Here is a 56,861-nt window from a genome sequence, read left to right as displayed (position 1 = left end):
CCGGTAGCGCCGGGTCACCTGGTGCCATGCCGCCTCGTAGGACTGCGGTGTGTCATTCACAATGGCATCGATCGCCGCGGCCGCCTGCTTGACCGCCAGGCTGACGCCTTCTCCTGTCAGGGCATCTTCGTAGCCGGCGGCATCGCCGACCAGCAGCACCCGACCCTCGACCCGCCGTGAGACGACTTGGCGCAGTGAGCTGCATCCACGGGCGGGACCGGGCCGGGCATCGCACAGCCGGGCAGAAAGCTGACCGAACCAGGCAAGATCCGGCTGCTTATGCCGGCTCAGGATTGCCACCCCCACGAGATCGGGTTGCACCGGAGTGACATAGGCCTCGCCCCAGGGCGACCAATACACTTCGACGTACTGCGACCATGGCGCCATCGCATAGTGCCTGCGCACGCCGTGTCGGTGCGGTCTACCCGCTGTGGTGGCGATGCCCAGAGCGCGGCGCACCGGTGAATGCAGCCCGTCGGCGGCGATCATCCATTTGGCCCGGATGCCGGCGGCGCTGACCCCGGCTCGGTCTTGGTTGACTTCCGAGACCCGCATTGCTATCGATTGCGTCCCTGTGGATTTCGCGCGCTCCGCGAGCGCGGTATGCAGGGTGGTGCGCCGCACGCCGCGTCCCGTGCCTCCTGTGAAATCCGCCTGGGCGCGGCGGCGCTCGCTCAGATAGGTGATACCGCACAACGGCATTCCCGCCGGGTCTACGTCGAGTTCAAGCAGCTCTGCCAGACCGCCCGGCATCAGTCCTTCGCCGCATGCTTTGTCGATCGGAGAGGTGCGGGGCTCGGCCACAATGACAGTGAGCCCTTGCCGTCTGGCGCGCAGAGCGCAAGCCAGGCCGGCCGGGCCCCCGCCGACGATCAGCAGGTCCGCGTCATAGTCCGTCATGCGTAGCCAAGAGCCTTGTTTTCCACCCGGATTCGCGTCACCAATACGAATGCATTGGCCACGGTGAAGCACAGCGCGGTCGCCCAGGCCGTGTGTACGAGCGGCAGTGCGATTCCTTCGGCGACCACGGCCACATAATTCGGATGGTGCAACCAGCGGTACGGGCCCCGCCGCACCAACGGCGCTTCGGGTAACACGATCACCCGGGTGTTCCATCGCTCACCGAGACTGGTCACGCACCACCAGCGCAGTATCTGACTGAGCACAACGATGGCCAGCATGGACCAGCCGAGAATCGGCAGGAACGGCCTATTCAGCAGCCACACCTCAAGGACGCAACCGACCAACAGCCCCGTATGCACGGTGACCATCGCCGTATAGTGCCCACGGCCAAATTCCTTGCCGCCCCGGCTGAAAGACCAGCGTGCATGCCGGTTGGACACCACCAGCTCTGCGAGCCGCTCGATCCCCACCGCGAGGATCAACAGGTAGTACACGGCGCTACCAGGCCAGCAGTACGAGCTCGGAGCAGAAGCCCGGGCCCATGGCGATCATCATCCCGATAGACCCGGGAGGCGGCGGGGCGGCCAAGGTGGCCCTCAATACATCGAGGACTGATGTCGAGGAGAGGTTTCCGTTATCCCGCAATGAGTTCCGGGTGTGAATCAATGCATCCTCAGGCAGTTCGAGACCTCGCTCGATGGCCTCGATGACCTTGGGGCCGCCGGGATGGCAGACCCAGGTGGTGACATCGTCAACGGTGAGACCGTGATCGGCGAGGAAGCGCGTCACATCTTCCCGGAGGTATTTTTCGGCGATCGAGGCGACCTCGGTGGACAGAATGATCTTGAAACCGTCGGAACCGATATCCCAGCCCATCACCCCCTCGGAATCGGGGTAGAGCCTGCTGCGGGTGGCAAGCACGCGTGGGCCAGACGCTGCCCGATTCGCGCCGACTGCCACCACGGCCGCAGATCCGTCGCCGAAGAGGCTGGAAGCCACCAGGTTTGCCATTGACTGGTCGTTGCGCTGGATGGTCAGTGAACACAGCTCCACCGACAACAAGATCGCGACATGGTCGGGGAAGGCGCGCAGGTAGTCGTGTATCCGGGCGACGCCGGCGGCACCGGCCACGCATCCCAGCCCGAACAGCGGCACCCGCTTGATGTCTGGGCGTAATCCGACCCGCTCGACGAGCCGGGCTTCCAGGGTGGGCACGACCAGGCCGGTGACCGTTGTCGACACCACCAGATCAACTTGCGATGGTTCGATGCCCGCAGATTGCAAGGCTGATTTGATGGCGCGCTCACCGATTTCCAGCGCAGTGTCCCGGAACGTGTCGTTGGCTTCGGTGAAACCGCTGATGGTGCTATATCGGTTGAGAGGCAACGCCAGATGCCGCGATTGCACGCCCGCCGACTTGGCGAACCGCTCGAATGCGGGTCCGGCGAAGCCGGTCAGTGCCGAGCAGATGTCTGCCTGGCTGTACTGATTCGGCGGAAAGGCCGTCGCGGCCGCCGCGATCGATGGGGCCCCTACCTGCTGTGCTGCGACTTTCGCGGCAGCAGATTGGGGACTACGGACGGAGGAAGGATTCGAGTCCACATACATGGTCACGAGTGGGACCGTGGTTTGGTTCAACCGTCTCAGCGGATTTGGTGAATACCGGACACTTCCTGGTCGAACTCCCCGTCCGCGTCGGTGTGCGCCAGCACGGGATCGCCGTATTCGAGTGGTCGCGACACGAACACCGTGCCCATGCCGATCTCCCGCGCGGCACGCAGGTCATAGGGATGCGCGGCCACCATGGCCGCCTCGCTGGGTGCCACACCGAGGTAGCGGAGTGCACGCCGGTACACCACCGGGTCCGGCTTGAAGCACCCGAACACCTCTGCGGTGAGGACCGTATCCCACGAAATGCCCAGGTGTTTAAAGAGATTCACCATGGTGGCCATATCCGTATTCGAGAGGGTGGCAATCGTGGCTCGCGAACGCAGCGCCGCGAGACCGGCAGGCACGTCCGGCCACGGAATCAGGCGCTGCCAGCTGGCCGCGGCGGCCTCGGCGGTCGCAGCGTCCGGGCGCGGGAGTCCGAACGTCTCACAGACGTCCGCGAAGCCGTCTGCGTAGAGATCCTGAACCCGTGTCCAGTCGTCCACGGATTGCGTCAGATTCGAGACGCGGTCGAAATAGTCTGCGCGCCAGGCCCGAGTGAATGCACCGGCGTCGACCTCGGGCACCTGCTCGGCAACCGTGCGCGACACCGGTTCGAAGAAGTCGAGCAGCGTGCCCTGCACGTCGAACAGGTATGCCTTGTACCGCAACGAGGCTCCGTTCAGTAGGTGTTCTTGGGCGGATCGGTGCGGGTGAGGCCGGTCACCTCGATGACGGGAATCGACGAGGGGCCGCGATAGCTCTGCCCTCCGGGCACCGTCCCGGTCACCGACACCCAGGTGTTCTCCGGCAGCGCCGATGCCGATGCTGCCGCCGGCCCGGTCATCTTCAGCCGTGCCAGCTGGGCGTCCGCCGCGCAACAGACGATGACGATCTTGGCCAGATCGGTGCGCTCACCCTCCTTGAACGTGAACCCGGTGACGGTGATCGTGCGTCCGGTCAGCGTGTCGGAGGATCCGGCAGCAATGCGCATCAGTACTTCGGGCAGCGGCACTGCGGGCGCCGCGCCGGGCGGCAGCGGGGGAAAGGCCCGCCGTGACACGTTGGCGGATCCCGCGATATCCGCCTGTGCGATGGAACGCGGGCTCAGGGCCGGGGGCACGATGAATATCAGCAGAACTATCGGCAGTACCAAAAACCATGTGGCGCCATGCTTGTGGGCGTGATCGCCGTGGCCCTCATGCCCGTGAGCGGCGTCGTCATGATCGGTGTGGCCGTGGCGCACATCTCGGACTATGGCGGCCAGCCCGAGTCCGATCACAATGACCGCCGAGGCGGCAAGCCATGGCAGCAGTCCGGGTTTGACGTAGCGGGTAAACGTTCCCGTCACCGCAATCATCGCCACACTGACCCCCAACAGGATCAGCAGCGTGTTCTCGGTATCGCGCCTCACGAGGTTCCCAGCACTGCCAGGCCGATACCGGTCGCGACGAGCGTGGCCACCACAAAGGTCACGGGAGCGAACCGGGCGGCGAAGGCCCGTCCGAACATTCCCGACTGCATGGCCACGAGCTTGATGTCGACGGCGGGCCCCACCACGAGGAACACCAGCCGGGGGATGAGCGGCATCATGGTGATGCTCGCGGCGACGAAGGCGTCTGCTTCCGAGCACAACGCCAGCACAAAGGCCAGCAGCGCCATGGTCACCACGCCGACCACCAGATTCCCCGCCAGATGCTCGAACACCCAGGCCGGTACCAGTACGTGCAGCGCCGCGGCGGCCACTGCGCCGATTGCCAAGTACGAGGCGGCCTGCAGAAAGTCGTGCCGCGCCGCCTCGGTGAATATCGTCCAGCGGGAAGAGGATTCGGAGTGTGCGGCGGGCAGCTTGCGGGTGACCCAGCTGTCGCGGCCCCACCGTGACCACACCATCCCCATCACCATGGCGGTAAGCAGTGAGGCCACCGCGCGCGCCAGCACCATCTTCGGCTGACCGGGGAAGGCGACGGCGGTGGCGACCAACACCACCGGGTTGATCGCGGGCGCCGACAACATGAACGTGAGCGCGGCCGCACCGACGGAGCCCGGTCCGTACAGCCGGCGGGCGACCGGCACCGAACCGCATTCACATCCGGGCAGCGCGGCACCGCTCACACCCGCCACCGCCACCGCCGCGACGGACCGATTCGGCAGCCACCGTGCCAGCCGTTCCGGGGTAACGAACGTCGCGACCAGTCCACTCACGATCACACCGAGCGCAAGGAACGGGACGGCCTGGACGAACACCCCGCAGAACACGGTCCCGGCCGTCGCCAGCTTTTCGTTGCCGTCGACGACGCCGCGTAACCAGCCTGCTGCCAGGGCCATAGTGATGAGCGCCACCACCAGGATCTCGGTCGAACCGAACCAACGTCGTTCCTGGGAGGCAGCCACCGTCACCCAGCCATCCTGACAGTGCAACCTGAGAAACACGGCGCAGGACTGGCACTCTGGTGAGGTGACCGATGACACCCCTTTTAACCAACTGCCCGCCGCGGTGATCAATGAGTTCAACGACGGCATCACCAAGGAGTTCCACGCGAACGACGGAGAGGTCGGCGGACAGTTCGCCGGCGTGCCGATCCTGCTCCTGACGAACACCGGCGCCAAGAGTGGAAGCAAGCGCCTCAATCCGCTGGCGTACTTCGACATCGACGGAACGATCTACGTCGTCGGCTCGTTCGGCGGCGCCGACAAGAATCCCGCATGGGTGCACAACCTGCGGGTAAATCCACATGCGCATATCGCCATCGGAACCGACGGTTATGACGTGTCAGCCCACGAGCTCTCGCGCGCGGAACGCGACGCGCTGTATCCGAAGGTGGTCGAGCGAGTTCCCGTGTTCGCCGACTACCAGGAGAAAACCGACCGGGCCATCCCGATCTTCGAGCTGCGTCGCCACTAACCGAGGAACTTGCGCGTCAGCGTCTTCGGCGCCTGGCAGAGCCAAGCCTCGGTGATGAGTTCGGTGAGCTCCGGCGCCGCGATGGCGTCCAACCGGGCCAGCACGATGGGGTAGCCGTCGAAATGCGGTGTCGTGAAGTACACGTCCGGTTCGTCGGCGATGAGTGCCAATTTGACGCCCTCATCGCTGACGCGGGCGCCCAGTATGTCGCCGTCGGGGGCCGAATCTCCCAGGGCTGCCAGATCACGCTTGCGCAACGGCCGCTCCCAGACGAACAGCTTCTTGCGGACCTTCCACACCCGCGGCGACGTCTCGACCACGTCGGGGAGCCCCGATACAGTGCCTTCCACGTCATCCCAGGTGGCCACGGTTTCATTGTGCCCCGATCCGTAGGCGATGCGGGTAGCGCCAGGTTGTGGTGGGATCAGCCGATGGGCATCAAGGTGGCGCTGGAGCATCGGACCAGCTACACATTCGACAGACTCGTTCAGGTACACCCGCACGAGATCAGATTGCGTCCGGCTCCGCACACGCGCACACCAATCGAGGCGTACTCGCTACGGATCACGCCCGAGGACCATTTCATCAACTGGCAGCAGGACGCGTTCGGCAATTTCCTTGCGCGCCTGGTGTTCCCGAATAGGACACGGCGGCTGTCCATCACCGTTGGACTTATCGCGGACCTGAAATCCGTCAACCCGTTCGACTTCTTCATCGAGGAGTGGGCCGAACACGTCGGATTCGCATATCCGCCCGCGCTGGCCGCCGATCTGGAGCCCTACCTGAAGCTGGTGGATGAAAAGGAGCCCGGCGCGGGGCCGGGTGAACTCGTACGCGCCTGGGTCGCCAACTTCACCATGGCTCCCGCCACCCACATCATTGACTACCTGGTCACGCTCAACCAGGCGCTATACGCGGACGTCGGCTACGCGGTCCGAATGGAACCCGGCGTCCAGAGCCCGGACACCACGCTGGCGGTGGGTATCGGCTCCTGTCGGGACACCGCCTGGCTGCTGGTATCCATCCTGCGGCAAAAAGGGCTCGCCGCCCGCTTTGTATCCGGGTACTTGGTCCAGTTGACCTCGGATATCGCCGCGATCGACGGCCCCTCCGGACCGGTCGCCGACTTCACCGATCTGCATGCCTGGGCCGAGGTGTACCTTCCCGGCGCCGGATGGGTAGGCCTGGACCCCACATCCGGACTGCTCGCGGGAGAGGGGCATATTCCGCTCTCGGCAACCCCACATCCATCGACATCCGCCGCCATCTCCGGTGCCACCGACAAATGCGAGTCCACCCTCGACTTCTCCAATACCGTCACCCGTGTCCACGAAGATCCCCGAGTCACGTTGCCGTACACGGCATCGACATGGGAGGCCGTCACCACACTGGGTGCACAGATCGACACCCGGCTCGATGAAGCCGCGGTAGGGCTCACTATGGGTGGCGAGCCGACCTTCGTGTCGATCGACGACCAGGTGTCCGAGGAATGGACAACGGCGGCCGATGGAAGTCACAAGCGTGAACGGGCAGGCGACCTCGCCGCCCGTCTGAAAGCTGCCTGGGCGCCAACGGGTTTGATGCAGCGAAGCCAGGGCAAGTGGTACCCCGGTGAGCCACTGCCGCGGTGGCAGATCGGTTTGTACTGGCGCCGCGATGGCCGGCCGTTGTGGTCGGACCCCGACCTGCTTGCCGACCCGTGGGCCGCTGAGGAGGCGCCGTTCGCACCGGAGGGCGCCGATCGTGCCCTGCTGCTTGCCCTCGCGCACGATCTGGGGCTGCCCGAGACCCAAGTGCGGGCGGCATACGAGGATCCGCTGAGTCGACTTGCCGCTTCGGTTCGGCGGCCCGCAGGTGATCCGGTGGAGGCTGGCGATGATCCGGCACCGCAAGAGGATTCGGCGGAATGGCGATCAGATTTGGTGAACCGCCTGGACGAGCCGGTGACCCGGCCGGCCGCCCACGTCCTACCGCTGCACCGCAGCGAGGAGGACAACGGCTGGGCCAGTGCAGACTGGAGACTACGGCGCGGCCGTATCGTTCTGACCGAGGGAAAATCGCCGGCGGGACTGCGGCTCCCGCTGGGTGCCATCTCCTGGGAGCCGCCACCGCACATGCCCGAAGCGGATCCGATCAGCGTCTCAGCCGAGCTCGGCGCACAACGCTCCGAAACGGCCGCCACTGTGGTGTCGGCGGACGGGGCGCCCCCTACTGCCGTGGTAGCGGAAATCCGCAAGGGGCTGCTGTATCTCTTCCTGCCGCCACTGGAGAGCCTCGACGACTTCGTAGACCTCATCGCGCGCGTCGAGGCGGCGGTGACCTGCCCGCTGGTCATCGAAGGCTATGGGCCACCGCCGGACCCGCGGCTGGAATCCATGAGCATCACACCCGATCCGGGCGTCATCGAGGTCAACGTGACCCCCACCGGCAGTTTCGCCGAACAGTCCCGCCAGCTTCAGGTGCTGTACGAGGAGGCGCGCAAGGCGCGATTGACCACCGAGTCGTTCGACTTCGACGGCACCCATACCGGGACCGGCGGAGGCAACCACATCACACTCGGAGGGCGCACACCGGCGTCATCGCCGCTACTGCGCCGCCCCGATCTGCTGGTCTCGTTTCTCACCTATTGGCAACATCATCCGGCGCTGTCGTATCTATTCTCCGGAAGGTTCGTCGGCACCACCTCGCAGGCTCCTCGTGTGGACGAAGGACGCGAGGACGCGTTGTACGAGTTGGAGATTGCCTTCGCCGAGATCGAGCGGCTGACGAACCTGGAGGAAGGCGCTGCGGATGAGGGCCGCTCCGCGAGCGGCGCTCCGGATGATGATCGCTCCGCGAGCGTCGCTCCGTGGATCACCGATAGGGCGTTGCGGCATCTGCTCACCGACATCACGGGGAACACCCACCGCGCGGAGTTCTGCATCGACAAGCTGTACAGCCCCGATAGCGCCCGCGGACGTCTCGGCTTGCTGGAGCTTCGCGGATTCGAGATGCCCCCGCATTTTCAGATGGCGATGGTGCAATCGCTGCTGGTGCGCGCACTGGTGGCCCGTTTCTGGGAACAGCCACTGCAGGCGCCACTGATCCGCCACGGTGCCAACTTGCACGGCCGTTACTTGTTGCCGCACTTCATTATTCATGACATTGCCCAAGTCGCCGCGGATCTACGCGCGCATGGAATCGCCTTCGAGACCAGCTGGCTGGATCCGTTCACCGAGTTCCGGTTCCCGCGGATCGGCACCGCGGTGTTCGAGGGTATCGAGATCGAGCTGCGTGGAGCCATCGAACCGTGGCGGGTGCTGGGGGAGGAGGCCACCGCCGGAGGCGCCGCGCGATACGTGGACTCGTCCATCGAACGTGTGCAGGTTCGGGTCATCGGAGCGGATCGCTCCCGGTACGTCGTCACCTGCAACGGCGAACCCATCCCGTTGCTCTCGACAACCAACCCGGATGTACAGGTGGCCGGTGTTCGGTACCGGGCCTGGCAGCCGCCGAGCGCGCTGCACCCCAGCATCACCGTCGACGATCCACTGCGCTTCGAGCTCATCGACACCGCCAACGCGCTGTCTCGTGGCGGCTGCACGTACCACGTATCGCACCCGGGCGGCCTGGCCTATGACGACCCACCTGTCAACGCGGTGGCCGCCGAGTCGCGGCGCGGTCGGCGTTTCGATGCCACCGGTTACACCACCGGGCGGGTCGATTTGTCAGACTTGCGCGAGAAACAAGCCCGCATGTCCACCGATGCCGTAGCGCCCGGCATCCTGGACCTGCGCCGCGCGAGAACCGTGGGGCGCAGATAGGACTAGATAAGCAACGGGAAGGAAGGTACGGCCGGTGGCAGCACCTGCTCAGGGAGCTCCCGTCGGCCCCGGCTTCCCCATGAACGAGAACCCGTTGATATCGCAGTACCGGAGCGCTCGGGCCCAGGGCGCGCTGTTCGAGGTCGGACGGCGGGGCAGCCCGGCAGGCTACGACGAGTTCCTGGCGCCTGACGGCACCGTGCGCCCGGCCTGGGCCGACCTGGCCGATGCCATCACACAACGCGGCCGCCCCGGTTTGGACCGGCTACTGGATCGTGTGCGCACGCTCGTCGACACCGACGGCATCACCTATATGGACCCCAGCCGCAGCCCTGGATCTCCGCCCGCGCCCGATGCGCCCACTCATCCAGTGCCGTGGCGTCTGGACGGGCTGCCGCTGCTCATTGATCCCGGCGACTGGAACGCCCTGGAGGTTGGTCTCACCCAGCGGGCCATGCTGCTGGATGCCATTCTGAGCGACCTGTACGGTCCGCAGGAGTTGATCAGGTCCGGTGCGCTGCCACCGCAGCTGCTCTTCGCGCACCCCGGATATGTGCGTGCCGCACACGGCATGGCCCTGCCGGGACGACACCAGCTCTTTCTGCTCGGATGCGATATCAGCCGCACCGGCACCGGAGACTTCTGGGTGAACGCCGACTGGACGCAGGCGCCATCGGGCGCCGGCTATGCGATCGCGGACCGTCGGGTGGTTGCGCACGCCGCCCCCGATTTGTACGAGAAGGTGGCACCAAGGCCGACGTCTCCCTTCGCGCAGACGCTGCGATTGGCACTCATCGATGTCGCGCCCGAGTCGGTCGAAGACCCGGTCGTGGTGGTGCTCAGTCCCGGCATCCATTCGGAGACGTCCTTCGACCAGGCCTACCTGGCATCGGTTCTGGGATTTCCGTTGGTCGAGTCCGCGGATCTGGTGGTACGCGATGGCAAGCTGTGGATGCGATCGCTGGGCACTCTGCGGCGGGTGGATGTGGTGCTGCGCCGTGTGGACGCCGCCTACTCCGATCCGCTGGATCTGCGGGCCGATTCGCGGTTGGGGGTCGTCGGCCTGGTCGAGGTGCTCCGCCGGGGCGCCGTGACCGTCGTCAACTCGCTGGGTAGCGGGATACTGGAAAATCCTGGCCTCGCCCGTTTCCTGCCAGAACTGTCATACCGACTGCTCGACGAGCCACTCGGGTTGTCCGGCGGCGAGACCTGGTGGGGCGGTATCGACACGGAGCGCTCGCACCTACTCGCGAACCTGAGCTCACTTCTTGTCAAATCGACAGTGGGGGAAGAGGTTCACACCGGTCCCCTCCAGTCCGCACAGGCGTTGGAGACATTGCGGGCGCGGATCGAGGCGGCGCCCTGGCGGTGGATCGGTCAAGACCTGCCCGAGTTGTCGGTGGCCCCCACCTACCTGCGACCCGGCACGCTCACTGCCGCGCCGATCGGTATGCGTCTGTTTACAGTTGCGCAGCGCGGCGGGTACGCGCCGATGATCGGTGGCCTCGGCTACGTGACCGCTTCCGGATACTCCGGCTCGACTCTCAATAGTTTTGCTGCCAAAGATATTTGGGTTCAGCAGCCGGATCGCGACCAGACCGAGCGGGCACTGACGGTCGCGCCGGTGGACCTGCCCGCCGGACGATTGCCGGAGTCCGATGCGGTCAGCTCACCGCGTGTGCTGTCGGATCTGTTCTGGTTGGGTCGATACGGAGAGCGTGCCGAGAATCTGGTCCGGCTGCTGGCCGTTACCCGGGAACGCTTCCACGAGTACCGGTATCGGCAGTTCATGGAGGCCAGCGAATGCGTCCCGGCACTGCTTAAGGCGCTCGGTGATATCACCGGCACCGACACCGAATCCGGCGATCTGAGCACGCATGTGTGGTCCTTGACCGTGGACAAGGAACGGGCAGGCTCGTTGGCGCAGGCGGTGGAGCGGCTCGGTCTGGCCGCCCGTGCCGTCCGCGACCAGATGTCCAACGACACCTGGATGGTGCTCGGCGGCATGGACCGAGCCATCGTCGCGGCAGCGGCCGAATACGACGAGTACACCCGGTCCGGCGGCGGGCAGAGTCGGGCCGATGACACAGTGCTCGCCGCCACCCAAACCCAGGTACTGGCAGGGCTTCTCGCCCTAGCGGGCCTGGCCGCGGAGTCGACGGTTCACGATATCGGCTGGACCATGATGGACATCGGCAAGCGCATCGAACGCGGCCTCGGCCTGACTGCGCTACTTCGGTCCACCCTCACGACGGTCCGTGGGCGTGCGGCCGAGCAGTCGGTCACCGAATCCACCCTGGTGGCCTGTGAGTCCTCGGTGATGTACCGCCGCCGTACTCGGGGCAAGATAAGCCTGGTGGCCGTCGCTGATCTGCTGTTGTTCGACGCCGATAACCCCAGATCGCTCCTGTATCAAGTCGAGTCGTTACGAAATGACCTCAAGTCGCTGCCCAGCGCCTCGGGAACCTCGCGGCCTGAGCGCCTGGTGGAGGATCTGGTGACACAGCTGCGGCGGCTCGACCCGGCCGATCTCGACACCGCTGGTGAGCAGGGGCAGCGAGACGCACTCGCCGAAACTCTCGATAACGTCCATCAGGTGTTACGCGAGCTGTCGTCCGTGATCACCGCGACTCACCTGTCCATGCCGACCGGTATGCAACCGTTGTGGGGTCCCGACACCGGACGGCGGCTGCCGTGATGCGCTATCAGGTGACGCACCGCACCCTCTACAAGTACTCCGACGATGTCACGAGCTCGTACGGGCGCGGCTACCTCACGCCGCGTGACACCGATTGGCAGCACTGCGAATCGCATGAATTGATCGTGGAACCGGAACCCTCGGACAGTTCCACCGGCAGGGACCTTTACGGGAACCTCAGCTCCTACTTCCACGTCACAGCGCCGCACCGCGAGCTCAGCGTGACCGCCCGCGCGGTCGTCGATGTCGGCACCCCGCCGTCGCCCGGAGCGGGTTGGGAACAGGCATGGGAGCTGGCCCGCCCGGCGGACGGGGGATCGTCAGGTGCCGGTGCGCTCGCCACCGAGTTCGTGCTGGACTTGGTGCCGCCGGAGATTACCGACGAGGTACGCGCCTACGCCGCAGTGAGTTTCACCGCAGGGCGGCCCCTCGGAGAGGCCGTCGTCGATTTGATGGGCCGGATATACCGCGATTTCCAATATCGGTCGGGGTCGACCACCATTTCCACCAAGGTCAGCGAGGTCTTCGCAGCAGGGGAGGGCGTGTGCCAGGACTTCGCCCGCATCGCGGCGACGGCACTGCGTACGCAGGGGCTCGCGGCGCGCTACGTATCCGGCTATCTGGCAACCAATCCGCCGCCCGGACAGCCTCGGCTCGTCGGCTCTGACGCCACCCATGCCTGGGCGGCGGTGTGGGTGCCGCCGGACGGCTGGGTCGCCTTCGACCCGACGAACGACACGATCATCGACGAGCGGTATGTCACCGTCGGGTGGGGACGCGACTACGCCGACGTGCCGCCCTTGCGCGGCATTATCTACACCGATTCGGACAGCAGCACCATCAAGGTGTCGGTGGATGTCGCTCCCTGTGAGGACAGCCCCGCTCATGCGTGACTTCACGTGCCCGCAATGCGGCCAACACCTGGCGTTCGAGAACTCCGTATGTCTGTCATGCGGTAGCCGTGTCGGGTTCTCCCTCGACGCATCGGCGCTACTCGTCATCGCCGATGACTCCGGCCCTGGATTCGTCGATGCCGACAGTCATCAGCTGTGTGCGAACCTGCATGTGGCCGAATGTAATTGGCTGGTCAACGGCTTGGGATCGGCGACGTTGTGTGCCTCCTGTGTGCTCACCCGCACTCGCCCCGGCGATAGCGATGACACCGCGTTACCGGCGTTCGCCGAGGCCGAGCGGGCCAAGCGACGCCTGCTCGCCGAGCTCGCCGAGCTGCGGCTACCGGTCACCGGGCGCGACGTCGACCCCGAATTCGGGCTGGCCTTCGATCTGCTTTCCAGCCAACAGAAGCAGGTGGTCACGGGCCATCAAAACGGGGTGATCACGTTGGATCTCGCCGAAGGTGATGATGTCCACCGCGAGCAGCTCCGCATCTCTATGGATGAGCCGTACCGCACATTGCTCGGACATTTTCGCCACGAGATCGGGCATTACTTCTATTACCGCCTCGTTGGAACCTCGCCGGACTATGCCGACAGGTTCCGGGGTCTGTTCGGCGATCCGGACGCCGACTACCAGGAGGCGCTCGACCGTCACTACCAGCAGGGCGCACCGGAAGGATGGGAGGCGAACTTCGTCTCGTCCTATGCGAGCATGCATCCCGCCGAAGACTGGTCGGAGACCTTCGCTCATTACCTGCATATCCGCGATACCTTGGACACCGCCGCGTCCTTCGCCTTGGCACCCGCCGGAGGCACCTTCGATCGCAGGGTTCTGGGCCCCAGCGGATTCGATACCATTATCGAGATGTGGCTGCCACTGGCATGGTCGCTCAACATGGTCAACCGCTCCATGGGACGCGACGATCTGTATCCGTTTGTACTACCCGGCCCGGTGCTGGAGAAGATGCGCCTGATCCACGAGATCGTCACGGGCGCGGGGGCCGCCGAGGGCGGGTGACTACCCGCCGGGTGTGGCGAATACGAACAGGGCCATGAACGCCACATTGATGAAGAAGGTCGCCTCCACCAGGCTGACGGTCATGAAAAACGGTGTGAACAAACGGTTCTGCGATTCGGGTTGACGGGCTACGCCGGCGATGAGCTGTGCCCCGGCCATACCGTCGCCGATACCCGCGCCGATGGCGCCGCCTGCCAACGTGATCGAGCCGGCTAGCAGCGCGTTGCCCATGAGGAGTTCAGTGGCCATGATGTGCACCTTTCGTCGTCGTGGTTTCCAGTAGTGCGGCGATGATGTCCGTCGCCGCCCCAGCACCGTCCTCGTCACGAATCAGCCGTGAGAGACGTTGGGCTTCTTGGCGGTACCGAGTCTCGGTGATCACGTTGGTGATGGATGCGGAGAGTTCTTCGGCCCGTAGCGATGTACGCGGAAGCGGGGCGCAGGCGGCGCCGAGTCGAGACAAGCGGTCGGCCCAGAAGGGTTGGTCCATGATGCCCGGCACCGGAATCGAGGGGACCCCCGCGCGTAACGCGGCCGCGGTCGTTCCCGCACCGCAGTGGTGGACAACGGCGGCCATCCGCGGAAACAGCCACGAATGCGGAACGTCGTCGACAGTGATGACATCGTCGCCCCCGCAGGAGAGGCCGGCCCACCCACGCTGCACCACTGCCCGCACCCCGGCGCGACGGATCGCGGTGGTGATCGTCTCCGACAACTCGCGACCCTTTGACGTGGCGGTACTACCGAAACCAATGAAGACCGGAGCGGGACCATTGTCGATGAACTCGGCCAGTTCTTGTGGTGGTAGCCAGGTTTCGTCGTCGGCGGGCCACCAGTAGCCGCTGAGGTGCCAGTGCGCTCGCCAATCGCGGGGGCGTGCGACGAGATGGCGGCTGTAGCCGTGCACGATGGGCCAGCGCTTCGCGCGGGCATCCCGATAGCGGCGCTGCGGTGACGGAGCCAGCCCCAGGTTGTGGCGGAGATCGTCGATGAGTGGGGTGTAGATCCGTTCCCCCCACGCGGCGAGGCGCCACACCAGCCGGTTACCGCTACCGCCGAAGGAACGGATGGTGAGCGGCGGTGGCGCGAAATCGGCAGTTGGGCAGGCTGGTTGAAGTGATAGCCCCGCGCTCGGTATGCCGAGTGCTTCGGCGACGTGGTATCCCAGCAAGGTGCCGACGGGGCCTTCGGCGAGCAGCACGTCGGCATCCTGGGCTGTTGCGGCCATCGCCTCTCCGACTCCCGCGAGTCCGGTGCGCATCTCGTCGAGAGCTGCCCGCGAGGGCCGCATGCGTGCGCCGTCCACAAGTGCCTGACCATGCTCGGAATCTCGGGTGGCCGCCTCGGTGTCGCCGGGCAGTGTTCGGAATTCCAGCCCGGAGGCACGCACCGCGTGTGCATACGGACCTTGTGCGGCAATGACCACATGGGCGGATAGATTGTTGCGCAGACGGATTCCCAGCCCTGTCAGGGGTGCCACGTCTCCGCGGGTGCCGTATGCGGTGATCACGATGGTGGTCATGACGTGGCTCCGACGGCTCTTGTGAAGATGTCGACCAGCTGTTCTCCGTAGCCGATTGCGTCGTAGTCGGGGTCGCGCCCGAGCTCCCACACGACACCGTCCAGTGCGGCTCGCAGGGCATTTTTCATAAACGGGGGTGAGACCGGTTGGAATTCGCCGCTGGCGACGCCCTCGGTGAAGATGGCCTCGGGATCCATCGCGGCGAATTCGGCGGGGGGAGCGGTGCCGGCGGCGGCCTGGTCGAAGCGGAGGCCATCCTGACTGCGGTAGCCGCAGATAATTTCCAGTAGGGCTATCGCTGCCACTCGATTGCTCACCACGAACTCGATGTTGGCTCTGATGTAGGCCGTCAGGCGTCCGGTAGCGGTTGACTCGGCCTGCACCGCGGGAACCATCACGGTCGCGGCTCGGGTGAAGGCCTCGGCCATCACGGATTCGATGACGTCCGTTTTCGACGTGAAGTGATACAGCACCGCGCTCTTGGCGACTCCCACATGCTCGGCGATCTTCGACAGGGATGTCTGCGGATAGCCCGCGTCGGCCAGCACCTCAATGGCGCCCGCCACTATCTGTGTCCGCCGCGCTCGTTCCGTGAAGGTCAGCGCCTTTTTAGACCGCATGGTCTTAAATTAGACCGATCGGTCAGGAAAGGCAAGCGTGACTATCGCAATGCCGACTGGCAAATACGGCGGTGCGGATGCCGCTAAGACTGTGGGCCGCCCCACAGTCTTAGAAAGACGGGGTATGGTGAGACGGTAATGACGACACTATTGGCAGACCCCGTCGCGCAGGTTATCGCCACCGCCGAGGGGTTGCTCTCTAGGCGGGCGGGCGCAACGGTAACGCTGGCCGAACCGGAGGATCTCGGTGGCAGCGGCCCCGCGATCGTCATCCGGGTTCGCGCGGTGCAGAACCCATTCGCGTTGCCGAAGTCCATGGTGATCAAGCAGGTCCCCGAGGGCGGATCCGATGCTTCGGTGCTTCGCGAGGTGGTGTCGTATCAGTTCGCAAATTCGTTGACGGCCAAGCATCGGCCCGGGCCGGAGCTGGTTGCCTATGACATCGCCGAGCGCCTCATCGTGCTCACCGATCTGGGCGCCGCCCCGACCATGGCCGAGCTGCTCGCGGAGCGCAATCGTGCTGCCATAAACCATGCGCTGATGGCGTGGGCGCAGGCCCTGGGGCGTATGCACGTCGCCACGGTGGGCCGTGAAGGCGACTTTGCTGCGTTGTTGCGGCGCATCGATGTCAAGAAGACGGATGTCGACCCCGCGCAGCAGCGCGTCGGCGGGTCCGAAGCCATCGCGCCATTGCTGCAGATTTTGAGAAGCGAGTACTCGCTCGACGTCTCAAAGACGCTGGTTTCTCGGATACAGCAAACAGCCGTACTTTTCGAGAAGGGTGGCGTTCGAGCCTTCAGTCCCTCCGAAGTGGCCCCCGACAACATCCTGGTCACCGAGCATGGCGTCCGAATCCTCGACTACGAATGGGGCGGATTCCGCGATATCGTGCTGGACATCGCCCACGCACTTACCGTCTATCCGGAGTTCCTCGGCGCCGCCGACCGCGAGGAAGTCGCCGAGCTCGACGATGCGATGACCGAAGCCTGGCGATCCGATGTTGCCTCGATCGCGCCTGCCTTGGCCGATGACGACACCCTCGCGCGACGCATTCTGGATGCACGGCTGACATGGGTGTGGCTTGCCACCCATGAGTACTTCACTCTCGATGTCGACCTCGACGATGACACGGTCGTCTTCGGCAATCCCGCACCCAGCCATACCGCGCTGCTCGGGCGATGGATCGGATTACACGCCGCGGCTGAGCGCGTGGGCGATCGGGGCGTGGCCGCCCACGCCGCAGATGTCATCGCAGGGCTACGCGGCGAAACCGCCGCAGGCAGCTAGGTCAACGAGGGGGGCTCGGCCTTGCCGGGCACCTCGAGGATTGCTACTTTCTGCGAATGGGCAGTCGGCGGGAGCTTGGCATACGCCGTTTCGGTTTGCGTGGCCGCCGGCCGAGGAACACTGAGATCAGAACGGCAGTAGATGTGGTATTCGCTGCCGCGCCGGCAGGGGCATCCTCGTTGCTATCGCTGGTCGACATGTGGGGACTGCGGCGCGGAAGACCGATCACGGTCGAGGACGAGCTGCTGCCCGCAGGGGTTTTTGGGCAGTGGTTATCGTTTCCGGACCGCGACGTGTTGAAGGTCCGGCCAGACGGCTTATCGCGAGAGCGGACTATCGCTCACGAACTTGGCCACATGGTCCTCGGTCACCGGGGGCAAGCGATCACCGACTACGCGACAGCGCATATGGAGGCGGCTTCGCCTGGCTTGGTCGCTCTCGTACTGCAGCGATCGTGCGGCGAGACCCACGGATGGCCCCACGAGGAAATCGCTGCGGAACAGTTTGCAAGTTTGCTTTTGCGCCGTCTGGAACGCGCGGGTGCGGGCGCAGAGATGTTGTCGCGGTACCGTATTGACGAGACGCTCTGCTGACCTCGGCTTGGTTTGGCGCTTTATTCGGTCGCCGATTGGTTCGTGCCTTGTAAGTATCTACCGGCTCACGGCGAGCTGAGATCCGCCGGGGTGAAATGCATCGGCCAGCACGCGGATCCACTCGGAATTCGTCAATGGTGTTGGAGCTTGAAGCCACGAGGCGCTTATCCCCAATGGGGATTGGCCCTTTATCCAATCAATAGCAGCCTGAACATGTTTCGTGCGATCGTGCGGTGGAGCAGCGTTCTCTAGAGGGAGATCCCGGTACTGTGCCATCAGGCTCAGGCCATCCTGAATTTGACCGATCCACTCCGGTACTAGGTCTGTCAGCCTCACCGCAAACGGCTGCGGCGGAACTAAACCCGGAAACAGTTCGATCAGCGCATCACGCAGGGGTCGCAGCCGGCGCAGTTCGCGGCGCGCCTGGTAATGCAGGGCAAGAGGCGGCCACGTCAAGGCGGAAATGGCGAGCACAGCCCCGGCCGTGACGGCGCTCGTCTGCACAGTGAGACCGCACCATGCTGGCGGCGGATGTCCGTACCACTGGAACAGCTCAGCGCAGATACCCCGAGTCACCACCGCGATCGCCACCGCACTACCCGCAGCGCCAAGTAGTCCCAATCCTCGCCCAGCCGGCGTGCGGTCTATCCGCCACACCGCGAGCAAAGCAAGATGGGTTAACACTCCGGCGGCGAATATATGGCCGATAAGGGTGGCTGCCAAAAGGCTCAACGAGTCACGGCGCGGCTCCGTCAGATAAGTGAAGAAGTCGCCTCCACCCGGCGTCGATACCGCAGAACCGGTTAATGCCGCAACTGCCGCTAACGTGATCGCCGCTCCCACAACAAGTCTCTGGATTTTCTTGCGGCGAGTCACGTGATCGGCTTGACCGCATGCCTCGATCACGAGCACCCATGCGCTGGCCGACGCCACGACACCAATTCCCCCTGCGGCGTGAAAGGCTTGTATCTGCGGCGGTAACTTGCCCCATATTGGCTCGATATCGCACAGTGCCCACGGCCATATGGACACGGCAAAAATCGCACCCGCGGCCAAAGGCAGTGACGGTCGATCCGTCCACCATCGCCAGCCTCGGTACAGAACTGCAGGTGCAGCAAGAGCTAGGACAACAAGCTCTACAGCTTGGCAGTGATCCCAGAACCAACGCATAGTCAACTCGCGCCATGTCGAAGCAAATAGCCGGACAATATCCCCCGAAGATTAGCTGGCCGTATCGGGCCGTGAGTGACTCACCCGGGTGCTGAGAGCTAACGCCCGTGCGGTTGGGCTCCCTCAGGCCATAACGCCACCCGCACCCACGCCCATGTGGACCCGGTCACGGTCTAGAAACGAAGGCGCGTCGTAACCCGATGCGGCGCGGACGCATTCCTAGGATCGCCGGGTGGCTGATCGCTATGGCATCGACATCTTGTCCAACAACCCGCACACCCCGCGGCGTCCGCAATCCACGGAGGTCGCGGCGATAAAGGGCCTTGTTGTGGAAGACGCCCAGACAGGGTTTGTGGGTGCGGTGGTGCGCATCGAATACGGCCGGATGGATCTGGAGGACCGGCACGGCCGCGTCCGCGGATTTCCGGTGGGCCCGGGATACCTCATCGACGGCAAGCCGGTGATCCTGAAAGAGCCACTGCGGCACACACCCGCCAAGTCGACCACGTCGGCCTCGGGATCTGTTGCGGTACACGGCCTTAAGGCGCGCACAGCGTTGGCCAGCCGAATCTACGTGGAGGGGCGTCATGACGCCGAGCTCGTCGAGCAGGTGTGGGGTCACGACTTGCGTATCGAGGGCGTTGTCGTGGAGTACCTGGGCGGGGTGGATGACTTGGCCGCCGTCGTGAAGGAATTCCAGCCCGGCCCGGGGCGGCGGCTCGGAGTGCTGGTCGACCACCTGGTCAAGGGGTCGAAGGAATCGCGTATCGCCGAAACAGTGCAAAAGGGTCCGTACGGCGAGCACACCCTGGTGGTGGGCCACCCGTTCGTCGACATCTGGCAGGCGGTGAAACCGGAGCGGATCGGTCTGCACGCCTGGCCCAACGTGCCGCGGGATATCGAATGGAAGCACGGCATCTGTCAGGCGCTCGGCTGGCCGCATGGCAGTCAGACCGAGATCGCCGAGGCCTGGCGCAAGATACGGGGCAAGGTGCGCACCTGGACGGATCTGGAGCCCGCCCTGATCGGCCGGGTCGAGGAACTGATTGATTTCGTGACGCAACCTGCCAGCTGAACAAGTCGGTATGACGTGGTAAGCCTGAGACGTGTCAGACAGCCTGTTCGACGTACCGGGGGGCGCTTTCAGCTCGGCTCCTAGCGCCCCAGGGGTGCCACCCAACGCGCCTCTCGCTGTCCGGATGCGTCCCGCCTCCCTCGACGAGGTGGTGGGGCAGGGGCACCTGCTTAAGCCGGGCTCGCCGTTGCGCCGGCTGGTCGACGGGTCCGGCGCGGCGTCGGTAATCCTGTACGGGCCCCCTGGTACGGGGAAAACAACTCTTGCGTCGCTGATTTCGGGTGCCACCGGGCGCAGGTTTGAGGCGCTCTCCGCGCTCTCCGCCGGTGTGAAAGAGGTTCGCGCCGTTATCGACACGGCCAGGCGGGCCGCGGTACACGGTCAGCAGACGGTGCTGTTCATCGACGAGGTACACCGGTTCTCCAAGACGCAGCAGGATGCGCTGCTCGCGGCCGTCGAGAACCGGGTGGTGCTGCTGGTGGCCGCCACCACCGAGAATCCCTCCTTTTCCGTTGTGGCGCCGCTGCTCTCGCGCTCGCTGATACTGCAGTTACTACCTCTGGGCGACAACGATATTCGCGAGGTGCTGTCCCGGGCGATCGCCGATGAGCGCGGGCTCGGCGGCGCGGTGGCCGTGGATCCCGAGGCGCTGAGCCTGCTGGCGCAGCTCGCCGCGGGCGACGCACGGCGGGCGCTGACCGCCCTGGAGGTCGCCGCCGAAACAGCGGGAGGGGCGGGCTCAGTCATATCGGTCGAGGTGGTCGAGCAGTCCGTGGATCGGGCCGCAGTGCGCTACGACCGCGACGGCGACCAGCACTACGACGTGGTGAGCGCCTTCATCAAGTCGATTCGCGGCTCCGATGCGGACGCCGCATTGCACTACCTTGCGCGCATGCTGATCGCGGGGGAGGACCCGCGCTTCATCGCCCGACGGCTGATGATCCTGGCCAGCGAGGACATCGGGATGGCCGACCCGACCGCGTTGCCCATGGCGGTGGCCGCGGCGCAGACGGTGCAACTGATCGGGATGCCGGAAGCGCAACTAACGCTGACCCACGCCACTATCCACCTCGCGACGGCGCCCAAATCGGGAGCGGTCCCTGCGGCGCTGGGGGCCGCAATGGGTGACATTCGCGGGGGGAAGGCCGGTTTGGTGCCGCCGCATCTGCGCGATGGCCATTACAGCGGGGCCGCAAAACTCGGTAACGCCGTCGGATACGTGTACCCGCACAACGACCGTGACGGCGTCGTGGCCCAGCAGTATCCGCCAGATGAGTTGGTGGGCGCCGATTACTACCAACCCACCGATCACGGCAACGAACGCGAGATCGGGACTCGGCTGGAGAAGCTGCGAGCCATCATTCGGCGTGGGCTCAAGCGCTGACGTGCTGGTCGCGACGTGGCCGCAGTGTCGGCACGAGGGCTTTACCTGGCGCGTGTCGGGGTTCAGGCCATTTCGGGCACCCGTAGGTGGGCGATGGCGAGCTCGAATTCGCCGGTGTCGAGTTCCTCGACGCCGGCCTCGCGCATCGACCTGATCTTGAGCTCGGTCGCCTGCTCCCGGTTCCGATCCAGCGCTTCGCGGCTGTCGAACGACTCTGTGGAGACTCCCCGGCCACCTCTGCGGTCGACGAGCAGACTGGCGCTGCAGAATCCCTCGAGCTCCTCGATCTGCGACAAGGCCGAGGACTTGTAGAACTCGACCCCTTGGTCCACGGCTTCGGGCGCGATTTTCACCCACGTCGCCCGCACGCATGTGCCCTCGTGTGCGCGGTGGTCGCGGTGCAGGACGGCGATTTCCCATTGGTCGACGCTGACATCTCCGCCGAAGGTCTCGCTGGCCCGTTCGCGCAGCGATGCGGCTTTCTCGGTGCTCGTGCGCATCGCGTCCTCGGTTTCCCATGCGCTGGTAGCGACGCAGCGGCCCGACTCCCGGTCGACCAACAGCGACAGGCCGACGTAACCGCCCATTTCCTGGAGTGCCGGCATGACCTCATCACGAACGTAGGCAATTCCGGCATCGATCGACGAAGAGTTTGCCTGGATTGTGGTAGAGCGTGCGTACACGATCCACCTCCCTTATGTCGGGGCCGCGCCCCGGTGGCGCCGCCGAACCAACCTCCAGCTTCCTCCTGCACAGCATGCGATTCAATGGATTGTTCGTGATCTATTGAAGCGCTTCCTATGTTGGATTCATGGATCCCGACCTACTCGATGTCGACACGTCGAGGGGAGAAATCGTCGGCCTCACCGACGCGGTATGAGGCCTTCCGCGGCGCGGCGCAGACTGCCCCCGCGGAGCCGAACTGACCGCGCACAACTGGCCGGCAACGCCACCTGACCTTGGCGTATACCGGCAGTAGGTGAGTGCCCCGGTAGGATGACCCGGTCAGATTCCCGAGTAACGCAAGGACGAAATGCAGACACACGAGATCCGGAAGCGATTCCTGGACCACTTCGTGAAGGCGGGCCACACCGAGGTGCCGAGTGCCTCGGTGATCCTCGATGACCCCAATCTGCTGTTCGTCAACGCCGGCATGGTCCAGTTCGTGCCCTTCTTCCTGGGACAGCGCACGCCGCCGTACAACACGGCCACCAGCGTCCAGAAATGCATCCGTACCCCGGACATCGACGAGGTGGGTGTCACCACCCGGCACAACACCTTCTTCCAGATGGCCGGGAACTTCTCCTTCGGCGACTACTTCAAGCGTGAGGCGATCCGGTTCGCCTGGACGCTGCTGACCAACCCCACATCCGAGGGTGGCTACGGTTTCGATCCGGAAAAGCTTTGGGCCACCGTCTATCTCGACGACGATGAGGCCATCACGCTATGGCAGGAAGAAGCCGGGCTGCCGCTGGAGCGGATTCAGCGCCGCGGCATGGCCGACAACTACTGGTCCATGGGCATCCCCGGCCCGTGCGGTCCGTGCTCGGAGATCTACTACGACCGTGGCCCCGAGTACGGCATCGAGGGTGGTCCGGAGGCCAACGAGGACCGCTACATCGAGATCTGGAATCTCGTGTTCATGCAGAACGAGCGTGGCGAGGGTACGTCCAAGTCGGACTTCGAGATCCTCGGGCCGCTGCCGCGCAAGAACATCGATACCGGTATGGGCGTGGAGCGCATCGCGTGCCTGCTGCAGGGCGTCGACAACGTCTACGAAACCGACCTGGTGCGACCCGCCATCGACTGTGTGGCGGCGGTTGCCCCGCGTGGATACGGGCAAGGCAGCCACGAGGACGATGTGCGCTACCGCGTCATCGCCGACCACACCCGCACGGCGGCGATCATCATCGGCGACGGGGTCAGCCCCGGTAACGAGGGCCGCGGCTATGTGCTGCGCCGCCTGCTGCGCCGAATTGTGCGCTCCACCAAGCTGCTTGGCGTCGAGCAGCCCATGATGAGCGAGCTGATGATCGTCGTGCGTGACGCCATGGGTCCGTCGTACCCGGAACTGGTCACCGACTTCGAACGGATCAGTCGCATCGCCGTCGCCGAGGAGACCGCGTTCAACCGCACCCTGTCCTCCGGCTCGAAGTTGTTCGAGGATGCGGCGGAAAAGACGACGGCGTCCGGGGCTTCCCGGCTGTCGGGTACCGATGCATTCACCCTGCACGACACCTTCGGTTTCCCGATCGAGCTGACCCTCGAAATGGCGGCCGAGGCCGGGCTTTCGGTGGATGAGGACGGCTTCCGGGATCTGATGAACGAGCAGCGGCAGCGCGCCAAGGCCGACGCCGCGGCCCGCAAGCACGCTCACGCCGACCTAACGGCGTACCGCGAGCTCGTCGACGGGGGTCCTACCGAGTTCACGGGATTCGACGAATTAGATTCCCAGGCCACAATTCTGGGGATCTTCGTGGATGGTGCACGGGTGCCGGTCGCCCCGGCGGGCGCCGAAGCGGAAATCGTGCTGGACCGCACCCCGCTGTATGCCGAATCCGGCGGCCAGATTGCCGACATCGGATCCATTCGTGGAGACGGGGCGAACGCGATATCGCAAGCCAAGGTCTCCGATGTCCAGAAGATCGCCAAAACCCTGTTCGTGCACAAGGTCACGGTGGAATCCGGCGAGTTCGTCGAGGGCGACCACGTGGTGGCCTCGGTGGATGCGCAGTGGCGTCACGGCGCCACCCAGGGCCATTCGGGCACCCACCTGGTGCATGCGGCGCTGCGACAAGTACTGGGGCCCAATGCCGTTCAGGCGGGCTCGCTGAACAGGCCCGGATACCTGCGTTTCGACTTCAGCTGGCAGGGCGCGCTGTCGGAGGCACAGCGTCAGGAGGTCGAGGACGTCGCCAACAAGGCCGTCGAGGCCAACTACGCCGTCAATACCTACGTCACCGATCTGGAGCGGGCCAAGGGTATGGGCGCCATGGCGCTGTTCGGCGAGAACTACGGCGACCGTGTGCGCGTCGTCGATATCGGCGGACCGTTCTCGTTGGAACTGTGCGGTGGCACCCACGTGGCGCACTCCTCGCAAGTCGGTCCCGTGACGCTGCTCGGTGAGCAGTCGGTGGGCTCTGGTGTCCGCCGCGTCGAGGCCTACGTCGGACTCGACGCGTTCCGGTACCTGTCGAAAGAACGCGCATTGATGGCGGCGCTCTCCTCGAGTCTGAAGGTTCCCACCGAGGAGGTTCCGGGCCGGGTGGCCACCCTCGTGGAGCGGCTCAAGGTTGCCGAAAAGGAATTGGAGCAAACGCGTTTGGCCTCGGTAAGGGCCTCCATCACGACATTGGTGGATAACGCCGAACGCATCGGAGACACCACCGTGGTGGCGCACCGGTTGCCCGACGGCACCGGTGCGGGCGATCTGCGCAGCCTGGTGGGCGATATCCGCGGCCGACTCGGCAGCGATCCGGCCGTTGTCGCGTTGATCGCCGCCGGCGACGGCTCGGTGCCCTTCGTGGTATCGGTCAACCAGGCCGCCCAAGATGCCGGGCTGCGTGCCAACGACCTTGTGGGCGCTATCGGCCCGGCAGTGGACGGCCGCGGCGGCGGCAAGCCCGATACGGCACAGGGTTCGGGTAAGAACTCCGTCGGTATCGACGCGGCGCTCGGCGCGCTGCGTGAACAGATCCGCCGGGCCTGAACGTAGTGCCCGACAGCGTGGATGACCCGCTCGCGGGAAGACCGACAGGCGACGCCCCCACCCCGGATCGTCCTGGCCCCGATGATCCGGGCCGAGGCCGTCGTCTCGGCGTCGACGTGGGTACCGTCAGGATTGGGATCGCGTCGAGCGACCCCGATGGAATTCTTGCCACTCCGGTCGAGACCGTTGCGCGGGATACCAAGGAAAGCAGTGATTTTCGGCGGATCACGGACCTGGTCGCGGAGATGAGCGTGGTGGAGGTTGTCGTTGGCCTGCCGCGCAACCTGCGCGAGGGCACCGGGGCGTCCGCGCGGGATGCGGCCGGATTCGCCAGCGAGCTCGCTGAGCGGATTGCCCCAGTGCCGGTGCGTTTAGTAGACGAGCGTTTCACTACCACCACCGCGCAGCGTTCCCTGCGTGAGGCTGGAGTACGGTCTCGTCAGCAGCGGGGCATCATCGACCAGGCGGCAGCGGTGGCCATTCTGCAGGACTGGCTTGAGCAGCGGCGTCGGCGCGGCAATGAGGGGGGTACGCGTTGAGCGACTGGGACGATCACGACAGTCGTGAGAACCATGACGACGAGTGGTCAAGCGGCCGCCGAGCGGCGCCGGTCGCGGTCGGTCCCCGGCCTCGGGAGAGCCGTCGCGAACGTGCCCGGCGTAGGGCCGCAGCCCGACGTCGGCGCAACGCCGGGCTGCTGGGTCTGGCGCTGGTCGTCATCGTTACGGTCGCTGCCGTGGTCGGCGGAGCCAAGTTGTGGGACAGCCTGTTCGGCGCCGACAGCCCCGTCACCGACTACTCGGGTTCAGGGGTCAAGGACTTCGTGTTCGAGGTGCACAGCGGGGACACCACCAAGGTCATCGGGCAGCGTCTGAAGGAAGAGGGAGTGGTAGCCACTCCTAGTGCGTTCACTGATGCGGCCCAAGGAAATCAGACCATCGCGTCCATCCAGCCCGGCTTCTACAAACTGCGTACCAAGATCCCCGGCAAGGCCGCCGTCGCACGCCTGGCCGAGCAGGAGAACAGGGTCGGGCTGCTCGTCATACCCGAGGGGCGTCAGCTCGATGACGTATCCGCGGTGGCCAATGGTGCTGTCACCGAAGGCATCTTCACCCTCATCGCTCGTGCCTCGTGCGTGGACCTCGACGGGGACAAACACTGTGTTGCCGCTTCGGACTTACGGCAGGCCGCCTCGACGGCGCCGCAGTCGGAGCTAGCCGTTCCGGAATGGGCGTCCAACGGCGTCAACGCCGTGCGCGACGATCATCGCCGCATCGAGGGGCTTATTGCCGCCGGGCGGTGGGACTTCAACCCGATGGCCGAGCCCGAGCAGATCCTGGCATCCCTGATCCGTGAGAGCAGTGCGCAGTACGAGCAACTGGGGCTCCTGAACGCCGACGCGGCTGGGTTGTCGCCCTATGAGGTGCTGGTGGTCGCGTCGCTGCTGCAGCGAGAGGCCAAACCGCGCGATTTCGCCAAGGTGGCGCGGGTCGTCTACAACCGGCTCGCGGCACATCAGAAGCTGGAATTCGACTCCACGGTGAACTACCCGTTGGACCGGCAGGAAATCGCGACCACCGACGACGACCGTGAACGTAAGACGCTGTGGAATACCTATCAGTCACAAGGGCTTCCGGCGACCCCGATCTCTTCGCCCAGCCCGGAGGCACTGCGAGCGGCCGAGCATCCGGAGCCGGGGGACTGGCTCTACTTCGTCACCATCGACGCCGAGGGCACCACATTGTTCACAGCCGACTACAACGAGCATCTGGCCAATATCGAGCTGGCCAAGAGGAACGGCATCCTGGACAGTGCGCGATGAGCACGTCGGGTGACGCACCTGACGCTCGCCGCGCCGCGGTATTGGGATCGCCGATCGGGCATTCCCGGTCACCCGACCTGCACCTGGCGGCGTACCGCGCGCTGGGTCTGACCGGTTGGACCTACGAGCGGATCGAATGCACGGCCGAGCGGCTGCCCGATGTGGTCGGAGGCTCCGGGCCTGAGTGGGTGGGTTACTCGGTGACCATGCCCGGAAAGTTCGCCGCGCTGAATGTTGCCCTGAGTGCCACTGAGCGCGCCCGGTCGATCGGTGCGGCCAACACGTTGGTGCGAACAGAAGGCGGTTGGCACGCCGATAACACCGATGTCGACGGAGTGTCCGGGGCACTGGGTACTGCCGGGATCGATCCGTCGGGACAACCGGCGGTGATCGTGGGTGCCGGGGGCACCGCTCGTCCGGCGATCGTGGCTCTTGCCGAAATGGGCGCGCGGTCCCTGACCGTGGTGGCTCGTGATGCGGGCCGGGCGCGGGGCGCTCGTGAGCTCGCGGAGCGAATGGGCCTCTCTGTCTCGGTGATCGGCTTCGATGACGGCGCGCTGTCCTCGGTGTGCGAGTCGTCCGGAGTGTTGGTGAGCACCGTGCCCGCAGAGGCTGCCGCCCCGTTCGCGCCGTCGCTCGCCGCAGCGCCCGCGATTCTTGACGTCATCTATCACCCGTGGCCTACCGAGCTGGCCGCCCTAGCGCAGCGGCGCGGTGCGGTGGTCGTTGGTGGGCTTGAGATGCTGCTCAATCAGGCCTTTACCCAGGTAGAGCTGTTCACCGGGCAGTCGGCACCCCGGGAGGCAATGGCCGCCGCGCTGCGCTGATCTCTTATTACCGCGTCTGTGCCGCCCGAGTCTGGATATCGGACCCCCACCTGCGGCAATGAAATTTGTGGGACTTTCGGTCCCATGAGGCCTTGCGTGGGATGCTCCGTCCCATTAAATTGGAGGCAGTTGGAGGAGGAAGCAATGCCGCTGTTCACCGTCCCCAAGTCGGGCGCATTCGATGACGAGTACCTAATGACACTTCGCACCCTCTCAGAGGGTTCGGTGCGCCTGCACTTCGATCCGTTCCAGGACATCGACTGGGATGCCCCGGACTACCAGATCGACCGCAACGATCCCCGCTGGGTACTGCATCCCGAACTCGACACGCTCGGCGGAACCCAGTGGTACCGGAACCAGCCGCTGGAGCGTCAGATCGAGATCGGCCGCTGGCGCCAGGCCAACGCCATCAAGGTCGGGCTTGCCTTCGAGAGCATCCTGATTCGCGGCATGATGCAGTACCTCATGAAGCTGCCGAATGGCTCACCTGAGTTCCGCTACTGCCTCCACGAGATGACCGAGGAGTGCAACCACATCCAGATGTTCCAGGAGCTCGTCAACCGTATCGGTGACGACGTTCCCGGTATGCGTAAGTGGTTCCGTCGGGTCTCGCCGATGATCGGTGTGCTGGGTGGATGGGCCCATGTGGTTCTCTTCATCGGCATTCTCGGTGGCGAGGAGCCCATCGACCACTATCAGAAGTCGTTGATCCGCAGCGATGTCGCCATGCCGCCGGCGGTCAAGCGGGTCATGCAGATCCACGTCGCCGAGGAAGCGCGCCACATCTCCTTCGCGGGTGAGTTTCTGCGCGTACATGTTCCGCTGATGAGCGCGCGCAAGCGGGTCCTCTGCACCATCCTCTTCCCACTCGCCATGCGCTGGCTGGCCGGAGAGATCATGACCCCGCCGAAGTCGTTCGCCACCGAATTCGACATTCCGCGTGAGGTTTTCAAGGAGGCCTTCTGGCGCGGCGAGCATGCGCGCCAGACGCTGTCCGGGTATTTCGGTGATATGCGCAAGCTCACCGAGGACATCGGTATGCGTCCCTGGTGGGTACGTCCGCTGTGGAAGCTGCTGCGCATCGACGGCCGTCCGTCGCGGTATCGCAGCGAGCCCGACCGTTCGCACGCGAGCACGCCGCTACTGGTGGGCGCCTGACAGTACGGCGAGCGCGGCCATGAGTTCGGTCTGCGGGTCCATGGACAGGCCCACCGAACGGGCGGCTCCGTCCAGCACATACCAGACGTAATTGGCGAGATCCTCGACGATTTCGGTGCGATTGCGCACTGGTTCGGTTTCCCGTAACCACCGGGAGAGGGTTCCTTCGACCATCGTCACGACTGCGTAGGTGACCGATTCAAAGGGGCTGTAATCGATCCCGAGCAGTTCGGTGATCGGGATCAAGACTCCTCGGACACGCTGCTCCATCCGGACCTTGACCGTGCTGATGGCATCGACGGCGGGGTCCTCGTCGGTGGCGCCGGAGCGCATGAATTCGTAGCGATGCGGGTAGTCGGTCATCCAATCCAGCACGGCCCGAATGGTTCTGGTGGCAATATCGTCGATCGAACCCCGGGTGACGTCGAGCTGCGACGAGATGGACGTATCGAAATCCTCGAGCAGATGTGAGCGGATGCGGCGATCGAGATCCTCGCGCCCCTCGAACTGCCGGTACACCACGGATTTGGCCAGCCCGGCTCGCTTAGCGATCGACTGCACGGGAATCTCGGTGCCGGGCGGCGTTTCATCGAGCAGCGCGACGGCGGACTCCACGATGCGGGTCTGCCGGGCCGAGTTGTGCCGTTCCCAGCGTGCCTCGTGTCCGGTCAGTACACGGTGTGAATCCGCCTCCCCACGTGCGAGTGGCTCATCGGTGCTGGCCTGGGACACCGGCTGAGTCTATCGACCCGTTTCCGGCTTGGATGCCACACAGAAGATCCGGCGGAATCCGAAAGGTGTCACGGCACCGGATGGCGGGTATGCCTGACGCAACAGTGCGGCATATTCCTCCTCGAATTCGGCGAATTCATCGGCCGAAAGCGCCGAGATCACGGGCCGTAATCCGGTGCCGTGTACCCATCGCAGCACCGGGTCGTTCCCTTCGAGCAGGTGCACGTATGTCGTTTCCCAGGCGTCCGGAACCAGGCCCGCGGAAATCGCCAGGCGCGCATAATTTTCGGCCCCGTCGCTGCTCTCCTCACCGCGCAGCACGCCGCCCAGCCGTGACGCCCATCGCGAGGATTCGGCGACCTGGCGCATGAGCGTATGAGAGGGCGCGCCGAAGTTGCCCGGAACCTGGAAAGCCAGCGAACCACCAGGATTGAGCTGCTGCGCCCACGCGGTAATGAGTTCGCGATGCTGCGGAAGCCATTGCAATGCCGCATTTGTGAACACCACATCTATTCCGTCGGCCCGGAAGTTGGCGATATCGCCCTGTTCGAGGCGAAGATTGGCCGGCAGATCCGCGGGGGCGGTAGCGAGCAGCTCGGCAGAGGAATCCAGTCCCAGCACCGCTGCATTCGGCCACCGGCGCGCCAATTCGACGGTCAAGATCCCACTGGCACAACCCAAATCGACGACGGTACGAGGGGTCGAGGCAGGGATACGGAAAAGAAGCTCATAGAACGGGCGACTGCGTTCATCTCCGAATCGGCTGTATTCCTGAGGGCTCCACAATGTAGTCGTCACTACTCCGAATGTAGCCTCGCGGCGCTACATTCCCCACATGAATTACGGGGTGGGGGTAATGGTGCTGTGCTGGATGACGGCGCTGTCGTACTTCGATATCAGGTATCGCAGGCTGCCGAACTGGCTCACTCTGTCTGCGGCCGCGGTGGTTGTCGTGGTGGCGATGCTTGATCGCAACCCGACGATGGTGGTGGGTGCGGTGGCGCTGACCGGTCTGTACCTGATCGCACACCTGTTATCGCCGCGCGCGATGGGAGCGGGGGACGTGAAGCTTGCCTTCGGCACCGGTGGCTTATCGGGGGCGTTCGGATTGGACGCGTGGTTCCTGGCGGCGATCGGTGCGCCGCTGTTGACCGGCCTGATCGGTCTGGTGCTCATGACTATCGGCCGTCGAAAGACATCCGTGCCGCACGGCCCCTCGATGTGCTTGGCGACCGCCGTCGCGGTGGGGTTGTCCACCGTGACGCCGGGCATCTGACAAAGAACGGTCCACTGTCCCGATCGATTTGGAGGACCGACCTGCCCGCATGGGACAATGGTGCACGTGTTGCGTTGGATCACGGCAGGTGAATCGCATGGACGCGCGTTGGTCGCGGTCTTGGAAGGCATGGTCGCCGGTGTCGAACTGACATCGGAGGACATCGGTAGGCAGCTGGCGCGTCGCCGCCTGGGCTACGGCCGAGGCGCGCGCATGGCCTTCGAGGCCGACCAGGTCACCGTGCTCGGTGGTGTGCGGCATGGTCTGACCTTGGGTGGTCCGGTGGCGATCGAGATCGGCAACACCGAGTGGCCCAAATGGGAGACCGTGATGTCTGCGGACCCGGTGGACCCTGCCGAGCTGGAGAACATCGCGCGCAACGCGCCGCTTACCCGCCCGCGCCCCGGCCACGCCGACTACGCAGGCATGCTCAAGTACGGATTCGACGATGCGCGCCCCGTGCTCGAGCGCGCCAGCGCGCGTGAGACGGCGGCCCGTGTCGCGCTCGGCACCGTCGCCAAGGCCTTCCTGAAGCAGGTATTGGGTGTCGACGTCATCTCGCATGTGATTTCCATCGGCGATTCCGAGCCATACGACGGAGCGGTTCCCGGTGCGGCCGATCTAGTGGCCATCGACGCCAGCCCGGTGCGGGCGTTCGGCGAACAGGCTGAGTCCTCGATGATCGCCGAGATCGAGGCCGCCAAGAAGGACGGCGACACCCTCGGTGGAGTTGTCGAGGTGGTGATCGCCGGACTGCCGGTCGGTCTCGGCTCGTTCGTCAGCGGTCATGACCGCCTGGACAGCCAGCTCGCGGCCGCCATCATGGGAATCCAGGCCATCAAGGGCGTCGAGATCGGTGACGGGTTCACCACCGCGCGCCGCCGCGGGAGCGCCGCCCACGACGAGATTTACCCCGGCCCCGACGGCATCCTGCGGTCGACCAACCGCGCCGGCGGTTTGGAAGGCGGTATGACCAACGGTCAGCCGCTGCGGGTGCGCGCTGCGATGAAACCCATCTCCACGGTCCCGCGCGCGCTGGCGACTGTCGACATGGCCACCGGTGACGAGGCCGTCGCGATTCACCAGCGCTCGGATGTGTGCGCGGTTCCGGCCGCTGGTGTGGTCGCCGAGGCGATGGTCGCGCTGGTGGTGGCCCGCGCGGCGCTGGAGAAGTTCGGGGGAGACTCCCTCACCGAGACCAAGACCAATGTCGGGACGTACCTGGATGCGGTGGCGCAGCGAGAGCCACGCCGGGAATCATCCACGGGATGAGCCCCAAAGCCGTCCTCGTCGGGCTGCCCGGATCGGGTAAGTCCACCATCGGCCGTCGGCTCGCAAAAGCGTTGAACGTCGACGTCTACGACACCGATACCGGCATCGAGACCGAGGCCGGGCGGACCATCGCCGACATCTTCGCCACCGACGGAGAACCGGAATTCCGACGTATCGAGGAATCGGTGATTCGGCAGGCGTTGGATCAGCAAGGCGGAGTGGTTTCGCTGGGGGGTGGCGCCGTGCTTACCCCGGGAGTTCGTGAAGCACTCGCCGGGCACACCGTGGTGTATCTGGAAATCAGTGCCACGGAAGGGATTCGGCGTACTGGAGGAAGCGTGGTGCGTCCGCTGCTGGCCGGGCCCGATCGTGCCGAGAAGTATCACTCGCTCATATCCCAGCGGGTGCCGCTGTACCAGGAGGTTGCCACCATCAAGGTGAACACCGATAGGAGAAATCCCGGTGCGGTGGTGCGGATGATCGTCTCCCGGCTGGAGAACCCCGACTCGGGCACAGCGCCAGGCTCGTCACGGCGACGACGCCCCCGTCGACGCCCCCGTTCTCGGCGCCGCGCTTCGAGCATCACCGCCACGACTCAAACACCAACCGACACGTCCGGAACCGAAACCAAGGAAAGAGCCGACAATGACTAGCGCCGACCCGACGACGATCACCGTCGAGGTGAATCCGCCCTACCCGGTCATCGTGGGGACTGGTCTGCTGGGTGAGTTGGTGGACGCACTCAAGGGCGCCGACAAGGTGGCGATCCTGCATCAGCCCACCCTCGCCGTCACCGCCGAAGAGATCAGAAAAACTTTGGCCGAGAACGGAATCGATGCGCACCGGGTTGAGATTCCAGACGCCGAGGATGGCAAGGACCTGGCCGTGCTCGGCTACATCTGGGAAGTGCTGGGCCGGATCGGAGTCGGACGCAAGGACGCCGTCGTCAGCCTCGGGGGAGGGGCCGCCACCGATACCGCGGGCTTCGCGGCGGCCACCTGGTTGCGCGGGGTGAAGGTGGTGCACGTGCCCACCACACTGCTCGCGATGGTCGACGCAGCCGTCGGCGGAAAGACAGGTATCAACACCGAAGCAGGGAAGAACCTTGTCGGCTCGTTCCACCAGCCGGGGGCGGTGCTGGTGGACCTGGCGACCCTCGACTCGTTGCCGCGCAACGAGCTAGTCGCCGGTATGGCTGAAGTGGTGAAGGCCGGATTCATCGCCGACCCCGTCATTCTCGATCTCATCGAGGCCGACCCACAGGCCGCGATCGACCCGTCCAAACCGGTGCTCCGCGAGCTCATCGAACGTTCCATCGCCGTGAAGGCCAAAGTGGTGGCGGCCGACGAGAAGGAGGCCGAGCTGCGTGAGATTCTCAACTACGGTCACACCCTCGGTCATGCCATCGAGAGGCGCGAGCGGTACCGGTGGCGCCACGGCGCGGCGGTGTCGGTTGGTTTGGTCTTCGCCGCCGAACTGGGACGCTTGGCCGGACGTTTGGATGACGAGACCGCCGATCGTCACGCGCAAGTGCTGTCCGCGCTCGGGCTGCCGACCCGCTACGACGCCGACGCGCTGGGGCAGCTCATCGAATATATGCAGGGCGATAAGAAGACCCGTTCGGGCATACTGCGTTTCGTGGTGCTCGATGGGTTGGCCAAACCGGGACGGTTGGAAGGCCCTGATCCGTCGCTGCTGGCCGCCGCCTACTCGGTTGTGGCAGGACCGGCTCAGGCTGACAGTCAGGGTAAGGGGACGTTGTTGTGACGATTCAGGTGCTCAACGGCCCCAACCTGGGTCGCCTCGGCAAGCGCGAGGCCGCGGTGTACGGCAGCGTCACCTACGACGAGCTGGTCTCGCTCATTCAGGCCGAAGCAGCCTCGTTGGGTGCGGATGTTCAGGTGCGACAGACCGATAGCGAAGCCGAGTTACTCGGCTGGATTCACGATGCCGCCGACGCGAAAGATCCGGTGATCCTGAACGCCGGTGCGTTCACCCATACGTCGGTCGCCCTCCGGGACGCGTGTGCGGAGCTGACCGCCGGACTCATCGAGGTACATATCTCGAATGTGTATGCACGCGAAGAGTTCCGGCATCACTCGTACCTGAGTGCGCTGGCCACGGGCGTTATCGTCGGGCTCGGCGTGCAGGGATACCTGCTGGCAATACGGTATCTAGCGGCTACTTAACGTTCGCTTCTTCCTGAACCGCCTGGAACACATCGGTATCTGACTGCTGCAGAGCGGCATGTTCCTTTTCCTTGCGGTCCACGAGCAGCCGGCCTACGAACACGCCGGCCATGGCGGGCGCGAACACCACGAGCGCCACGAACGCTGCGGTCGTGGTGAGTTCGGCGAGGATGCTCGCGGCGTAGATTCCGTGGTTGAACAGGCTGATCAACCAGACCACCAGGCCACTAACAACCCCGGCGAAAATGCCGGCGAGCAGCCACCACATGGCGAGGTCGTCTCGGCGGTCCGGGTCGGGGTTACGTTGGGCGTCGCTGCGGCCGTCCGTGAGCGCCCATGCGACCACCGCCGCGATGAACACAATGAGCAGCACCAGGTTGATGGCGGTGCCGTGGTTTTCCCACACGCTGAGGGCCAGTCCCTGCACCACGCGGGTCAACACCATCAGGATGGCGAAGACGGCGCCGCGGGTGAGCCATTGTGTGGTCAAAGTACGTGTGGTCGATGAGCCGCTTGCGCGAAGAGCATCGGATTGAGCTTCGGGCATGGGCCCAGCGTATCGCGGTAGCGTCGACACCTGTGAAGAGTGATGAGCAGCTTGCGCGAAGAACCTCGGGTGCGGCCCTCAGCCATATCGACCGCAGAGAGCGGCTGCGCGAGGGGCTGCGCGCCGATGGGCTCGATGCGCTCTTGGTCACCGATTTGATCAATATTCGCTATCTGACGGGTTTTACCGGGTCCGCTGCCGCGCTGTGGGTGGCTGCCGATGATGACAGGTCGAGGGAGGACGCCACCGTGCTGTGCACCGACGGCCGGTACCGCACCCAGGCCGCCGCGCAGGTGCCCGATCTGCGCGCTCTGATCGACCGCAAGTACGGCGCGGCGTTGGTTGCAATGGCCGGTTCGAGCCGAGCCGGGCGTGCGGGATTCGAAAGCCATGTGGTGACCGTCGACGGATTCGACAAGCTGGAGCAGGCGTCTGGGGATGTTGAGTTCGTAAGGGCACCGAACCGCGTCGAGAAGCTGCGTGAGGTGAAAGACGATTCCGAGGTGCTCTTACTCGAAAGGGCTTGTGCCGCTGCCGATACTGCATTGTCAGCGTTGATCGACACCGGCGGGATTCGGCCTGGGCGTACCGAGCGTGAAGTGGCACGCGACTTGGAGAACCTCATGTGCGAGCACGGGGCCGATGGCCCGTCCTTCGAAACAATCGTCGCTGCCGGATCACACTCGGCGATCCCGCATCACCGGCCCACCGACGCAGTGTTGGCCGCCGGCGACTTCGTCAAACTCGACTTCGGTGCGTTGGTGGGCGGGTACCACTCGGATATGACCAGAACCCTTGTGCTGGGTTCGGTGGCCGCCTGGCAGCGCGAGATCTACGACTTGGTGCTGGCCGCGCAGGGGGCGGGGCGGCAGGCACTCGCGCCCGGGGTGGCACTGAAGGATGTGGATGCCGCCGCGCGCGATCTCATCGCAGCTGCCGGATACGGCGAGAACTTTGGCCACGGCCTTGGGCACGGGGTGGGTTTGCAGATCCACGAAGCACCAGGCATCGGATCCGCAGCCACCGGTACACTGCTTGCTGGCTCGGCGGTGACAGTCGAGCCAGGGGTCTACCTGCCCGACCGGGGCGGAGTCCGGATCGAGGACACGCTCGTGGTGCGGCCCGACGGGCCGGAGCTGTTGACCCGGTTCCCCAAGGAACTCACCGTCATTAACTGAGGAGACAAAAGACGTGGCTTCAACCGCCGATTTCAAGAACGGCCTGGTGCTCAACATCGATGGTCAGCTGTGGCAGATCATCGAGTTCCAGCACGTGAAGCCAGGTAAAGGTCCGGCATTCGTGCGGACCAAGATCAGGAACGTGCTCACGGGCAAGGTCATCGACAAGACGTTCAATGCCGGTGTCAAGGTGGAGACCGCGACGGTCGACCGCCGCGACACCACCTACCTGTACCGCGATGGTGACTCTTTCGTCTTCATGGACAGCCAGGATTTCGAACAGCACCCGCTGTCACCGGAGCTTGTGGGCGACGCATCCCGCTTCCTGCTAGAGGGCATGACCGTCCAGGTGGCGTTCAACGAGGGTGCCGCGCTGTACATCGAGCTCCCGACCACCGTCGAACTCGAAGTAAGCCACACCGATCCAGGCCTGCAGGGCGACCGCTCCAGTGCCGGCACCAAGCCGGCGACCATGGAAACCGGTGCAGAAATCCAGGTTCCACTGTTCATCAACACCGGTGACCGGCTCAAGGTCGACTCTCGCGATGGCAGCTATCTCGGCCGCGTGAATGGCTGATACCGGCAAGCCCGCAAAGGGTGGTCGCCGCAAGGCGCGCAAGCGGGCCGTGGACCTGCTGTTCGAAGCCGAAGCACGGGATATGACGGCTGCGGACGTCGCCGACGAGCGCAAGGCCTTGGCCAAGTCCAAGCCCGAGATAGAGCAGCTCAATTCCTATGCCGTCACAGTGGCCTATGGAGTGACGGAGCACGCCACCCATATCGACGAGCTCATCTCCTCGCATCTGCAGGGCTGGACGCTGGCCCGACTGCCCGCGGTGGACCGCGCCATCATGCGCGTGGCCGTCTGGGAACTGCTGCACGCTCAGGATGTTCCCGAGGTCGTCGCCGTCGACGAGGCGGTCGAGCTGGCCAAACAGCTCTCCACCGATGATTCACCCGCCTTCGTGAACGGAGTGCTGGGTCAGCTCATGCTGGTTACCCCGCATATCCGGGGGAACGCGGAGTAGCGCGATCAATTGTCGATACCTAACGCGCTGGCCAACTGAGGCGGGATCTTCGGCTCGGCGAAGTCCGGATACCAACGGATCACGATGTTGCGCAAGGCAATTTCGGCCTCCAACTGGCAGGCCACCCCGACGAAACCGGCAATGGTGCGGAACATCATCACGTGCTCGGTAGGGATTTCGAGCACTGCGCCACCCAGGAAGTCCTGGCCGCGCGCAAGCCCGGGGATGCGTGCGGCGTGCTGCTGTAGCCAGTGGCGGTCGAATCGAAAGAGCGGCGACCAAAGCGGCTCGGCGAATGGGCCGAAATAAGCCAGTAGATCCTCGGGCTTCACCGGTACGCCGGTCCGGCTGAATCCGGCTTCCTGCATCGCGGAGTTCACCTCGTCGAGCACGAGCGCTCTCAAGTCGTCGGGTAGTTCGCTTAGCTGTGCCTGTTCAGCGAGCTCTGCCTGTCTGAGGGAGTCGAGGTACCCCAGTGCGCTGCGATGCACCGCGGTGACAGCGCCGAAGTCCAGCACTGCAAGCCGGCCATCAGAGGTGAGCTGATAGTTCCCGGGATGCGGGTCGGAGTGCAATAGTCCGAGACTGGACATCGACGCGCCACAGAATTCGAACAACAGCGCTGCAGCGGTGTTCCTCGATTCCTGATCGCCTCGCTGAATGATGTCGGCGAACGAACGACCCGTGACCCACTCGGTGACTAGAACCTTGGGTGCGGAGGCTACAACTTTGGGTACCAGAAACGCCTGGCTGCCGTTGAATGTCGAGGCGAACGTGCGTTGGTTTTCTGCCTCATGGCGGTAGTCGAGCTCCTCGGCCATCCGTTTTCGCACCTCGGCAAGCATCGGTCGGATAGCTATCCCGGGAAACACCGGATCTAGGAGGCGACTCATTTGGCCGATCCTCCGCAGATCCGACTGGAGGGCTGCGTCGACTCCTGGGTACTGAACCTTTACCGCCACGATCCGGCCGTCGTGCCAGCGCGCGCGGTGCACCTGACCGATGCTGGCCGCGGCGACCGGCTCATGGTCGAATTCTGTGAACCGCTCCCGCCAGCGCTGGCCGAGTTGTTCGGCCAGCACGCGGTGTACCTGTCTGATCGGGATGGAGGGTGCCGACGCCTGTAGCCCCGTCAACGCCGCTCGGTATGGCTCGGCGTACTGGTCGGGTATCGCCGCTTCGAAGATGCTCATCATCTGGCCGAACTTCATTGCGCCGCCCTTGAGTCCGCCGAGCACGGCAAAGAGCTGTTCCGCATTACGGGCGGACCATTGCGTAGCGATGGCCTCCGTATCACCTCCGGCCAGTCGGCGTCCCCATCCCACGACGGCGCGCCCCGCGGCGCCCAATGGCACGCTGGCCAGCTTTGCGCCGCGACGCACCGAACCGCGCGCGATCTCGCTCATGTCGACATTATGCGTCGGCACTGGAGGTGTTAAGGGTGTATGTGGAAACTATCGTGTACCAATTTGTGGCGCCTCGGGTAGTTGTCCGACCAAGGCCGCTCATACGGACACGGTAACCGAGCACTGATTACGCGAGAGAGCGACGCTGATCAAACACCCATGCTCAGAAGGGCTCTCAAGGCCTTGTGTCAGATCGTCTAGCGGGCGTGCTGTCCCGAAGTTGCGCCGCTACACCATCCGAATTGGAGTCCGGGAAGCCTTGCCAACGAACGTCTTTGAGCGCTTCGCTTCGGGAATGGGGTCCCATGGCTCTAGGCCGTCAGAGGTCGATGGTGAGCTCGCCGTTGCCCGAGCGGTCGGCGCAGCGGGATACACAAGTCAGCATGGCCCCCACGCCTCGTTCGGAGGCGGTGAGCAAGGTGTCGCGGTGGTCGACTGCACCTGAAACGACTTTCACCTCGCAGGTTCCGCAGAAGCCTTGTTTGCAGGAGTACGCAGCGTTCGGATCGCTCCGCAGAATGGCCGCCAGCGCACTCTCGTTGGGGGACACCGTGATCCGTTCGCCGCTGCGGGCCAGGACCACCGTGAACGCTGCTCCATCCACTACCGGTGGGGCGGAGAACCGTTCGTAGTGGAGTTCTACATCGTCGCGGTCGATCAATGCTGTGCGCATGAGCTCGAGCATTGGTACCGGGCCACAGCAGTACACCGCGGTGGCCCCGGGGATATCCCCGAGAAGGTCTGTGGCGGTGGGCAAGCCGTGCTCGTCGTCGGTGCGTACGGTGATCTTGTCCCCGAAGATCTTGAGTTCGTCGAGGAATGGGATCGAGTCGCGGCTGCGCCCGGTGTAGACCATCGACCAATCCAGCCCGAGCCGTTCTGCGGTCATCAGCATCGGCAGTATCGGCGTGATGCCGATGCCTCCGGCCACAAACCTGAGTCGGCGGGCGGGGGACCCGTGGCCTGGCACGGCCATCGGCAGTCCGTTCCTCGGCCCCTTAACCCTTATCAGGGACCCGGTATGCAGCGTGTCGTGCACCTCGATTGAGCCCCCGCCACCGTCGGGCACCCGGCGCACGGCGATTCGGTAGCTGTCTCGGGTGGCAGGATCGCCGCAGAGCGAGTACTCCCGCATGCGGCCGGACTCGAGCAGCAAGTCCAGATGTGCGCCGGCCGTCCATGGCTCCAGCTCACCGCCGTCCGCGGCGGACAGGGTCAGTGCGACGACGTTCTCGTCTTGTGCGACGACCTCGCGCTTAATGACTCGCATCGTGCGTATCCGGTTGACCTCAGGGGCCTTTCCGGTCTTGGCCAGTCGCGCAAACAGGCTCAGCCATAGTGTCGCCGCGGCACCGCCGACTACCAGCAGTGGATCGCGCGAGTATTTTCCGCGTAAGCCCGGGGGGGCCTTCGCGATTTCGGTGTCCGGAGGCAGGAAGTACGACCCGCCGGGGTGTGTTGCTGTGGTGCCTGTGCTCACAATGCGGCGCTTCTCGCGGCGGGCGAGGCCGCCAGGTAGGCGACCGCCTGAGCGGTGGATCCAACCTCCTCGGGATGGAAGCTGGGCCGGAAATAACTGAGCGTTGAGGTGACCAAGAAGCCGAGCTTGGGTAACAACCCACGTCGTGCGGCCCTGAAGTACTCGATCCAGACCCGGGGATAGGAGTAGTTGATGGACGGATCCTCGCGAAGGATCAAGAGCGCACCGCGATGGACCAACACGGATAGTCCGATGATCGACAAGATCATGGCCCGACATCGCTGGAAGTAGCTGGCATGGAAGTAGTTCGCCACATCGTGAGCGACGCTGCGATGTTCCATCTCCTCCGCGCCGTGCCACCGCAGAATGTCGGTCATCGTCGGGTCGGCGCCGTGTTCGGTCCAGGTGGCATTCAGTGCGAAATCTCCGAGCACTGCCGTGTAATGCTCGATGGCCGCGATCAGCCATAGGCGCTGGATCAGGTCGTTGTAGCGCACCCGCGCCGATCGTGTTTTCCTGGGCGCCAGCACCTTACGGAACAGGTATTCGGCATGACGCAGGTAGGGCGCGGTGTTGATGCCGCGCGCCTCGAGGAAGTCGCCGACTGCCTTGTCATGCACCTCGGCATGCATGGCCTCCTGGCCGATGAAGCCGCGCATATCGTGAGCGAGCTTCTCGTCCTTGACGTATGGCAATGCTTCAGCAAACGCCTCGCAGAACCATCGTTCCCCTTCGGGGACCATGATGTGCAACACGCTGAGCGTGTTGGAAGCGGAGGGCTCGTTCGGAATCCAGTGCAACGGGGTGTCACTCAAATCGAACGAAACATTCCGGGCACGTATCGTGATGCCCTGTGGCTCATGAATCGATGTCATGAAAAACGCCTTTCAACACTGAAAAAGCGACCAGAGTGACATTCTTCACTCGAATTGAACAAACGGTAACATAGCGGGCGCACTAGATCACTGGTCGTTTGTGTCACATCCGTCGGGATGTGGTGCCCTACGTCACATCTCTGTGGCGCCAGTCGGCCCGATACCTCCACGGTGCTGGTCGTAGCTATTAGTTGACGATGGCAGGCGGCGCACGAGACGGGGATCTAGGCGAGTGTTCCTTCGGCTTTGTAGTACCTCCGCGCGGGGAACCAGAATGCGGCGAGGAAGGCGACCGAGGCCAGAAGCAGCAACATGTCTTGGTAATGGTGGTGGGACTGCCCCGCCATGGTCAGCGTCATGAACGTCATTCCGAGCCAGTGGGCGAGATTGCCGCCGATGGTGAAGTCCAGGAAGGTCTTGTTGGCCTGTGGTTTTCGTGCCGCGATCAGCAGAAAAATCGCCCATGCGACGTAGATGCTCTCGAGCATGACTTCTGGGACGTTATTTCCATGTCCCCAGGCGAACGCATGGAACAGGGCATTTCCCACTTGCTCAAGTTGTGGGATACCGAGCTTCTCGGCGTATATGCGCCCGAGGTCCTCAGGGTGCTGGCTGGCTGACGCGAACAGCATGAACGACCAGATGCCGAGATGAAACAGCGCGAACAGGCTGATAGCCAGCGGCAGCCAGCTTGCGGCGAAGGCACCGAAACTACTGCGGGAGGCCCCAGACCCGGCCAGTACGAAGTCTCCTTTGTACACATCGAAGAATCGGGACGCACCTTCCTTTGAGTCCCGTCCCTGAGCGGTCATCAACGGACGGCTTCGATTGGCGCGGATGCAGACTGCGTTTCGCTGCGGTCTCCGCGTTCCAGCAGGGGGCGCAGGAAACTGGCAACGGCGGCTTCGGTTTCCGTGGCGTGGGTGACGAGGGGCCAGTGGCCGGCCTTGTCCAGGATGACCAGTCGCGCCGACGGGAACGCGTCCAACTGCTGATAGGCGTGTTTGACGGGCAGGAAGTGATCGCGCGCACCCCATATCACCAACGCCGGAATATCGTGCTGGTGGAACAGGTATGCGAGGGCGTCGCCGAACTCTCCGAGGTGGTGTGATGCGCGGTACAGACGCAACACGGCGTCGCGTGTGCCTGCATCGAAATCGTCTGCCATATGTGCCAGGAAGTCGGCGGGCAGCCGGGCGGGCGCCGACTTGAGGGCGTAGCCGTACTGGATAACGAGTTTGAACGCCGTGGTCGTGGTCAGCCGCATCATTAGTTCACCGACGCCTCGGGTGAGCCACAGCCGGGCGGGCCAGTGCCAGCGGTGTTCGTAGACCGAGCCGGTGTTCATCAAGGTGATCGATGCGACTTGGTCCAGATGGGCGGCGGCCCAGGTCAGTCCCCAAAGACCACCAAAGTCATGCAGCACCAGGTGCACATTGGTGATGTCCAGCGCCGATAGTGCGCCGTCGAGGTGGGTGGCATGCCCTACGGCGCTCTGCCGGAAGTTGGACGGCTTGTCCGCCTGTCCGAACCCGGGCATGTCCAGGGCAACAGTCCGGGCGTGATCGCCAACCGCCGCCAGCAATCCACGAAAGTCGTGTGAGGAACCGGGATTTCCGTGGATGAAGACCACAGCGGTCCGGCCGCGATCTGGTCCGGCAAGCAGCACCGGAGATCGCACCCCGTCGACGATAACTTCGCTTGTTCGTAGCTCTGCCACGTTCTCTCCTCGATGAATGGATACGGCGCGCATTGCCTCAGCTGGGCCGGTTTCGTGAATCTAACATATGGTAGATACCATAATCTATATACTGATTCCGCTTCCGCATGGACCGGAAGCGGAAGGGGCGATTGACCAGTGGTTATCGCAAAGGCCGCGCCGCAGCAAGGTAAGGGCCAGACCAAGCAGCGGATGCTGCATGCAGCCGTCGAGCTGATGACCGAGCGGAGTGCGGCCGGGGTCACCGTCGACGAGGTGATCGCCCGGAGCGGCGCACCGCGCGGATCGGTCTACTACTACTTTCCGGATGGGCGTGCACAGCTGCTCGCCGAGGCGCTTGAGCTGGCAGGCAAGATCACTGCGGCGACGATCACCGATGCGTTCGCGGAAGGCGCGACCAGCGGAATAGACCGTTACGTCAAGTACTGGACCGCGATCCTGCAGCACAAGGACTTCGGGGCCAGCTGCCCGATCGCCTCGGCCGCTATTGGCGGCGGCGACATCGACGGAAGTCTCATCCCTCAGGCAGACATCATCTTTCAGACGTGGCAGGACTTAATTGCATCCGGTCTTGTCGACATGGGAATTTCGCAGAAGCGCGCGGTCGGGCTGTCCACGCTGATAGTCACATCGATCGAGGGAGGCCTGATACTGGCGCGCGCCAGCCGCGATACTGCGCCGCTGCAGAGGGTCCAGGACGAGCTCGAACAGGTTCTGCAACAGGCGCTTAACGAGGAATAGGTTAGCTGAACCGGATCTCGAACACTGGGATCAGGCGATCGGTGGCTGTCTCATAGCCGGCAAATCCCGGTGCGCGCTGTTTGACGATTTCGTACACGCGGTCGCGCTCGGCACGAGGGAGTTCGACTGCGGTGGCAGCGGTGATCGGGTTGGCCCCGATTTCGACCTTGACATCGGGGTTGGCGCGGATATTTGCGACCCAGGCCGGATTGCCCGGTCTGCCCGCGGCGGAGCCGACGATGTAGGCCTTACCGTCGATATCGAAGTACGCCAACGGATTTACCCGCTGGGCGCCGGATTTGGCACCGATGCTCGTCAGAAGCAGCAGTGGAAAACCTTCGAACTGGCCGCCCACTGTGCCGCCGTTCGCCCGGAATTCGGCGATGTTGTTTTCGTTGAATGATCGTTCGGTATCCAAAGGTTCGGTCATCGTTGTCTCGCTTCTCTCGGCGACAGGTTGAGCCTAGTGGCACATCCTGAGCCGAGATGAGCAACGTGAAGGATTCCAGTCGAGGTGCGGTGCAGGTGAATGATGTCCGGCGCCTACGCCGGTCGGCGGTCGAGGCGTTGCAGCGCGAGCGGATCGGGCAGAGCGAACCACCCGGTCGGGGAATCGTGCTGGTCCGGCAGGGGAGTGGGTAGCACGCACCCTACTGACCTGCCGAAAGTAACAACCTCGGGGCCGTAACACCGGCGGAAAGCACTTGAGTGGTTCTTGAGTTATCGAAGAGACATTGGACGCGACAACTGCGGAGGAAACTAAGAACCCAAGGACGGGGCGTTATGCGGGGTCGGGTTGTTCTCGTTACCGGATCCTCGAGAGGGATCGGGTTGGCGACTGCGCGCCTTGCCAAGGCCGCCGGAGCCGAGGTGGTTCTGCACGGACGCACCGCTTCTACCGCGCTCCGGCGGGAAGCGGCTGATATGGACGTGCGGTACATCGTCGCTGATGTCGGCAATCACGAGGAGGTCAGCAGCGCGGTTGAGGAAGTCGTCCGTACTCATAGCCGTATCGACTCCCTGGTGAACTGTGCTGGGGTGGCCAGCCCCCGTGCGTTCGCGGAGCTGACTAGACGGGACTGGGATCAGCACCTGACGGCGAATCTGATTGGGGTATTTAACTTTTGCCAAACGGCGGCCCCGTATATGCCGCGCGATGGCAGCGCGAGAATCGTGAACGTCTCGTCCATGCGGGGGAACTTGTCGATGGCCACCGCGCGAGGGATGGCCTACTCGGCGTCGAAGGCTGCATTGAATAGTTTCACCGTGGCGCTCGCGAAGGAGCTCGCACCGGAAATTCTGGTCAATGGTCTGGCTCCGGGCCTCATCGAGACCGATCTGGTCGCCGGACTAAACCCGCTGAGCCGTGCGGAAGCCGAATCGTCATTGCTCGGCCGAATAGGGACCCCTTCAGAAATAGCAGAGATGCTGGTATTTCTCGCGAGCGAAAAAGTCAGCTATATGACCGGCCAGATCATTACTGCCGATGGCGGCACGGAACTAGGCAACAAATAAGGATCGAGTCTGTCATGTGTAACGCGGCTTATCGCATCGGATCATCGATATCATACGAAGTTAATCGTACGGTAACGCATGCGCTAAGCGGTCACGCGCGTACCCAGTTAGGCTGGGAAGAACCTGAGAGGTTCTAGAAACAATAAATCGGAAGCACACTGACGTGCCCCTGAATGGTATCACGCGGAGGTAGTGCAGAATGGTTGTACGTGCAGACGCTAATATTCTTGGTCCATTGTCACTGACCGCTTCTCTTTCATCGGGCGAGCGGGACGCGACGCCATCGGCAAAAAAACAACGTCAAGTTCTTGCGATGCTGCTGGCTCGGACCGGGCGTTTTGTTCCAGCGGCCGTACTTATCGACGAATTATGGGACGATGAGCCACCCAAGAGTGCAACGACAGTGGTGCAGACCTATATCCTCAGTATACGCAAGACTATAGCCAAAGAATTTGACATGAGTGTGGCCCAGGTTGCCTCGTCCATGTTGCAGACAAAAAACATGGGCTACCTGTTCAGCCCCCAAGATATTAACCTTGACCTGCGTAAATACCAAAGTCTGATCGAATCGGCGCGGTGCGCCAAGGAGTCGGGAAACGATCATCAGGCCGTCCTGTTGTACGTAAACGCCGAAAAGACATGGACCGGTCCCGCGTTTGTTGATATCGAAGTCGGACGACTCCTGGCATCAGAGAAGGATCAGGTGGAATGTATATTTCTAGCCAATTTGGAATTGCGCATTGAGGCTCAATTACGTCTCGAAAGGTATCGGGAAGCGGCGATTGATCTTGCGCTTTGGGTATCTCGGTTCCCGTATCACGAGCGACTGTATGCGTACTATATGTATGCATTATGTCTGGCGGGCTGGCGGGATAAGGCGCTCGGGGTATTCCAGCTGGCGAGAAAAACGTTGGCTGCAGGGCTCGGGCTGGAACCCTGTGTGAAATTGCAGCGACTGCACGGCGATATTTTGGCCTCGTCCGATGACACCGTAGCCGACCGAATGAAAACCGAACATGGCCGGTTCCTTACCGGGCTAATTCCGCATACCGTCACGGGGCTGACGTCTCAGGTTTCCTGATAAGGAAATCGTCACAGCTAAATCCACCAGCAATGCTGGTGGATTTTTTTTGGCCTTTTGCCCCGGCCGCGGCCGTTTGATCTCGAATTCGACAGCTTGAGCCGTCTTTGAGTAGTGGCTCCCCACAATGTATCTGACATCAATACCGACACAAACTGAGAGGTGGGAGATGGAGCGAAGAGTAGTCATCACCGGCATCGGTGTACGCGCACCGGGTGGTCGCGGCGCCGACGAGTTCTGGAAACTGCTGGCCGCTGGACGCACCGCGACCCGAAGCATCTCCTACTTCGATGCGTCGCCGTATCGGTCTCGGATCGCCGGTGAGGCCGATTTCGACGCAGTGCAGGAGGGTTTGTCGCCCAAAGAGATTCGGCGCATGGACCGGGCCACCCAGTTCGCGGTGGTCTGCAGCCGCGAGGCCGTGGCCGATAGTGGACTGGATGTGAACACGCTCGACCCCTATCGACTTGGGGTAAGCCTGGGCAGTGCCGTGGCGGCGGCTACCAGCTTGGAGCAGGAGTACCTCGTGCTGTCGGATTCGGGGCGGAATTGGCTTTCGGACCCGAAAGCGGTGTCCCCCCACATGTTTGACTACATGATTCCCAGCGTGATGCCGGCCGAGGTGGCCTGGACGGTGGGGGCGCAGGGTCCGGTGACGATGGTGTCCAACGGGTGCACCTCGGGGCTGGACTCGGTAGGCCATGCCGTGGCGCTGATTCGTGAGGGCAGTGCCGATGTGATGCTTAGCGGCGCCGCGGACACTCCGATCACGCCGATCGTGGTGGCCTGCTTTGACGCGATCAAAGCCACCAGCACGCGTAATGACACCCCGGAAACCGGTTCTCGCCCCTTCGACGGTTCTCGCAACGGCTTTGTGCTGGCTGAGGGTGCGGCGATGTTCGTGCTGGAGGAGTTCGAACATGCACGGGCTCGTGGTGCGCAGATATATGCAGAGGTATCCGGATACGCCACCCGCTGCAACGCCTATCACATGACAGGGCTGAAGATCGATGGGCGGGAGATGGCCGAAGCCATCACCATTGCCCTAGACGAGGCACGGCTCGATCCGACCAAGATCGACTACATCAATGCCCACGGATCGGGTACCCGCCAGAATGACCGCCACGAAACGGCGGCATTCAAACGCAGTTTGGGCGAGCATGCGTATCGCACGCCGGTGAGCTCGATCAAGTCCATGGTGGGCCACTCCCTGGGGGCTATCGGGTCCGTCGAGATCGCTGCCTCGCTACTGGCGCTTAAGAACCAGGTTGTTCCGCCGACCGCGAATCTGCACGAGGCAGACCCGGAGTGCGATCTGGACTACGTCCCCATCACCGCACGCGACCACCACTTGGAGCATGTGCTCACCGTGGGCAGTGGATTCGGTGGATTTCAGACCGCGATGGTGCTGAGCCGTCCGGCCGAGATGTTGGGAGCATCGGCATGAAACGCGTATTGGTGACGGGTATGGGAGTGTTGGCCCCCAATGGTCTGGGTACCGAAAATTACTGGGAAGCCACAGTATCCGGGCATACCGGAATCTCGACTCTCGACAGATTCGATGTTTCCGGATATTCGAGCACCTTGGCGGGACAGCTCACTGATTTCAACGCCAAGGAGCTGCTGCCCGGACGGCTCCTTCCGCAGACCGATATCTCAACCCGGCTGGCCCTCGTGGCCGCGGAGTGGGCTCTGGGCGATGCCAAGGTGGATCCGGAGGAATTCACCGACTACGAGATGGGTGTGGTCACGTCGACTGCCTCGGGTGGCTTCGAGTTCACGCACCGGGAGTTCCAGAAGCTGTGGTCCCAGGGCTCGGAGCACGTCAGTGTGTACGAATCGTTTGCTTGGTTCTATGCCGTCAATACCGGCCAGATCTCGATTCGGCACGGAATGCGTGGCCCTAGTAGTGCTTTGGTGGCGGAGCAGGCCGGCGGGCTGGATGCTCTCGGACATGCGCGCCGTACGGTGCGGCGTGGTACCGCTCTGGTGGTCTCCGGAGGCGCGGATTCGGCTCTTGACCCATGGGGCTGGACCTCGCACATCTCGACTGGGAATGTCACCAGGGCGACTGATCCTACGCAGGGATACCTGCCGTTCGATCAGCGGGCCAACGGATATGTGCCGGGCGAAGGGGGCTGCATCCTCATCTGCGAAGACGCGGATGCAGCGGAGGCGCGCAATGCCCCCAACATTCACGGTGAGATCGCTGGATATGCCTCCACCTTCGACCCGGCCCCGGGATCGGGTCTGCCTAGCGGACTGGCCCGTGCGGCGCAGATGGCGATCGCGGATGCTGGACTGACACCGACCGATATCGATGTGGTGTTCGCCGACGCGGCCGGTGTGACCGGCGCCGACGCCGCGGAAGCAGCGGCCATCGTGGAGGTGTTCTCGCCATACGGCGTGCCGGTGACTGCGCCAAAGTCGATGACCGGCAGGCTCTATGCCGCTGGCGGGCCACTGGATGTGGCGACGGCACTGCTATCTCTGCGGGACGGAGTGGTCCCGCCCACTGTCGGTACCACCGATATTCCCGAGCGCTATCAGCTTGATCTTGTGCAGGGTCAACCACGTGAGGCGTCACTGTCGGCCGCCTTGATACTGGCGCGGGGCCGGTGGGGTTTCAACTCCGCCGTAGTCGTGCGTCGTTGAACACGAAAATCAGCAAAGGAGAAGAGAAATGGCCGAAGTAACGCTTGTTCAGCTGCATAAGATCCTGGTTGCCTGCGCCGGTGGCGAGGACGACAGCGAGATTAGTCCAGAGAGTGCGACGATTGAGTTCGAAGAACTCGGTTACGACTCCTTGGCCCTGATGGAAACCGCTGCCCGGCTGCAGCGGGAATACGGCGTGCATATAGCCGAAGAGGAGCTGGCTGACCTGACTACGCCGCAACAGATGCTGGATGTCATCAATACGCAGCTGGCCGGTGCGGCATGACTTCTCCGGTAACGCATACGTTGACGCACTCGCGAGAGATAGCGGCCCCCGCAGAGGTGGTCTACTCGCTGGTGGCGGACGTGACCCGCTGGCCGGTTATCTTCGGCCCGACGGTGCACGTGGACCTGCTCGAGCGCAGCGACACTGGCGAGCGTTTTCATATCTGGGCGACAGTCAATGGTTCGGTGCGAGATTGGGTATCGCGGAGGAGCTTTGATCCACAGGCCAAGCTTGTCGAGTTCGCCCAGGAGCGCAGTGCAGCGCCCATTACGTCGATGGGTGGGAGCTGGAGGTTCACAGATCTGCCCGGTGGGTACACCAAAGTGGTGCTGGACCATCACTTCACGGTGGCGGGCGATGATGCCGCTCAGGCCGCCATCATCAAGGCAGTCAATACCAATAGCGAAAAGGAGCTGACCGCATTGGGTCTGGTGGCCGAATGCGGTTACGTGCCTGGGGAAATCATCCATGTGTTCGAGGACACCGTGCAGCTGCCGGGAAGCGCATCCGACATCTACACGTTCGTAGAGCGCAGCGACTTGTGGCCGAAGCGGTTACCGCATGTTGGACGGGTCGACCTGGTCGAGACCGCGGATGGCGTGCAGGACATGGAGATGGACACCGTCACCACAGATGGCAGCAGTCATACCACCCGGTCGGTGCGACTGTGCTTCAGCCCGAACAAGATTGTGTACAAACAACAACTACCGCCAGCGCTGCTGCTGGGACACAGCGGGGTGTGGGAGTTCACAGACGGTCCTGACGGCGCCGTCGCCACCTCCCGACACATGGTCGCCATCAACCCGGCGGCGATAGCCCCTGTGCTGGGTGCTGGCCAAGGTATCGGCGATGCTCAGCAATACTTGCGAAACGCGCTGGGTGCCAATAGCAAAGCTACCCTCGCCCATGCCGGGTACTGGGCAGAGTCTCTCGCGGAAAACCTCAGTTGACCTCGGGGCTGGCGGCACGGGGCACCGACCGGATCACCGAAATCGCGGACGGTGTCTACGCTTATCTGCAGCTGCCCGGGGGCTGGTGCCTCAGTAACTCGGGAATCGTGGCGAGTCCGGACGGCGCGGTCGTCGTCGACACCCTGGCCACGGAAAGCCGCAATCGGCGGCTGGTCGCGGCGGTTGACGGATTAGCTCCTGGCTCGCGACGCACCGTGGTCAACACTCACTTCCACGGCGACCATCATTTTGGCAATCACATGTTTGGCCCGCAGGCGATGATCATCGCTCATGAACGCGCCCGGATCGAGATGGACGAGGCGGGCCTTGCGCTAACCCAACTATGGCCCGAGGTCGAATGGGGAGATGTCAGAGTCACTTTGCCATCGGTGACCTTCTCCGATCGGCTCCAATTGCATATAGGGGACCGGGCGGCCGAGTTGATTCATCTCGGCCCGGCGCACACCACCAACGACGCGGTGGTGTGGCTTCCGCAGGACAAGATTCTGTTCGCCGGTGACATCGTGCTTTCGGGTGCGACCCCGTTCAACCTGATGGGCTCGGTCGAGGGTGCGCTGCGTGTTATCGGTGAGTTGGCTCAGTTTGGTGCCGAGACCGTGGTCTGTGGTCATGGTCCGCTCACCGGGCCCGAGGTATTCGAGCAGACGATCGCGTACCTGACCTGGATCCAGCGTCTGGCGGCCGAGGGGTCTGCCGACGGCATTGGGCCCCTCGAAGCCGCTCGCCGTGCCGAGCTGGGCGATTTCGCGGGGCTGATCGACTCCGAACGGCTGGTGGGCAACCTGTACCGAGCCTATGCCGAACAGGGTGCGGAACCGCGAGACGGTGACCTCGGGGCGCCGCTCGATGTGATCGCCGCGTTCGATGACATGGTCAGCTACAACGATGGCCAGGTGCCCGAATGCCTGGCGTAGCCGTCGACGTGTGTGTGATCGGCGGCGGTCCGGCCGGGCTGATGGCCGGTCTGCTGCTGGCCCGATTCGGTCTTGACGTCACCGTTCTGGAGAAGCATGCGGACTTTCTCCGTGACTTCCGTGGCGACACAGTGCACCCGTCAACTCTGCAGGCGATGGATGAACTGGGTCTGATCGACCAGTTTCTCGACCTTCCTCATGCCAAAGCTGAAACACTACCGATAGCAACAGATTCCGGCCAGTTGCTCTTTGCGGACTTTCGGGGGCTACCCGGTAGGTACCGGTATCTCGCGTTCATGCCGCAGTGGGACGTACTGAACTTCATCGCCTCTGCCGCCCGCCGGTACCCGGGATTCAAACTGCTACAACAAGCTCAGGCCACGGAACTGATTCACGATGGCGAGGACGTGGTGGGTGTGCTCTGCAGCAGCCCCGACGGCCCGCTGCAGATCCGGGCCACACTGGTCATCGCCGCAGACGGACGGCGGTCACTCGTGCGGACCACCGGATCGCTTGACCTTGCGGCCTCCACGGCACCGATGGATGTGTTGTGGTTCCGGGTGAGTCGCGAGGCCGACGATGTGATTCCGGCGGTGCGCAGCGGCAGGGGCTATTTCATCGTTTGCCTCAACCGTCAACACTATTGGCAGGTCGCGTACATGATCCCCAAGGGCGGCTATGACCAGATTCGGCGTAATGGCCTCGAAGCACTGCAGGCAGCGATCGCCGGGATCTATCCGGCGTTCGCCGGCAGGCTGGCCGAGGAGCTATGCGATTGGAGCAGCTTTCATCTTCTAGACGTACGCGTGGACCGGCTGCGGCGCTGGTACCGGCCGGGCCTGCTGGCGATCGGCGATGCGGCACATGCCATGTCGCCCGCCGGTGGTGTCGGTATCAACCTCGCCGTGCAGGATGCCATCGCTGCGGCGCGCATACTGGGCCCGGTACTGGCTTCCGGCGCCAGGCCCTCGGTATCGCAGCTCGCTCGCGTGCAACGCCGCCGCCAGTATCCGGTGCGGGCAGTGCAGTGGGCGCAGTTGCATCTGCTGGCTGATCTCTATCCGACCGCTGGCCGTCCGCCCGCCGAGCGGCCGCTCCTGATACGGCTGATCCGGGCATTTCCCATGTTGCCCAGGCTTATCGCCCGGGTCATAGGTCAAGGCCTGCGGCCTGAACCCATACCCCCGCCGCTGGTGGGGGTGCAGTCAGAATCCATGGAGGCTTAGACATGACAACGTATGTATTGGTGCACGGCGCATTTCATGGCGGGTGGTGCTGGGAACGGCTGACCCCTGTGCTTGAGGCGTCCGGCCACGCGGTCTACGCGCCCTCGCTGACGGGGCTTGGCGACAGGGCCGGTGAACTGGGCCCGGACGTGGGTCTTGATGTTCACGTGAACGATATCGCCGGGCTGATCGAGGATGAGGACCTGACCGACGTCGTGCTGGTCGGGCACAGCTATGCCGGCGTCGTCGTGACGGCAGTCGCAGACCGAATCCCCTCCCGCATAGCCTTACTGGTGTATCTGGATACATTCGTCGCGTACGACGGTGAGGCCGTCGCCGACATCCTTCCGGTCAATGTTCAGGCTTTCGCGGATGCGGCGCAGGCCGAAGGTGACGGCTGGCGAGTGCCGGTGGCCGACATGCCTCCAGGGGTCGAGGGCTGCTACGGGGTAACCGACGAGCCCGATCTGAGCTGGTTGCGTTCGATGCAGAGCCCGCAGTCATTGCGCACCTTCACCGATGTCCTGCGGCTCGGCAATCCGGAACAGCTGCAGAGTGTCCCGCGGGTTCATATCCATTGTTCCGGTGGCGGCGAGGCCTGGACGTCTCTGCGGAAGCAGTTGATGCCACGTTCCTATCCGCCGGCCGGTGAACCTGTTCGCGAACTGGAAACAGGCCATGACGCCATGATCACCAAACCTGACGAGTTAGCAGCGGCGCTAGATGATCTGGTGACGGCGCACGCCCGCAGCGGATCTGCTCATGCACGCCAGTGAGACTGAGCCCGTCCGGCCCCGTGACTTCGTGGGGCAGTGGCGGCTGGAGTCCTATTACGACCTCGATGAGAATGGCGCCACTGGCGAGGGGCCACTCGGTCAATCGCCTATCGGTCTGCTCTACTACGGGGCCGAGGGCGCGCTGTCGGTAAGCATGATGCGCGGAGAACAAGTGCCCGGCGCAGTCCCGTTCATGGGATACGCCGGGCACTGGCAGGTTGACGGACCGCTAGTACTGCACCGGATTACGGTCTGCTCCAACCCCGCCTGGGCCGGCACTGTGCAGACACGTCAGTACGACTTCGATGGCGATAAGCTGACGTTGATCGGCGCACTCCAGCAGGGCGGCAAGCAGCAGCGGCGCATACTTGCCTGGCGAAGGGCTTAGTAATTGCCCAGGCCGCCACAGACATTGAGGGCCTGAGCGGTCACCGCATTGGCGCCGGGGCTGATCAGGTAGTCGACCATGGCCGCTACCTCTTCGGTGTCCACATACCGGCCGATGGGCACACGAGCGGCGACCCGTTTACCTGCTTCCTCGGCGTCCACACCCCACAAGGTGGCGTAGGTTTCACGAACCCGCTCGGCCATCGGCGTCTCGACGAACCCGGGGCACACGGCGTTCACCGTGACACCGGTCTTCGCTAGTTCGAGCCCCAAAGCCTTGGTGAATCCCACCATCCCGTGCTTAGACGCCGAATACGGTGCGCCGTGCAGCACGCCCTGCTTACCTCCGGTCGAGGCGATGTTGATGATTCGCCCCCAGCCCTGGTCGAGCATCCCGCCGGTGGTGAGTGCCGCCTTGGTCATCAGGAAAACGCTGTTGAGGTTGGTGTTGATGACGTCGAACCACAGTTCGTCGGTGATGTCCTTGGTGATCCCGCCGCCGTTACGACCGGCATTGTTCACCAATATATCAATCGGCCCAAAGCGATCCACAGCGGCGGCGACGTAGGCACGTATCTGCTCGGGCGAGGTGACATCGCAGGTCACCCCGTCGGCCTCGTAGCCGTCGTTCTGTAGTTGTTTGACTGTTTGGCTGAGTGACTCCTCGCTGCGAGCGCAGAGGAAGACCGCGAAATCCTGTTTCGCCAAGTGTTGCGCGATCGTCAAACCCATGCCGCTGGTCGCGCCGGTGATGAGAGCAACTTTACGAGTCGTTGTCGAAGTCATGAAGGTGACTATGCACGGCTCCGCTATAGCTCCGGTCAAGCCCGGGTGTAGTGCCCTTGACCGAGATTCGAGCTCTGCTAAGGAAACTGGCGACACCCGAAGGTGCCAGGCGAGGTGTATGAGACTAAGGAGCCGACCGTGACGACCGTTGACATCAGCACGAGCCTCTACATCGAGGTGCAGCAGTTCTACGCCAGACAGATGCAGCGACTCGACGCGCAGGACATCGAAGGTTATGCGGCGACCTTCACCGAGGACGCGATCTTCGACCACACCACCGCTCTACCGGCCAGTGTTACACGGACCGGAATCATCAACGACCTGTACGACTTCCGTGAGATGGGTAAGCACGACCCGGTGCAGAAACGGCACTACTTCTCGATGATCGACCTCGAATATATCGATACCGATGAGATTCGCTCCACCGTGTACTGCCTGGTGGTCAAGACCAGGCCGGGCAAGCCCGCGGAGGCGAACCCGAGTTGTGTGGTTCACGATGTGCTTGTCCGCGTCGATGGTGAGTTGCAGACCAAATCCCGTCATGTCAGATATGACAGCGATTCGCCACTACTGCAAGGGAAAACGGTACCTGAAGAGTCGCCGCTGGAAGGATATCTGGCCCTGCCCGCCGTCGCTCAGGACCTGCTTTTCCGTCAGGCTCGCACCGCCAACACCTTCACCGACGAGCCGGTCGCCGACGAGCAGATACAGGCCGTCTACGAGCTGATCAAGTTCGCTCCGACGTCCATGAATCAGCAGCCGCTGCGAATTGTCTTGGTGCGTTCCGGGGAAGCGCGGTCACGGCTGGTCAAGCACATGCTTGGCGCTAATCAGGCCAAGACCCTCTCGGCCCCTTTGGTAGCGATTCTTGCTGCCGACTTGAACTTTCACGAGGAACTGCCTACCCAGTTCCCGCATTTACCCGAAGCCAAGGACTACTTCGCCGATGCTGATGCGCGCGCCGCGTCGGCGAGAACCAATGCCTTGATCCAGGTTGGCTATTTCATCCTCGGTATCAGGGCCTCCGGGCTCGCGGCGGGACCGATGACGGGATTCGATGCCGGGGCCGTTGACCGAGAGTTCTTCCCCGATGGGGTGCACCAATCCTTGGCGGTGGTGAATATCGGCAAGCCCGGCCTGGATGCCTGGCACCCGCGGCTACCTCGCCTCGCCTACGTCGACGTCGTCACTTCGGTCTAGCAGATCTAGGAGGATGAACATGTTTGCAATGGTGATGCCAGGCCAGGGTGCTCAACGCAAAGGCATGATCGCGCCCTGGCTGGACGATGCCGGATCGGCCCGGATCGACGAATTCTCAGAGGCCGCGGACCTCGATCTGCGTTACTACGGCTCACTGGCCGAGAACGACGAGATTACCGACACCGCAATAGCTCAGCCACTCATCGTCGCCACCTCGCTGCTGGTGTTCGAACGGCTTCGCGATGAGCTGACGCTGCCGGACCCGCTGATTTTTGCCGGTCATTCGGTGGGGGAGCTGGCAGCCGCCGCGGCGGCTGGTGCCATGACCTCACGCGACGCCGTCCGGCTGGCCAGGCTCCGAGGGCTGGCGATGCGCCGTGCCTGCGACCACGAACCCACCGGTATGGCGGCAGTGGTAGGTGGTGGCCTGTGCGACGTTACCCGCGCGGTGGAGGAGCTCGGTCTGTTCGTGGCGAATGTGAACGGTCCCGGACAAGTGGTCGCGGCCGGCCGGCTCGACGAGCTAGATCACTTGCGGGCCAACCCTCCGGCCGACACCCAGGTGAAATTGCTCCCGGTGGCCGGGGCCTTCCATTCTCCGTATATGGCGTCCGCTGAGGCGGAATTCGGTGCCGCGTTGGAGAACACGCCCGTGGTGATGGCGCGGCACCCGCTGCTGTCGAACGCCGATGGCGCGCTTGTCATCGGACCGCAGGATCTTAAACACCGGCTGGTCCGGCAGTTGACTCGTCAGGTGCGATGGGATCTTTGCGCCCGGTCGCTTCGTCAATACCGCGCAGATATTCGCGTCGAATTGGGTAAGGGCGCGCTCAGTGGGCTGACTCGCCGGGAAAGGCCGGCGCCGCAGGCAATTCAAGCATCGGCGCCGGAAACCGTCGCGTTGGTTCGGGAGGCTCTTACCCAGTGGGAGAACACGCCGGGACCTATCGAGCCTCGCCTGGCGTCGTGATAGCCAAGTCTCCTGGTGACATCGGCGGATAGCAGTGGACCGGGAGTGCCTCTCGGCTATTTACTCACCCGCACTGCAACACTCCTGCAGCGGCATGCGACCGTAGGGCTGGAACCTCTTGGCCTGTCACTGTCGGCCTTCATCTGTATGCAGATTCTGTACGCGGACCCTGGATCGTCCAACTCCCAGCTTGCACGTAAGGCACGCGTGAGCCGACAGGCGATGTTCGATGTGCTGCAGCAGCTTCAGGATGAGGGGCTTGTCACGCGGCCGGTATCCGCGGAACAGGGCCGGACGCTGCCCGCCTCACTCACCCGGCAAGGGCTGCAGCGTCTTGAAATGGCTCGCCAACAAGTCACCTGTGCAGAACATCGAGTAACGGCTGCCCTGACAGAAGTGGAGCGTGGGCAGCTTAAATCGCTTCTAGCGCAATTAAGTATGCCGACGTCCACATGATTGGTGTCCCCGGGAACGGCGGTTCAGAGTGGGATGTTTTTGTGGCGGCCGCGGCGGTTGGGGGCTTCGGCGAGTGCGCGGGTGAGGACGGCGCGGGTTTGTGAGGGTTCGATTTCTTCGTCGACGACGCCGATTTCGATGGCGCGGTCGACGC

At 63.8% G+C, this 56,861-nt stretch carries 59 protein-coding genes and 1 pseudogene (1 of these 60 running past the window's edge); 38 read left to right on the top strand and 22 right to left on the bottom strand.

Annotation, left to right across the window (positions count from 1 at the left end; genetic code table 11):
- The 6 genes in view from MLB1_RS00295 to MLB1_RS00270 are tightly spaced (at most 29 nt apart) and all read right to left on the bottom strand, a layout consistent with a single transcriptional unit that may run on beyond the window.
- Window positions 1-900: the 5' portion of an NAD(P)/FAD-dependent oxidoreductase gene (locus MLB1_RS00295; protein ID WP_180747776.1), read on the bottom strand. The gene continues 120 nt to the left of window position 1, outside the view; only the first 900 of its 1,020 coding nucleotides appear in the window; its start codon is at window positions 898-900; its stop codon lies off the left edge, out of view.
- Entirely contained in the window at window positions 897-1,397 is a 501-nt protein-coding gene (locus MLB1_RS00290) for an isoprenylcysteine carboxyl methyltransferase family protein (protein ID WP_180747775.1), read from the bottom strand. The genes MLB1_RS00295 and MLB1_RS00290 overlap by 4 nt, the downstream gene beginning before the upstream one ends.
- Window positions 1,398-1,401: 4 nt before the next feature.
- Entirely contained in the window at window positions 1,402-2,517 is a 1,116-nt protein-coding gene (locus MLB1_RS00285) for a type III polyketide synthase (RefSeq protein ID WP_358147104.1), read from the bottom strand.
- A 29-nt stretch (window positions 2,518-2,546) separates the two neighbouring features.
- Window positions 2,547-3,224: a haloacid dehalogenase type II gene (locus tag MLB1_RS00280; protein WP_180747774.1), complete on the bottom strand. Its 678-nt coding sequence runs from the start codon at window positions 3,222-3,224 to the stop codon at window positions 2,547-2,549.
- Window positions 3,225-3,235: 11 nt separating this feature from the next.
- On the bottom strand, window positions 3,236-3,967 hold the full coding sequence (locus MLB1_RS00275; protein WP_180747773.1) for a TIGR03943 family protein: 732 nt from the start codon (window positions 3,965-3,967) through the stop codon (window positions 3,236-3,238).
- Window positions 3,964-4,953: a permease gene (locus MLB1_RS00270; protein ID WP_180747772.1), complete on the bottom strand. Its 990-nt coding sequence runs from the start codon at window positions 4,951-4,953 to the stop codon at window positions 3,964-3,966. The genes MLB1_RS00275 and MLB1_RS00270 overlap by 4 nt, the downstream gene beginning before the upstream one ends.
- Window positions 4,954-5,011: 58 nt before the next feature.
- On the opposite strand from MLB1_RS00270, the gene MLB1_RS00265 reads away from it, so the two are divergent.
- Complete coding sequence (locus MLB1_RS00265) at window positions 5,012-5,458, top strand: nitroreductase family deazaflavin-dependent oxidoreductase (protein ID WP_180747771.1); 447 nt, start codon at window positions 5,012-5,014, stop codon at window positions 5,456-5,458.
- On the opposite strand, the gene MLB1_RS00260 is transcribed toward MLB1_RS00265, so the two are convergent.
- Window positions 5,455-5,826, bottom strand: a complete 372-nt coding sequence (locus MLB1_RS00260; RefSeq protein WP_180747770.1) for an MmcQ/YjbR family DNA-binding protein — start codon at window positions 5,824-5,826, stop codon at window positions 5,455-5,457. The genes MLB1_RS00265 and MLB1_RS00260 overlap by 4 nt on opposite strands.
- A gap of 63 nt (window positions 5,827-5,889) precedes the next feature.
- Here MLB1_RS00260 and MLB1_RS00255 point away from each other — a divergent pair, with 63 nt between their 5' ends.
- The 4 genes from MLB1_RS00255 to MLB1_RS00240 all read left to right on the top strand — a co-directional run bounded on the left by MLB1_RS00255 (window position 5,890) and on the right by MLB1_RS00240 (window position 13,873).
- Window positions 5,890-9,261, top strand: a complete 3,372-nt coding sequence (locus MLB1_RS00255; RefSeq protein WP_180749596.1) for a transglutaminase family protein — start codon at window positions 5,890-5,892, stop codon at window positions 9,259-9,261.
- Between the two features lie 94 nt (window positions 9,262-9,355).
- Entirely contained in the window at window positions 9,356-11,959 is a 2,604-nt protein-coding gene (locus tag MLB1_RS00250) for a circularly permuted type 2 ATP-grasp protein (protein WP_180749595.1), read from the top strand.
- Window positions 11,959-12,852 (top strand): transglutaminase family protein, encoded by an 894-nt coding sequence (locus tag MLB1_RS00245; protein WP_180749594.1) that lies wholly within the window; start codon window positions 11,959-11,961, stop codon window positions 12,850-12,852. The genes MLB1_RS00250 and MLB1_RS00245 overlap by 1 nt, the downstream gene beginning before the upstream one ends.
- Window positions 12,845-13,873, top strand: coding sequence for a putative zinc-binding metallopeptidase (locus tag MLB1_RS00240; RefSeq protein ID WP_180747769.1), 1,029 nt, complete (start codon window positions 12,845-12,847; stop codon window positions 13,871-13,873). Before MLB1_RS00245 ends, MLB1_RS00240 begins: the two co-directional genes overlap by 8 nt.
- Here MLB1_RS00240 and MLB1_RS00235 read toward each other — a convergent pair whose 3' ends face one another.
- From MLB1_RS00235 to MLB1_RS00225, 3 genes are read right to left on the bottom strand one after another with little or no spacing between them, the layout of a single operon-like run.
- Window positions 13,874-14,122, bottom strand: coding sequence for a F0F1 ATP synthase subunit C (locus MLB1_RS00235; RefSeq protein ID WP_180747768.1), 249 nt, complete (start codon window positions 14,120-14,122; stop codon window positions 13,874-13,876). It lies immediately after the preceding gene.
- Window positions 14,112-15,395 (bottom strand): glycosyltransferase, encoded by a 1,284-nt coding sequence (locus MLB1_RS00230; protein WP_180747767.1) that lies wholly within the window; start codon window positions 15,393-15,395, stop codon window positions 14,112-14,114. Before MLB1_RS00230 ends, MLB1_RS00235 begins: the two co-directional genes overlap by 11 nt.
- On the bottom strand, window positions 15,392-16,015 hold the full coding sequence (locus MLB1_RS00225; RefSeq protein ID WP_180747766.1) for a TetR/AcrR family transcriptional regulator: 624 nt from the start codon (window positions 16,013-16,015) through the stop codon (window positions 15,392-15,394). Before MLB1_RS00225 ends, MLB1_RS00230 begins: the two co-directional genes overlap by 4 nt.
- A gap of 138 nt (window positions 16,016-16,153) precedes the next feature.
- Between MLB1_RS00225 and MLB1_RS00220 the strand changes: the two genes are divergently transcribed.
- The gene (locus MLB1_RS00220; protein ID WP_180747765.1) at window positions 16,154-17,302 is read left to right on the top strand and encodes a kinase; all 1,149 of its coding nucleotides are present in this window, start codon (window positions 16,154-16,156) and stop codon (window positions 17,300-17,302) included.
- A 143-nt stretch (window positions 17,303-17,445) separates the two neighbouring features.
- On the top strand, window positions 17,446-17,895 hold the full coding sequence (locus MLB1_RS00215) for a hypothetical protein (protein ID WP_180747764.1): 450 nt from the start codon (window positions 17,446-17,448) through the stop codon (window positions 17,893-17,895).
- A gap of 57 nt (window positions 17,896-17,952) precedes the next feature.
- On the opposite strand, the gene MLB1_RS00210 is transcribed toward MLB1_RS00215, so the two are convergent.
- Window positions 17,953-18,951 (bottom strand): hypothetical protein, encoded by a 999-nt coding sequence (locus MLB1_RS00210; protein WP_180747763.1) that lies wholly within the window; start codon window positions 18,949-18,951, stop codon window positions 17,953-17,955.
- Between the two features lie 346 nt (window positions 18,952-19,297).
- Between MLB1_RS00210 and MLB1_RS00205 the strand changes: the two genes are divergently transcribed.
- The gene (locus MLB1_RS00205; RefSeq protein WP_180747762.1) at window positions 19,298-20,140 is read left to right on the top strand and encodes a DUF3097 domain-containing protein; all 843 of its coding nucleotides are present in this window, start codon (window positions 19,298-19,300) and stop codon (window positions 20,138-20,140) included.
- Window positions 20,141-20,171: 31 nt separating this feature from the next.
- Window positions 20,172-21,524 carry a replication-associated recombination protein A gene (locus MLB1_RS00200; RefSeq protein WP_180747761.1) on the top strand — a complete coding sequence of 451 codons (1,353 nt, stop codon included), beginning with the start codon at window positions 20,172-20,174 and terminating at the stop codon, window positions 21,522-21,524.
- 62 nt (window positions 21,525-21,586) lie between these two features.
- On the opposite strand, the gene MLB1_RS00195 is transcribed toward MLB1_RS00200, so the two are convergent.
- Window positions 21,587-22,207 carry a hypothetical protein gene (locus tag MLB1_RS00195; protein WP_180747760.1) on the bottom strand — a complete coding sequence of 207 codons (621 nt, stop codon included), beginning with the start codon at window positions 22,205-22,207 and terminating at the stop codon, window positions 21,587-21,589.
- A 350-nt stretch (window positions 22,208-22,557) separates the two neighbouring features.
- Between MLB1_RS00195 and alaS the strand changes: the two genes are divergently transcribed.
- The 5 genes from alaS to MLB1_RS00170 all read left to right on the top strand — a co-directional run bounded on the left by alaS (window position 22,558) and on the right by MLB1_RS00170 (window position 29,040).
- Window positions 22,558-25,233, top strand: a complete 2,676-nt coding sequence (gene alaS, locus MLB1_RS00190; protein WP_180747759.1) for an alanine--tRNA ligase — start codon at window positions 22,558-22,560, stop codon at window positions 25,231-25,233.
- 17 nt (window positions 25,234-25,250) lie between these two features.
- Window positions 25,251-25,772 (top strand): Holliday junction resolvase RuvX, encoded by a 522-nt coding sequence (ruvX, locus tag MLB1_RS00185; protein WP_180747758.1) that lies wholly within the window; start codon window positions 25,251-25,253, stop codon window positions 25,770-25,772.
- A complete protein-coding gene (gene mltG, locus MLB1_RS00180) occupies window positions 25,769-27,055 on the top strand; it encodes an endolytic transglycosylase MltG (RefSeq protein ID WP_180747757.1) in 1,287 nt (428 codons plus the stop codon). The genes ruvX and mltG overlap by 4 nt, the downstream gene beginning before the upstream one ends.
- On the top strand, window positions 27,052-27,882 hold the full coding sequence (locus tag MLB1_RS00175; RefSeq protein ID WP_180747756.1) for a shikimate dehydrogenase: 831 nt from the start codon (window positions 27,052-27,054) through the stop codon (window positions 27,880-27,882). Before mltG ends, MLB1_RS00175 begins: the two co-directional genes overlap by 4 nt.
- A 144-nt stretch (window positions 27,883-28,026) precedes the next feature.
- Window positions 28,027-29,040, top strand: a complete 1,014-nt coding sequence (locus tag MLB1_RS00170) for a diiron oxygenase (protein ID WP_180747755.1) — start codon at window positions 28,027-28,029, stop codon at window positions 29,038-29,040.
- Here MLB1_RS00170 and MLB1_RS00165 read toward each other — a convergent pair.
- Both MLB1_RS00165 and MLB1_RS00160 read right to left on the bottom strand, forming a co-directional pair.
- Window positions 29,023-29,772, bottom strand: a complete 750-nt coding sequence (locus tag MLB1_RS00165) for a TetR/AcrR family transcriptional regulator (RefSeq protein WP_371750534.1) — start codon at window positions 29,770-29,772, stop codon at window positions 29,023-29,025. The genes MLB1_RS00170 and MLB1_RS00165 overlap by 18 nt on opposite strands.
- A gap of 9 nt (window positions 29,773-29,781) precedes the next feature.
- Complete coding sequence (locus MLB1_RS00160) at window positions 29,782-30,570, bottom strand: methyltransferase domain-containing protein (RefSeq protein ID WP_180747754.1); 789 nt, start codon at window positions 30,568-30,570, stop codon at window positions 29,782-29,784.
- A gap of 37 nt (window positions 30,571-30,607) precedes the next feature.
- Between MLB1_RS00160 and MLB1_RS00155 the strand changes: the two genes are divergently transcribed.
- The 5 genes from MLB1_RS00155 to aroQ all read left to right on the top strand — a co-directional run bounded on the left by MLB1_RS00155 (window position 30,608) and on the right by aroQ (window position 34,509).
- Entirely contained in the window at window positions 30,608-31,048 is a 441-nt protein-coding gene (locus MLB1_RS00155; RefSeq protein ID WP_180747753.1) for an A24 family peptidase, read from the top strand.
- Between the two features lie 66 nt (window positions 31,049-31,114).
- Window positions 31,115-32,320, top strand: a complete 1,206-nt coding sequence (gene aroC, locus MLB1_RS00150; protein ID WP_180747752.1) for a chorismate synthase — start codon at window positions 31,115-31,117, stop codon at window positions 32,318-32,320.
- Window positions 32,317-32,973: a shikimate kinase gene (locus MLB1_RS00145; RefSeq protein ID WP_180747751.1), complete on the top strand. Its 657-nt coding sequence runs from the start codon at window positions 32,317-32,319 to the stop codon at window positions 32,971-32,973. The genes aroC and MLB1_RS00145 overlap by 4 nt, the downstream gene beginning before the upstream one ends.
- Window positions 32,966-34,087, top strand: coding sequence for a 3-dehydroquinate synthase (gene aroB, locus MLB1_RS00140; protein WP_180747750.1), 1,122 nt, complete (start codon window positions 32,966-32,968; stop codon window positions 34,085-34,087). The genes MLB1_RS00145 and aroB overlap by 8 nt, the downstream gene beginning before the upstream one ends.
- Complete coding sequence (aroQ, locus tag MLB1_RS00135; protein WP_180747749.1) at window positions 34,084-34,509, top strand: type II 3-dehydroquinate dehydratase; 426 nt, start codon at window positions 34,084-34,086, stop codon at window positions 34,507-34,509. The genes aroB and aroQ overlap by 4 nt, the downstream gene beginning before the upstream one ends.
- Here aroQ and MLB1_RS00130 read toward each other — a convergent pair.
- On the bottom strand, window positions 34,502-35,056 hold the full coding sequence (locus tag MLB1_RS00130; RefSeq protein ID WP_180747748.1) for a B-4DMT family transporter: 555 nt from the start codon (window positions 35,054-35,056) through the stop codon (window positions 34,502-34,504). The two genes, aroQ and MLB1_RS00130, sit on opposite strands and share 8 nt — an antisense overlap.
- A gap of 32 nt (window positions 35,057-35,088) precedes the next feature.
- On the opposite strand from MLB1_RS00130, the gene MLB1_RS00125 reads away from it, so the two are divergent.
- From MLB1_RS00125 to nusB, 3 genes are read left to right on the top strand one after another with little or no spacing between them, the layout of a single operon-like run.
- On the top strand, window positions 35,089-36,234 hold the full coding sequence (locus MLB1_RS00125) for a Xaa-Pro peptidase family protein (protein WP_180747747.1): 1,146 nt from the start codon (window positions 35,089-35,091) through the stop codon (window positions 36,232-36,234).
- A gap of 13 nt (window positions 36,235-36,247) precedes the next feature.
- Window positions 36,248-36,811 (top strand): elongation factor P, encoded by a 564-nt coding sequence (efp, locus tag MLB1_RS00120; protein ID WP_180747746.1) that lies wholly within the window; start codon window positions 36,248-36,250, stop codon window positions 36,809-36,811.
- Window positions 36,804-37,262 (top strand): transcription antitermination factor NusB, encoded by a 459-nt coding sequence (nusB, locus tag MLB1_RS00115; protein ID WP_180747745.1) that lies wholly within the window; start codon window positions 36,804-36,806, stop codon window positions 37,260-37,262. Before efp ends, nusB begins: the two co-directional genes overlap by 8 nt.
- 5 nt (window positions 37,263-37,267) lie before the next feature.
- Here the strand turns inward: nusB and MLB1_RS00110 are convergent, their stop codons facing one another.
- From MLB1_RS00110 to MLB1_RS00090, 5 genes are all read right to left on the bottom strand, one after another.
- Window positions 37,268-38,668: an AarF/UbiB family protein gene (locus MLB1_RS00110; protein WP_180747744.1), complete on the bottom strand. Its 1,401-nt coding sequence runs from the start codon at window positions 38,666-38,668 to the stop codon at window positions 37,268-37,270.
- A gap of 319 nt (window positions 38,669-38,987) precedes the next feature.
- Window positions 38,988-40,148 (bottom strand): 2Fe-2S iron-sulfur cluster-binding protein, encoded by a 1,161-nt coding sequence (locus MLB1_RS00105; RefSeq protein WP_371750533.1) that lies wholly within the window; start codon window positions 40,146-40,148, stop codon window positions 38,988-38,990.
- On the bottom strand, window positions 40,145-41,023 hold the full coding sequence (locus tag MLB1_RS00100; protein ID WP_180747743.1) for a metal-dependent hydrolase: 879 nt from the start codon (window positions 41,021-41,023) through the stop codon (window positions 40,145-40,147). Before MLB1_RS00100 ends, MLB1_RS00105 begins: the two co-directional genes overlap by 4 nt.
- A gap of 224 nt (window positions 41,024-41,247) precedes the next feature.
- Window positions 41,248-41,835: a hypothetical protein gene (locus MLB1_RS00095; protein WP_180747742.1), complete on the bottom strand. Its 588-nt coding sequence runs from the start codon at window positions 41,833-41,835 to the stop codon at window positions 41,248-41,250.
- On the bottom strand, window positions 41,835-42,743 hold the full coding sequence (locus MLB1_RS00090) for an alpha/beta hydrolase (RefSeq protein WP_180747741.1): 909 nt from the start codon (window positions 42,741-42,743) through the stop codon (window positions 41,835-41,837). Before MLB1_RS00090 ends, MLB1_RS00095 begins: the two co-directional genes overlap by 1 nt.
- 138 nt (window positions 42,744-42,881) lie before the next feature.
- Between MLB1_RS00090 and MLB1_RS00085 the strand changes: the two genes are divergently transcribed.
- Window positions 42,882-43,484 (top strand): TetR/AcrR family transcriptional regulator, encoded by a 603-nt coding sequence (locus tag MLB1_RS00085; protein WP_180747740.1) that lies wholly within the window; start codon window positions 42,882-42,884, stop codon window positions 43,482-43,484.
- Between the two features lies 1 nt (window position 43,485).
- Here the strand turns inward: MLB1_RS00085 and MLB1_RS00080 are convergent, their stop codons facing one another.
- On the bottom strand, window positions 43,486-43,914 hold the full coding sequence (locus MLB1_RS00080; RefSeq protein WP_180747739.1) for a nitroreductase family deazaflavin-dependent oxidoreductase: 429 nt from the start codon (window positions 43,912-43,914) through the stop codon (window positions 43,486-43,488).
- A gap of 56 nt (window positions 43,915-43,970) precedes the next feature.
- Here MLB1_RS00080 and MLB1_RS00075 point away from each other — a divergent pair, with 56 nt between their 5' ends.
- The 11 genes from MLB1_RS00075 (at window position 43,971) to MLB1_RS00025 (ending at window position 53,296) form a co-directional block, all read left to right on the top strand.
- Window positions 43,971-44,126, top strand: a complete 156-nt coding sequence (locus tag MLB1_RS00075; RefSeq protein WP_180747738.1) for a hypothetical protein — start codon at window positions 43,971-43,973, stop codon at window positions 44,124-44,126.
- Window positions 44,127-44,267: 141 nt separating this feature from the next.
- Window positions 44,268-44,999 (top strand): SDR family oxidoreductase, encoded by a 732-nt coding sequence (locus MLB1_RS00070; RefSeq protein ID WP_255485541.1) that lies wholly within the window; start codon window positions 44,268-44,270, stop codon window positions 44,997-44,999.
- Between the two features lie 199 nt (window positions 45,000-45,198).
- A complete protein-coding gene (locus MLB1_RS00065) occupies window positions 45,199-46,080 on the top strand; it encodes an AfsR/SARP family transcriptional regulator (protein WP_180747736.1) in 882 nt (293 codons plus the stop codon).
- A 169-nt stretch (window positions 46,081-46,249) separates the two neighbouring features.
- Complete coding sequence (locus MLB1_RS00060; protein ID WP_180747735.1) at window positions 46,250-47,527, top strand: beta-ketoacyl-[acyl-carrier-protein] synthase family protein; 1,278 nt, start codon at window positions 46,250-46,252, stop codon at window positions 47,525-47,527.
- Window positions 47,524-48,735 carry a ketosynthase chain-length factor gene (locus tag MLB1_RS00055; protein ID WP_180747734.1) on the top strand — a complete coding sequence of 404 codons (1,212 nt, stop codon included), beginning with the start codon at window positions 47,524-47,526 and terminating at the stop codon, window positions 48,733-48,735. The genes MLB1_RS00060 and MLB1_RS00055 overlap by 4 nt, the downstream gene beginning before the upstream one ends.
- 28 nt (window positions 48,736-48,763) lie before the next feature.
- The gene (locus MLB1_RS00050) at window positions 48,764-49,021 is read left to right on the top strand and encodes an acyl carrier protein (RefSeq protein WP_180747733.1); all 258 of its coding nucleotides are present in this window, start codon (window positions 48,764-48,766) and stop codon (window positions 49,019-49,021) included.
- A complete protein-coding gene (locus tag MLB1_RS00045) occupies window positions 49,018-49,971 on the top strand; it encodes an aromatase/cyclase (RefSeq protein WP_180747732.1) in 954 nt (317 codons plus the stop codon). The genes MLB1_RS00050 and MLB1_RS00045 overlap by 4 nt, the downstream gene beginning before the upstream one ends.
- Window positions 49,968-50,906 carry an MBL fold metallo-hydrolase gene (locus MLB1_RS00040; RefSeq protein WP_219602497.1) on the top strand — a complete coding sequence of 313 codons (939 nt, stop codon included), beginning with the start codon at window positions 49,968-49,970 and terminating at the stop codon, window positions 50,904-50,906. Before MLB1_RS00045 ends, MLB1_RS00040 begins: the two co-directional genes overlap by 4 nt.
- Window positions 50,894-52,132, top strand: a complete 1,239-nt coding sequence (locus MLB1_RS00035; protein WP_180747731.1) for an FAD-dependent oxidoreductase — start codon at window positions 50,894-50,896, stop codon at window positions 52,130-52,132. The genes MLB1_RS00040 and MLB1_RS00035 overlap by 13 nt, the downstream gene beginning before the upstream one ends.
- A 2-nt stretch (window positions 52,133-52,134) precedes the next feature.
- Entirely contained in the window at window positions 52,135-52,908 is a 774-nt protein-coding gene (locus MLB1_RS00030) for an alpha/beta fold hydrolase (protein ID WP_180747730.1), read from the top strand.
- Window positions 52,895-53,296 (top strand): lipocalin-like domain-containing protein, encoded by a 402-nt coding sequence (locus tag MLB1_RS00025; protein ID WP_180747729.1) that lies wholly within the window; start codon window positions 52,895-52,897, stop codon window positions 53,294-53,296. The genes MLB1_RS00030 and MLB1_RS00025 overlap by 14 nt, the downstream gene beginning before the upstream one ends.
- Here the strand turns inward: MLB1_RS00025 and MLB1_RS00020 are convergent.
- Complete coding sequence (locus tag MLB1_RS00020; RefSeq protein ID WP_180747728.1) at window positions 53,293-54,081, bottom strand: SDR family NAD(P)-dependent oxidoreductase; 789 nt, start codon at window positions 54,079-54,081, stop codon at window positions 53,293-53,295. The genes MLB1_RS00025 and MLB1_RS00020 overlap by 4 nt on opposite strands.
- 102 nt (window positions 54,082-54,183) lie before the next feature.
- Here MLB1_RS00020 and MLB1_RS23965 point away from each other — a divergent pair.
- The 4 genes and pseudogenes from MLB1_RS23965 to MLB1_RS00005 form a co-directional block, all read left to right on the top strand.
- Window positions 54,184-54,612: pseudogene (locus tag MLB1_RS23965) on the top strand (nuclear transport factor 2 family protein); the annotation flags it as partial.
- A gap of 72 nt (window positions 54,613-54,684) precedes the next feature.
- Window positions 54,685-55,281, top strand: coding sequence for a malonic semialdehyde reductase (locus MLB1_RS23960; protein WP_255485651.1), 597 nt, complete (start codon window positions 54,685-54,687; stop codon window positions 55,279-55,281).
- A gap of 19 nt (window positions 55,282-55,300) precedes the next feature.
- Window positions 55,301-56,251: an ACP S-malonyltransferase gene (locus tag MLB1_RS00010; protein ID WP_180747726.1), complete on the top strand. Its 951-nt coding sequence runs from the start codon at window positions 55,301-55,303 to the stop codon at window positions 56,249-56,251.
- 15 nt (window positions 56,252-56,266) lie between these two features.
- On the top strand, window positions 56,267-56,707 hold the full coding sequence (locus MLB1_RS00005; RefSeq protein WP_358147061.1) for a MarR family transcriptional regulator: 441 nt from the start codon (window positions 56,267-56,269) through the stop codon (window positions 56,705-56,707).
- The last annotated feature ends 154 nt before the right edge of the window (window positions 56,708-56,861 follow it).

This window comes from Mycobacteroides sp. LB1, assembly GCF_013449725.1.
Taxonomy (GTDB): Bacteria; Actinomycetota; Actinomycetes; order Mycobacteriales; family Mycobacteriaceae; genus Mycobacterium.
The sequence above is the reverse complement of the archived record's forward strand: the minus strand, read 5'-3'. Positions and strand labels throughout refer to the sequence as shown.

Bases quoted from the DNA above. Each gene is read 5' to 3' on its own strand.
- MLB1_RS00035 (WP_180747731.1), top strand. From the start codon at position 50,894: ATGCCTGGCGTAGCCGTCGACGTGTGTGTGATCGGCGGCGGTCCGGCC.
- MLB1_RS00010 (WP_180747726.1), top strand. From the start codon at position 55,301: ATGTTTGCAATGGTGATGCCAGGCCAGGGTGCTCAACGCAAAGGCATG.
- MLB1_RS00245 (WP_180749594.1), top strand. From the start codon at position 11,959: ATGCGCTATCAGGTGACGCACCGCACCCTCTACAAGTACTCCGACGAT.
- MLB1_RS00255 (WP_180749596.1), top strand. From the start codon at position 5,890: ATGGGCATCAAGGTGGCGCTGGAGCATCGGACCAGCTACACATTCGAC.
- MLB1_RS00220 (WP_180747765.1), top strand. From the start codon at position 16,154: ATGACGACACTATTGGCAGACCCCGTCGCGCAGGTTATCGCCACCGCC.
- MLB1_RS00130 (WP_180747748.1), bottom strand. From the start codon at position 35,056: ATGCCCGAAGCTCAATCCGATGCTCTTCGCGCAAGCGGCTCATCGACC.
- MLB1_RS00030 (WP_180747730.1), top strand. From the start codon at position 52,135: ATGACAACGTATGTATTGGTGCACGGCGCATTTCATGGCGGGTGGTGC.
- MLB1_RS00170 (WP_180747755.1), top strand. From the start codon at position 28,027: ATGCCGCTGTTCACCGTCCCCAAGTCGGGCGCATTCGATGACGAGTAC.
- MLB1_RS00110 (WP_180747744.1), bottom strand. From the start codon at position 38,668: ATGAGCGAGATCGCGCGCGGTTCGGTGCGTCGCGGCGCAAAGCTGGCC.
- MLB1_RS00070 (WP_255485541.1), top strand. From the start codon at position 44,268: ATGCGGGGTCGGGTTGTTCTCGTTACCGGATCCTCGAGAGGGATCGGG.
- nusB (WP_180747745.1), top strand. From the start codon at position 36,804: ATGGCTGATACCGGCAAGCCCGCAAAGGGTGGTCGCCGCAAGGCGCGC.
- MLB1_RS00100 (WP_180747743.1), bottom strand. From the start codon at position 41,023: ATGACATCGATTCATGAGCCACAGGGCATCACGATACGTGCCCGGAAT.
- MLB1_RS00045 (WP_180747732.1), top strand. From the start codon at position 49,018: ATGACTTCTCCGGTAACGCATACGTTGACGCACTCGCGAGAGATAGCG.
- MLB1_RS00055 (WP_180747734.1), top strand. From the start codon at position 47,524: ATGAAACGCGTATTGGTGACGGGTATGGGAGTGTTGGCCCCCAATGGT.
- MLB1_RS00230 (WP_180747767.1), bottom strand. From the start codon at position 15,395: ATGACCACCATCGTGATCACCGCATACGGCACCCGCGGAGACGTGGCA.
- aroB (WP_180747750.1), top strand. From the start codon at position 32,966: ATGACTAGCGCCGACCCGACGACGATCACCGTCGAGGTGAATCCGCCC.
- MLB1_RS00065 (WP_180747736.1), top strand. From the start codon at position 45,199: ATGGTTGTACGTGCAGACGCTAATATTCTTGGTCCATTGTCACTGACC.
- MLB1_RS00225 (WP_180747766.1), bottom strand. From the start codon at position 16,015: ATGCGGTCTAAAAAGGCGCTGACCTTCACGGAACGAGCGCGGCGGACA.
- MLB1_RS00235 (WP_180747768.1), bottom strand. From the start codon at position 14,122: ATGGCCACTGAACTCCTCATGGGCAACGCGCTGCTAGCCGGCTCGATC.
- MLB1_RS00080 (WP_180747739.1), bottom strand. From the start codon at position 43,914: ATGACCGAACCTTTGGATACCGAACGATCATTCAACGAAAACAACATC.
- MLB1_RS00155 (WP_180747753.1), top strand. From the start codon at position 30,608: ATGAATTACGGGGTGGGGGTAATGGTGCTGTGCTGGATGACGGCGCTG.
- MLB1_RS00240 (WP_180747769.1), top strand. From the start codon at position 12,845: ATGCGTGACTTCACGTGCCCGCAATGCGGCCAACACCTGGCGTTCGAG.
- MLB1_RS00145 (WP_180747751.1), top strand. From the start codon at position 32,317: ATGAGCCCCAAAGCCGTCCTCGTCGGGCTGCCCGGATCGGGTAAGTCC.
- MLB1_RS00025 (WP_180747729.1), top strand. From the start codon at position 52,895: ATGCACGCCAGTGAGACTGAGCCCGTCCGGCCCCGTGACTTCGTGGGG.
- MLB1_RS00060 (WP_180747735.1), top strand. From the start codon at position 46,250: ATGGAGCGAAGAGTAGTCATCACCGGCATCGGTGTACGCGCACCGGGT.
- MLB1_RS00075 (WP_180747738.1), top strand. From the start codon at position 43,971: ATGAGCAACGTGAAGGATTCCAGTCGAGGTGCGGTGCAGGTGAATGAT.
- alaS (WP_180747759.1), top strand. From the start codon at position 22,558: ATGCAGACACACGAGATCCGGAAGCGATTCCTGGACCACTTCGTGAAG.
- MLB1_RS00095 (WP_180747742.1), bottom strand. From the start codon at position 41,835: ATGACCGCTCAGGGACGGGACTCAAAGGAAGGTGCGTCCCGATTCTTC.
- MLB1_RS00020 (WP_180747728.1), bottom strand. From the start codon at position 54,081: ATGACTTCGACAACGACTCGTAAAGTTGCTCTCATCACCGGCGCGACC.
- MLB1_RS00175 (WP_180747756.1), top strand. From the start codon at position 27,052: ATGAGCACGTCGGGTGACGCACCTGACGCTCGCCGCGCCGCGGTATTG.
- MLB1_RS00050 (WP_180747733.1), top strand. From the start codon at position 48,764: ATGGCCGAAGTAACGCTTGTTCAGCTGCATAAGATCCTGGTTGCCTGC.